Annotated in this window: 46 protein-coding genes, 11 tRNA genes and 3 rRNA genes (1 of these 60 running past the window's edge); 14 read left to right on the top strand and 46 right to left on the bottom strand. The window is 40.3% G+C overall.

The features are described 5' to 3' along the window. The 4 genes from RCP16_RS00300 to def all read right to left on the bottom strand — a co-directional run. Positions 1-506 carry the 5' portion of an ABC transporter permease gene (locus tag RCP16_RS00300; RefSeq protein WP_137225582.1) on the bottom strand. 475 nt of this gene lie to the left of the window's left edge, so only the first 506 of its 981 coding nucleotides appear in the window; its start codon is at positions 504-506; its stop codon lies beyond the left edge, outside the window. A gap of 241 nt (positions 507-747) precedes the next feature. After that, positions 748-2,283, bottom strand: coding sequence for a response regulator transcription factor (locus RCP16_RS00295; RefSeq protein ID WP_308641403.1), 1,536 nt, complete (start codon positions 2,281-2,283; stop codon positions 748-750). 23 nt (positions 2,284-2,306) lie between these two features. Next, a complete protein-coding gene (locus tag RCP16_RS00290) occupies positions 2,307-4,085 on the bottom strand; it encodes a sensor histidine kinase (RefSeq protein WP_308641402.1) in 1,779 nt (592 codons plus the stop codon). Positions 4,086-4,338: 253 nt separating this feature from the next. Further along, positions 4,339-4,914, bottom strand: coding sequence for a peptide deformylase (def, locus tag RCP16_RS00285; RefSeq protein ID WP_308641401.1), 576 nt, complete (start codon positions 4,912-4,914; stop codon positions 4,339-4,341). Between the two features lie 326 nt (positions 4,915-5,240). On the opposite strand from def, the gene RCP16_RS00280 reads away from it, so the two are divergent. Continuing rightward, complete coding sequence (locus RCP16_RS00280; protein ID WP_069325661.1) at positions 5,241-5,708, top strand: MarR family winged helix-turn-helix transcriptional regulator; 468 nt, start codon at positions 5,241-5,243, stop codon at positions 5,706-5,708. Between the two features lie 78 nt (positions 5,709-5,786). Here RCP16_RS00280 and RCP16_RS00275 read toward each other — a convergent pair whose 3' ends face one another. From RCP16_RS00275 to RCP16_RS00210, 14 genes are all read right to left on the bottom strand, one after another. Then, positions 5,787-6,104, bottom strand: a complete 318-nt coding sequence (locus tag RCP16_RS00275) for a thioredoxin family protein (protein WP_069325662.1) — start codon at positions 6,102-6,104, stop codon at positions 5,787-5,789. A 151-nt stretch (positions 6,105-6,255) separates the two neighbouring features. Beyond that, a complete protein-coding gene (locus tag RCP16_RS00270; protein ID WP_308641400.1) occupies positions 6,256-7,029 on the bottom strand; it encodes an alpha/beta hydrolase in 774 nt (257 codons plus the stop codon). 134 nt (positions 7,030-7,163) lie between these two features. Further along, entirely contained in the window at positions 7,164-7,940 is a 777-nt protein-coding gene (locus RCP16_RS00265) for a ZIP family metal transporter (RefSeq protein WP_069325664.1), read from the bottom strand. 135 nt (positions 7,941-8,075) lie between these two features. After that, complete coding sequence (locus tag RCP16_RS00260) at positions 8,076-8,984, bottom strand: aldo/keto reductase (protein WP_137225590.1); 909 nt, start codon at positions 8,982-8,984, stop codon at positions 8,076-8,078. 41 nt (positions 8,985-9,025) lie between these two features. Continuing rightward, positions 9,026-9,229, bottom strand: a complete 204-nt coding sequence (locus RCP16_RS00255; protein ID WP_137225592.1) for a YwbE family protein — start codon at positions 9,227-9,229, stop codon at positions 9,026-9,028. A 143-nt stretch (positions 9,230-9,372) separates the two neighbouring features. Beyond that, a complete protein-coding gene (locus RCP16_RS00250; RefSeq protein ID WP_069325667.1) occupies positions 9,373-9,636 on the bottom strand; it encodes a YqkE family protein in 264 nt (87 codons plus the stop codon). A 68-nt stretch (positions 9,637-9,704) separates the two neighbouring features. Beyond that, on the bottom strand, positions 9,705-11,033 hold the full coding sequence (locus tag RCP16_RS00245; protein ID WP_308641399.1) for a hemolysin family protein: 1,329 nt from the start codon (positions 11,031-11,033) through the stop codon (positions 9,705-9,707). A 209-nt stretch (positions 11,034-11,242) separates the two neighbouring features. Then, positions 11,243-11,749, bottom strand: coding sequence for a hypothetical protein (locus tag RCP16_RS00240; RefSeq protein WP_069325669.1), 507 nt, complete (start codon positions 11,747-11,749; stop codon positions 11,243-11,245). A 190-nt stretch (positions 11,750-11,939) separates the two neighbouring features. Beyond that, positions 11,940-13,628, bottom strand: coding sequence for a glycerol-3-phosphate dehydrogenase/oxidase (locus tag RCP16_RS00235; protein WP_137225596.1), 1,689 nt, complete (start codon positions 13,626-13,628; stop codon positions 11,940-11,942). Positions 13,629-13,854: 226 nt separating this feature from the next. Next, positions 13,855-14,832: an iron-hydroxamate ABC transporter substrate-binding protein gene (locus RCP16_RS00230; protein WP_308641398.1), complete on the bottom strand. Its 978-nt coding sequence runs from the start codon at positions 14,830-14,832 to the stop codon at positions 13,855-13,857. Positions 14,833-15,014: 182 nt separating this feature from the next. Next, positions 15,015-16,508: a glycerol kinase GlpK gene (glpK, locus tag RCP16_RS00225; RefSeq protein WP_069325672.1), complete on the bottom strand. Its 1,494-nt coding sequence runs from the start codon at positions 16,506-16,508 to the stop codon at positions 15,015-15,017. A gap of 47 nt (positions 16,509-16,555) precedes the next feature. After that, positions 16,556-17,377: an MIP/aquaporin family protein gene (locus RCP16_RS00220; protein WP_308641397.1), complete on the bottom strand. Its 822-nt coding sequence runs from the start codon at positions 17,375-17,377 to the stop codon at positions 16,556-16,558. Between the two features lie 205 nt (positions 17,378-17,582). After that, on the bottom strand, positions 17,583-18,143 hold the full coding sequence (locus RCP16_RS00215) for a glycerol-3-phosphate responsive antiterminator (RefSeq protein ID WP_069325674.1): 561 nt from the start codon (positions 18,141-18,143) through the stop codon (positions 17,583-17,585). 37 nt (positions 18,144-18,180) lie between these two features. Further along, positions 18,181-18,792 carry a DJ-1/PfpI family protein gene (locus RCP16_RS00210; protein WP_308641396.1) on the bottom strand — a complete coding sequence of 204 codons (612 nt, stop codon included), beginning with the start codon at positions 18,790-18,792 and terminating at the stop codon, positions 18,181-18,183. 279 nt (positions 18,793-19,071) lie between these two features. Between RCP16_RS00210 and RCP16_RS00205 the strand changes: the two genes are divergently transcribed. The 4 genes from RCP16_RS00205 (at position 19,072) to RCP16_RS00190 (ending at position 23,617) form a co-directional block, all read left to right on the top strand. Continuing rightward, on the top strand, positions 19,072-20,034 hold the full coding sequence (locus RCP16_RS00205) for a bile acid:sodium symporter family protein (RefSeq protein ID WP_308641395.1): 963 nt from the start codon (positions 19,072-19,074) through the stop codon (positions 20,032-20,034). Between the two features lie 240 nt (positions 20,035-20,274). Then, positions 20,275-20,958 (top strand): MarR family winged helix-turn-helix transcriptional regulator, encoded by a 684-nt coding sequence (locus RCP16_RS00200; protein WP_241669443.1) that lies wholly within the window; start codon positions 20,275-20,277, stop codon positions 20,956-20,958. Between the two features lie 90 nt (positions 20,959-21,048). Beyond that, positions 21,049-22,410 (top strand): HlyD family secretion protein, encoded by a 1,362-nt coding sequence (locus RCP16_RS00195; protein ID WP_308641394.1) that lies wholly within the window; start codon positions 21,049-21,051, stop codon positions 22,408-22,410. Next, complete coding sequence (locus RCP16_RS00190; RefSeq protein WP_308641393.1) at positions 22,394-23,617, top strand: ABC transporter permease; 1,224 nt, start codon at positions 22,394-22,396, stop codon at positions 23,615-23,617. Before RCP16_RS00195 ends, RCP16_RS00190 begins: the two co-directional genes overlap by 17 nt. Positions 23,618-23,725: 108 nt before the next feature. Here the strand turns inward: RCP16_RS00190 and RCP16_RS00185 are convergent, their stop codons facing one another. The 4 genes from RCP16_RS00185 to RCP16_RS00170 all read right to left on the bottom strand — a co-directional run bounded on the left by RCP16_RS00185 (position 23,726) and on the right by RCP16_RS00170 (position 26,244). Further along, entirely contained in the window at positions 23,726-24,169 is a 444-nt protein-coding gene (locus RCP16_RS00185) for an RrF2 family transcriptional regulator (protein WP_308641392.1), read from the bottom strand. 105 nt (positions 24,170-24,274) lie between these two features. After that, positions 24,275-25,204, bottom strand: coding sequence for a manganese-dependent inorganic pyrophosphatase (locus RCP16_RS00180; RefSeq protein ID WP_308641391.1), 930 nt, complete (start codon positions 25,202-25,204; stop codon positions 24,275-24,277). Between the two features lie 143 nt (positions 25,205-25,347). Next, positions 25,348-25,965, bottom strand: coding sequence for a LysR family transcriptional regulator substrate-binding protein (locus RCP16_RS00175; protein WP_308641390.1), 618 nt, complete (start codon positions 25,963-25,965; stop codon positions 25,348-25,350). Positions 25,966-25,974: 9 nt separating this feature from the next. Then, entirely contained in the window at positions 25,975-26,244 is a 270-nt protein-coding gene (locus RCP16_RS00170; RefSeq protein ID WP_308641389.1) for a LysR family transcriptional regulator, read from the bottom strand. 187 nt (positions 26,245-26,431) lie between these two features. Between RCP16_RS00170 and RCP16_RS00165 the strand changes: the two genes are divergently transcribed. Further along, on the top strand, positions 26,432-26,875 hold the full coding sequence (locus RCP16_RS00165; RefSeq protein WP_308641388.1) for a rhodanese-like domain-containing protein: 444 nt from the start codon (positions 26,432-26,434) through the stop codon (positions 26,873-26,875). An 8-nt stretch (positions 26,876-26,883) separates the two neighbouring features. Here the strand turns inward: RCP16_RS00165 and RCP16_RS00160 are convergent, their stop codons facing one another. Beyond that, the gene (locus RCP16_RS00160; protein WP_308641387.1) at positions 26,884-27,552 is read right to left on the bottom strand and encodes an O-methyltransferase; all 669 of its coding nucleotides are present in this window, start codon (positions 27,550-27,552) and stop codon (positions 26,884-26,886) included. 144 nt (positions 27,553-27,696) lie between these two features. Here RCP16_RS00160 and RCP16_RS00155 point away from each other — a divergent pair, with 144 nt between their 5' ends. Then, positions 27,697-28,596, top strand: coding sequence for a LysR family transcriptional regulator (locus RCP16_RS00155; RefSeq protein WP_308642424.1), 900 nt, complete (start codon positions 27,697-27,699; stop codon positions 28,594-28,596). Positions 28,597-28,627: 31 nt separating this feature from the next. On the opposite strand, the gene RCP16_RS00150 is transcribed toward RCP16_RS00155, so the two are convergent. Together RCP16_RS00150 and RCP16_RS00145 are read right to left on the bottom strand one after the other, a co-directional pair. Next, entirely contained in the window at positions 28,628-29,887 is a 1,260-nt protein-coding gene (locus tag RCP16_RS00150) for an MFS transporter (protein ID WP_308641386.1), read from the bottom strand. 237 nt (positions 29,888-30,124) lie between these two features. Then, the gene (locus RCP16_RS00145) at positions 30,125-30,502 is read right to left on the bottom strand and encodes a protein kinase family protein (RefSeq protein WP_308641385.1); all 378 of its coding nucleotides are present in this window, start codon (positions 30,500-30,502) and stop codon (positions 30,125-30,127) included. A gap of 192 nt (positions 30,503-30,694) precedes the next feature. Here RCP16_RS00145 and RCP16_RS00140 point away from each other — a divergent pair, with 192 nt between their 5' ends. From RCP16_RS00140 to RCP16_RS00110, 7 genes are all read left to right on the top strand, one after another. Next, positions 30,695-32,332 carry a helix-turn-helix domain-containing protein gene (locus RCP16_RS00140; protein ID WP_308641384.1) on the top strand — a complete coding sequence of 546 codons (1,638 nt, stop codon included), beginning with the start codon at positions 30,695-30,697 and terminating at the stop codon, positions 32,330-32,332. Further along, on the top strand, positions 32,333-34,117 hold the full coding sequence (locus RCP16_RS00135; protein WP_069325686.1) for a sensor histidine kinase: 1,785 nt from the start codon (positions 32,333-32,335) through the stop codon (positions 34,115-34,117). 22 nt (positions 34,118-34,139) lie between these two features. Continuing rightward, positions 34,140-35,123: a substrate-binding domain-containing protein gene (locus RCP16_RS00130; protein ID WP_308641383.1), complete on the top strand. Its 984-nt coding sequence runs from the start codon at positions 34,140-34,142 to the stop codon at positions 35,121-35,123. 20 nt (positions 35,124-35,143) lie between these two features. After that, positions 35,144-36,427 (top strand): extracellular solute-binding protein, encoded by a 1,284-nt coding sequence (locus RCP16_RS00125; protein WP_308641382.1) that lies wholly within the window; start codon positions 35,144-35,146, stop codon positions 36,425-36,427. Between the two features lie 207 nt (positions 36,428-36,634). Then, positions 36,635-37,966 (top strand): ABC transporter substrate-binding protein, encoded by a 1,332-nt coding sequence (locus RCP16_RS00120; RefSeq protein WP_308641381.1) that lies wholly within the window; start codon positions 36,635-36,637, stop codon positions 37,964-37,966. A gap of 104 nt (positions 37,967-38,070) precedes the next feature. After that, on the top strand, positions 38,071-38,967 hold the full coding sequence (locus tag RCP16_RS00115; RefSeq protein WP_069325690.1) for a carbohydrate ABC transporter permease: 897 nt from the start codon (positions 38,071-38,073) through the stop codon (positions 38,965-38,967). A gap of 90 nt (positions 38,968-39,057) precedes the next feature. Next, a complete protein-coding gene (locus RCP16_RS00110) occupies positions 39,058-39,909 on the top strand; it encodes a carbohydrate ABC transporter permease (RefSeq protein WP_069325691.1) in 852 nt (283 codons plus the stop codon). 140 nt (positions 39,910-40,049) lie between these two features. Here RCP16_RS00110 and glmS read toward each other — a convergent pair whose 3' ends face one another. From glmS to RCP16_RS00005, 21 genes are all read right to left on the bottom strand, one after another. Beyond that, positions 40,050-41,882: a glutamine--fructose-6-phosphate transaminase (isomerizing) gene (gene glmS, locus RCP16_RS00105; RefSeq protein WP_308641380.1), complete on the bottom strand. Its 1,833-nt coding sequence runs from the start codon at positions 41,880-41,882 to the stop codon at positions 40,050-40,052. 775 nt (positions 41,883-42,657) lie between these two features. Beyond that, positions 42,658-44,001, bottom strand: a complete 1,344-nt coding sequence (gene glmM, locus RCP16_RS00100; RefSeq protein WP_137225626.1) for a phosphoglucosamine mutase — start codon at positions 43,999-44,001, stop codon at positions 42,658-42,660. 171 nt (positions 44,002-44,172) lie between these two features. After that, positions 44,173-45,771, bottom strand: coding sequence for a CdaR family protein (locus RCP16_RS00095; protein WP_308641379.1), 1,599 nt, complete (start codon positions 45,769-45,771; stop codon positions 44,173-44,175). Beyond that, positions 45,771-46,595, bottom strand: a complete 825-nt coding sequence (gene cdaA / locus RCP16_RS00090) for a diadenylate cyclase CdaA (protein ID WP_069325696.1) — start codon at positions 46,593-46,595, stop codon at positions 45,771-45,773. Before cdaA ends, RCP16_RS00095 begins: the two co-directional genes overlap by 1 nt. Positions 46,596-46,901: 306 nt before the next feature. After that, positions 46,902-47,513, bottom strand: a complete 612-nt coding sequence (locus RCP16_RS00085; RefSeq protein WP_069325708.1) for a zf-HC2 domain-containing protein — start codon at positions 47,511-47,513, stop codon at positions 46,902-46,904. 125 nt (positions 47,514-47,638) lie between these two features. After that, on the bottom strand, positions 47,639-48,208 hold the full coding sequence (sigW, locus tag RCP16_RS00080) for an RNA polymerase sigma factor SigW (RefSeq protein WP_069325697.1): 570 nt from the start codon (positions 48,206-48,208) through the stop codon (positions 47,639-47,641). 222 nt (positions 48,209-48,430) lie between these two features. Next, positions 48,431-51,226: a phosphoenolpyruvate carboxylase gene (gene ppc / locus RCP16_RS00075; RefSeq protein ID WP_069325698.1), complete on the bottom strand. Its 2,796-nt coding sequence runs from the start codon at positions 51,224-51,226 to the stop codon at positions 48,431-48,433. 378 nt (positions 51,227-51,604) lie between these two features. Further along, positions 51,605-51,678, bottom strand: a tRNA-Gly gene (locus RCP16_RS00070). Between the two features lie 7 nt (positions 51,679-51,685). Beyond that, positions 51,686-51,759, bottom strand: a tRNA-Pro gene (locus RCP16_RS00065). Between the two features lie 28 nt (positions 51,760-51,787). Next, a tRNA-Arg gene (locus RCP16_RS00060) sits at positions 51,788-51,864 on the bottom strand. 21 nt (positions 51,865-51,885) lie between these two features. After that, positions 51,886-51,960, bottom strand: a tRNA-Gly gene (locus RCP16_RS00055). A gap of 8 nt (positions 51,961-51,968) precedes the next feature. Continuing rightward, positions 51,969-52,050, bottom strand: a tRNA-Leu gene (locus RCP16_RS00050). A 12-nt stretch (positions 52,051-52,062) separates the two neighbouring features. Then, positions 52,063-52,138: transfer RNA gene (locus RCP16_RS00045), tRNA-Lys, on the bottom strand. A 5-nt stretch (positions 52,139-52,143) separates the two neighbouring features. Further along, positions 52,144-52,218, bottom strand: a tRNA-Gln gene (locus tag RCP16_RS00040). 28 nt (positions 52,219-52,246) lie between these two features. Next, a tRNA-Val gene (locus RCP16_RS00035) sits at positions 52,247-52,322 on the bottom strand. A gap of 12 nt (positions 52,323-52,334) precedes the next feature. After that, positions 52,335-52,406 (bottom strand) — tRNA-Glu (locus RCP16_RS00030). A 9-nt stretch (positions 52,407-52,415) separates the two neighbouring features. Continuing rightward, positions 52,416-52,488, bottom strand: a tRNA-Thr gene (locus RCP16_RS00025). 3 nt (positions 52,489-52,491) lie between these two features. Further along, positions 52,492-52,567: transfer RNA gene (locus tag RCP16_RS00020), tRNA-Asn, on the bottom strand. 53 nt (positions 52,568-52,620) lie between these two features. After that, positions 52,621-52,737: ribosomal RNA gene (gene rrf, locus RCP16_RS00015) — 5S ribosomal RNA — on the bottom strand. 62 nt (positions 52,738-52,799) lie between these two features. Continuing rightward, positions 52,800-55,722: ribosomal RNA gene (locus tag RCP16_RS00010) — 23S ribosomal RNA — on the bottom strand. A 279-nt stretch (positions 55,723-56,001) separates the two neighbouring features. After that, a 16S ribosomal RNA gene (locus RCP16_RS00005) occupies positions 56,002-57,556 on the bottom strand. Together the 16S, 23S and 5S rRNA genes with 11 tRNA genes alongside form the textbook arrangement of a ribosomal RNA operon. Positions 57,557-57,671: the final 115 nt, after the last annotated feature.

The raw sequence follows: 57,671 nt of genomic DNA, 5'->3' as shown, positions 1-57,671 counted from the left end.
GATACTAATAGTTCATTGACAATACCACCATCAGTCGATAACGATTTGGTTACAATACCTGCTACAACGACCCATGATACAAAGTGAGGAAGATACGAAACGGTCTGTACCGTTCTTTTGAAAAACATCCCTTTCACTTCATTAAGCAAAATAGCGAAGATTACAGGAACAACGAATCCAAAAATCAGACCCATAAAGCTCATCGCTAACGTATTGCGGAGAGCTAAGTAAAATTGCTGATCTGCGAATAAGGCTGTAAATTGATCAAATCCAACCCACTTCTGATCAAAAAACGATTTGGCTGGCTTATAATTCTGGAAAGCCATGGTCCAGCCCCACAAAGGAACATAACTAAAAATAAATGCCCAGATCACAAACGGCAGTGACATCAGATAAAGATATCTTTGCTGTTTAAATAATTTCCAGAAGCCGCCGCCTCTTTTGATCGTTGTTTTGGATACTTGCTCTCCCTTTTTAGAAGAAGCACGCTTGGTTGTTGTGTCCATAATACAGTCCACCTTCCTATAATCGATCATTCATCCCTTACGGGTCCGCTTCTTCATCCCTATTGTCATACGACTTAGGGGTATATACCGATTATAAAAGAAAGCGCTTTCTATTTATACCTTCTAAATTATACATAAATTCATATAAAAATTAGATATCGCTTACATTACCAGTTTGAAAGTAAACTTATCCCTCCATAGCTTGTCCAAAATAGATTAAACGCCCCCTACTAATTAGTGATTAGGAGTCTGTACTTTCTTGATCTCGATAAGCAGAAGGAGATATTCCTGTATATTTTTTGAATTTACTATGGAAATAATCAACATTTGCATAGCCAACTTGTGAAGCTACTTTATGCACTTTCATTCCTTGTGCCAACAATGATTTGGCTTGCTCTAACCGTACCTGATCTAGAAAATGGTTGAATGACTCACCCGTATGGGTTTTGAACATTTTGCCAAGATAAGCACTATTGTAGTTAAAAATTTCAGCTAGCAGTTCAAGCTTGAGATTGTCACTGTAATTACGCTGGATAAAATCGGTCATCTGCTTCATCACCGATTCATGAGTCCCATGATTGATCGACTGTAACAATTGATCTAATCGACTCACCACCAGAGCAATCATCTGTTTGGTTGTAGATACAGCATACAATTCAGGAATCAAAGATAGACATTGTTGTACAGCCGATCCTGAACCTGGCACACTAGCAGGTAATCGACTAAGCGCCAGCGATAACACATGAGAACACAAGCTTTTTACTTCACGTTCGGATAAGCGAGCTTTCCAGCATACATCACATAATTCATTCAGTACACGTTCTGCCGCAGCTAGATTGCGAATATCAACGGTGTAATAAAGACGATCTGACCATTCTCCTGCTAACGGAGCTTCAGCACTGGATTCTTCTTTTTTCCAGATTTCAGCCAGTTCTTTCGATAATACGCCATGATCATCAGACCAGAATCGTTGCCCCATAAAAGATAATGCTTCTTGATAGATGGAACGAAGATCCTCCTGATCGCTAACCACATCACTTGCCCCTAGATATATTTCAGGTTGAGCATGTAGCAGTGACCATAGCTGTTCTTTCAATTGTATTAATTCATGATTTTGGACATACGGCTTTTCGGTAAGTAGCCCGATATATTGACCTGCTCGAAAAATCAGGCGATGATGTTGATCGGAAGTACAATCTGAGAACTTCTGCAATTGAGCAAATAATTGAATACTTTCCTCACCATGCAAATGGCAAAACTCCAATATAATCATTTGGTAACGTTCCCAATCTAGATCAAGTATGTCCTCTCCTTGTTGAGAAGCAGAAGAAGATCCTAGAAATTGTTCTACTTTTTCATATAATGGTGTCTCAGGAATATGAACAATCATATCTTGCTGTTGCCGATGAAGAGATCCATACACACGGCGTAATTCATCTTGCATCTCATCTTCATCAACAGGCTTGAGTAAATATCCATCGACCCCGTATCCAAGTGCTTTACGTGCATACTCAAAGTCTGCATGTCCGCTCAAAATCAAGAAATGAGCATGTTGATACTGTTCTCGGATCTGTTCAATCACTTCCAGCCCGCTCATCCCCGGCATACGAATATCCATAATCGTCAAATCTGGTTTCCAACGCTCAAATTTTTGTAGTGCATCTCGCCCATTCACCGCAGCATCCACTACTTCAAATCCAATCTCGTTCCAATTAATAATTGTTTTTAGTCCTTCACGAATCGCCGGTTCATCATCTACGATCATTACTTTAAACATTATTTATTGCCCCCTGACTTTATTCAATCTGTTGCTGGTACTTTAAATGAGATTTGAGTGCCTTCTCCGATCATACTTGAGATATGAAGTCCATAGGACGCACCATAAGACAGAATTAAGCGCTGATGCACATTGCGTAGTCCGATACGATCGCCTTCCTGACTTTCATCCACTTTAAGAGAATTTTTGACCCATTGTAATCGTTCCTCTGATATTCCTGTTCCATTATCGATCACATCAATCATGACATCATGATCAATACGCAGTGTACGAATAATAATTAGTCCACCATTTTCACGGCTTTCCAAACCATGAATAATCGCATTTTCGACAAGTGGCTGAATAATCAGCGGCGGAATCGCTACATCTTTGGTCTGAGGATCAATCAGTAACTCATAATTCAATCGTTCGCCAAATCGGAACTTTTGAATTTCCAGATATGATTTAATTAATTCCATTTCACCTTGTAAGGTCGTATTTTTCATACCAATCTCTAAATTATTACGAATCAATTTGCCCAGTAAACGTACAATATAAGCGATTTCTTGCTCTCCACGAATATGAGCTTTCATTCGGATCGATTCTAACGCATTAAATAAAAAATGCGGATTGATCTGACTGGCTAACATTTTAAAGCTGATTTCTTTTTGACTGACTTCAAGGCGAGTATTACGTTCATTGGATTCATATACTTGATCCATCAATGTCCGTATACTGACTACCATATCATTGAATTTACGTGATAATTGACCGATCTCATCGGCTCCTGCGATATGAGAGACCACTTTAAGGTCGCCGGTACCTACTTTGTTCATTTGACGGCTTAGACCGGATAGACGGCGTGTAATCAGGCGAGAGATCAAGTATAAGAACATTAATCCTGTACATAAAATTAACACCAGTAACCCAGTACCAATAAGAATAATACGATTCGAGTCTCGAACAATACTTTCATTCGCAAAGACTGAAATGATCTTCAAGCCATTGTCACTGCTTTCTGGCATCACTTCATCGACAACAATATTGGACAGTTGTCCTTTGACACTGCGTTCATAGATTCCTTTACCTTGTAGATCTGTTCCAATCCCTAACTCGGGGTCACCTAACGTTTTGCCGATTAAAGACACATCTTTAGCAGCGACTACATACCCGCTGTTATCCAGAATCATCGTCTCAAATGGCTCTGCACTCAATATCGAATTAAGATACGATTGGCTAAGTTCAATCACTAACACACCATTGGTTGTATAGTCAGTAAAATTAATTTTGCGTACCAGACTTAATTTTTTGGTCTCACTAATCTCCACATCATTGCGATAGATCCAGTTGATTTTGCGACTATTGATAGCGGTCTGATACCATTTACTATCCCGTACTTCACTATTTACTTTCATAAACTCCAAGTTATTTTGAATCGTATTATTAGTGGTATAGAATCGGATTGCTGAGATTTCAGAGTATAAGCGTAGATATTCTTGAAATTCTTGATAATTATTGTAAGCCACCACAAGATCATATACTTTGGTGTACTTTGTATTGACTACATCGCTAAGTCTGGAATCAAATAATAACTTATTGGAAATATCGATCGGTACACGTAACATCGTATCCATCTGGTTTTTGACACGTTCTACATTATTAGTGGTCTGTGCAATCGCATTGTCCAAAGCGGATTGTCTAAAATAATCGACTACAACCCCACCTATTCCCAATATAGGAAGCGCAACAATAAAAATGTATGCAAAAATCAATTTGTTTTTTATTTTCACATTATTAATTCGTTCAATAAACGGCTTCCACATGACTCACCCTACTTTCTACAACATCTGTTTGCCGTTTTAGATAAAACGCTTACAGAAATCAGAATCATACCATACTTTGAGATTTTGTTTCGTTCTATTTATCATATCATATAACGAATTTAAAAAGACTGCCTTCATAACAGCAGTCTTTTCACCGATATAATAATAACTTAGTTTATTAATAATATTAATCCATTTTCATCCATAATATCCAACAGTGTGTTATAATAAGAACATATAACCGTAATCTTCATTACAGTGGGCGGATAAATTCGACCTCTGGCAAGCGGTTAGGATCTTTTTTATCCATGTGATCATAGAACATCACACCGTTCAAATGATCTAATTCATGCTGCATCACCACAGCTGCAAAACCTTTTAGCTTCAGAGTAAATGGCTTACCCTCAGGATTAAATGCTTTAATTGTTATTTTCTCATATCGTGGTACGAACCCTTCTACATCACGATCAACTGACAAGCATCCCTCTCCATGCTCAAGATATACCATTGCTGTTGAATGGCTCACTAATTTGGGATTACAAAAAATATATTCCAGTTGACGATCTTGATCATCCGTAAAGTACACAACAAACACTCTTCCATTCCAACCAATCTGGTTAGCTGACAATCCAATGCCCGGACGTAGCCCGTATTTTTCGGCTAACTGTTCATCCTGTGATTTTTTTAGAAATTCCATCATTCGATTCGCGCGTTTTCGATCTTCTTCTGATAATGGAAGTTTGACAGGATCGACCACTTTCCTCAAAATCGGATCACCTTCACGCACAATTTCATCCATCGTTATAAAAGAAAGTGAAGAATTATTCAATGTATAGCAGCCACCTTTATGATTTGTAATAGATTGGTCATCACACCAAATGATAGCCAAATACAATATTTTTAGTTTTAATTATAAAAAATGTTCAATTTTACGTCAATGATAACGTTTACTTGTCTCAATCTGTCGAATTTGCATTGACGATAGTATGGTAACAAATTACTATAATGTTAAGGAAGTTTTAAGAATGTTCGAAACCTTAGTATCTTTTTCATATTTACTTTCGTTTTTTACTGTTAATTGTTGTTGTATAGTGCAGTATGCAACGATAGTTAATTAAGAGTTTTATTTATATATATCGAAGGAGGATTTACAATTTGGAAACGTCTAATGAACTTCTCAAAAGTTATTTAACACTTGTGGATCGTATGCCACGTATTATGGAACTTCCCACCTTGATGAGACAACTTAAGTCCAATGCTACAGAAGTGTATATCCTACACTTCTTGCTAGCAAACGGCAGTCAATATGGTACAGACATTGTCCGGGCAACAGGTCTGACTACTAGTGCCGTTACACAAATCTGCGATAAGTTAGGACAAGAAGAGTTGATTGAACGTACACGATCCGATCAGGATCGCCGATATGTGAGTATTTCGATCACCAGTAAAGGTGAAGAAGCACTAGATGGCATGTACAAAATCATGTCTAATAAATTAGTTGAAAGTATTCGTGGTCTAAGTGATGATGAGGCTCATGAATTGTTAGGGCATTTCAGAAGTGTGGAACATTTGATTATGAAGCGTAAAGATTTAACGGTAAGTGAATTATCTGTACAAAGCTAATTATATCTCTATAGCATTATAATATGTATATAAAAACGTCCGAACGGAAATTATTCCATTCGGGCGTTTTTGTGTGTCTTACTCTACAGTTGCTAGATATTCAGCAACTTGGGTTGGTGTTTTAGCAAATTTACTATGCAAATGAGCGATTTTCTCACCATTGCGATATACCAATAAACTTGGGATACCTCTTACTTCATTTTGCTCTGCCAAATCTTGAAACTTCTCAGCATCCATGGCAAAAAACTGCTTATCGTTGTTTTTTTCGATAATATCGACCATAAAACGATCAAGCGTTTTGCAATCCGGGCACCAGTTGGTATCAAATTTGATCACAGTCAGGTCATCACCATTAATCAAATTGCGGTATTGATCTTCCGATTCTATTCTTTCCATTAGGAAGTGAAGCCTCCTTTAGATTTAGGATATTAAAAAGCAACAATAACTAAATATAATCTCTTAATATGAAGATGTTGCTATCTTTATTATCTGCTCTTTATGCCTATTTAGCAAGAATAGTATATGATCACTAGATTAAAAGGATTCATTATTTCAATAAACCGACTGTTTTTTTATCAAATAACCAGCCCATCAGATCAGGAAAACGCTGATAAAACGTTTCTGGGTCATGATCATCACCTTTGATGCGTTCAAAGTAGAAATGTAATGCTGGAATATTATTTAACAAAATATCCACTGCTTCATCTGTACAGGTCTGAATCAAGCGCTGACGATTCGCTTTGCCTACACCTTCTAGATTACCTAGATCCATATAGATCCGCAGATCAGAAGATAAATGCTGACGCTCTCTCATAAATTCGATAAAGCCTTCATACCAGAGCGAAGCCGACATTAATCCGATTCTACCAAATACATGTGGATAGACATAAGCGGCAAATAAAGACACCAGACCACCCAAAGACTTACCCACAATCCCCGTCATCTCTGGACGATCATCTGTATAAAAGTGCTGATCAATCCACGGTTTGATCTCATGGACAATCATATTCAAATATTCAGTTGCTCGTCCGCCAAAATCCCCATGACCCAATCCCGGATAAAGAGCACGTGCATACCACGGCGTATATTCAACCAGAGGATCATATGCAGCAATCCCTACTAGAATTAATTCAGGTAAAGTTCCAACAGCAAAGCGTTGTTCTAAATTATATAATGTCCCGTTCAATACCAAATCAAATACATCTCCACCATCATGGACATATACCACTGGCAACGGATACGATGCTTTATCATAAGAAGGTGGTAAATAAATCAGCAAGTCTCTACCTGCGTACATTTCTGTAAAAAGTGTTCCCCGCATACGACTCTCTCCCCCTACTGATAATGATTATCAATTAGTATACCAAATGATTGAGAAGATGACAAAAAAAGCTTATCGATAGAATATACACCGAATAAGCTCTTTTTGTAACATAGCTAGAATGTGATTAACAATTACGATCCAATGCTTAATAATAGTGCTGTTAATAGACCTAGTGAAGCGATCAATCCTACTAATGGACCACCATCTTCATAAGCTTCTGGCATCATCGTAGAACAGATCATAGCAATAATACCTCCACCGGCAAAAGCACCGATACCTGCTTTGATCTCATTAGGTAGTAGTTCTAAGAATAGATAGCCTGCCATCGATGCTAATGCAGAGATCACTAACACGACTGCCCACATACCAAAAATCTTGCCTCGTGAGTAATGACTTTGCTTCAGTCCTACGGTACTGGATAATCCTTCAGGAATATTACTGACAAAGATAGAAATAACCAATACCAGACTAACACCTTGACCTGCAAGTAGACTGGCTCCGATCATAATCGATTCAGGAATCGCATCCATTACTGTACCGGCAAATATACCCAGTCCACTTTGACTGCTTCCTTCTTTTTCTTTGGATGATGACGTAGAGGATGAAGAAGGTTCTCCATTGCTCATATAGGAACGCTTACGGTTGGCTCCCCCTTTACGGGATATGTATAGATCAAATGCCGTATATACAATCGCACCTACCATAAATCCTATACCTGTTGCCCAGATCCCTCCATCTTCTACCGCATCCGATAGTAATTCAAAAGCAACCGCACCGATCAATGTTCCCGTACCAAATGCCATAATCCAGCCGATAATCTTTTTGGGCATATTGAAATACATTGCAACTAAAGCTCCCAATAAAACAGCAGAGCCTGCTATCGCACCCCACATTAGCGCATTCCACATTGTTATTCTCCTCTCAACTACACTGTCTTATTATTAACCCAAAATAAGACCGTTAGACCGATATGAGCACAAAAAAATAGAATAATTATTTAAAATGTGAATATGAATGCTTTTTCATATATTTAACGATTAAGTTTAACGATGTTGTGTGTATTGATTAGCCGGACGAATTGAACGAATCAATTGCAATTCATCATCGGTTAACGCAGGTGAAGAAGCTGCTTCTACGTTTTCACGAAGTTGCTGAGAAGAACTTGCTCCTGCTGCAAGTACAGCAACTGCCGGATGAGCCAGCACATATTGAATAGCCGTCTGTGAAAGGCTTCTATCTGCTTGTGTAAGAGGTTCTAATTGTTGACGTAGACTTACAACATCTTCCCCGCTAATGTCCAAGTAGCCCTTCTGTGCTTTGTCTTCGCGTCCATCTGCTAATGCTCCACTTGCGACAGCTCCACGTACGATCGCACTGATCCCTTTTTGCGTGAGTAATGGCAATACTTCTTCTTCAGGACGACGATCCAAAATACTGTACTGACTCATGACACTGACAATATGGGAACGATCCACATATTCTCGAATAACATTCGGACGAATCGACGAAATACCATATTCGCGAATAAGCCCTTCTCTTTTTAATTGCGCAAAAGCTTCGATCGTTTCATCCATATTGTCATCCAATGTACCACCATGCAATTGATATAGATCAATATAGTCTGTCTGTAAGCGTCGTAAGCTGTCTTTCACAGCTTCCATAATATGCGCTTTGGAAGGATTCCAGACTAAGCCTTCTTGACCTTCTACACGGGTATTTCCTACTTTGCTGGCAATAATCACTTCACTGCGGCGACCTTTGATCGCTTTTCCAATCCATTCTTCGTTGTGCCCGTTATCATAAATATCAGCCGTATCCAAAAAGTTAATGCCTAGATCAAGCGCTTCATGAAGTAGCGGAATCACTTGGCTCTCGTCTGTTCCAAGAGACATACAACCTAGTCCAATCTCACCTACGATTAAATCGGATGTACCGAGTCTATTCTTTTTCATTAGTGATCATCCTTTCGACTGTTTCTACTAGACATTAAACATTACACGTTGCTATTAATAATATTTTTAACTCGTCCTACATCTCCTGATTGAAGACGCACTTTAATTCCATGTGGATGATTCGGTGAATTGGTCAAAATATCTTTGACAATCCCTCTTGTTAATTTATTGGTTCGTTGATCTTGTTTGAGTACAATATCGACTTCAATACCTGCTTTGATATTTGCTCTTGTCTGCCCGCTCATAACTCATTCCTACTTTCTGTATTTAGCATGTATAACAAATGCCGATACGGCACTCCTGCGAGCACAATACCGGCATTTAGTTCATTTCTGTATACCTGTTCAAGACTATAATGCTTGTAGATTCAGCACCATAACTGATCTATTTATTTGAACTTTTTCCAGTCTTGTTTGGTGTTTTCAAGCAAATATTCAAAATCGTTATCACGACGTTTTTGTTCTGCTTTACGTGCATCATCTGCTTCTTGTTGCTGTTGTTCTTTGCGTTGTTGCTCTTCGACTTTAAGCTCATTGGCTTGTGCTTTGAGCTTATCCAGTACATCAGCGCTTAGCATGTCTTTGAGTGTGGCTGGTCGATCTTGTGCTGGTGTAGCTGTTGGTCTTGCAGATGCTCTATTTTTCTTAGCCATCTATAATCACCTCTTTGAGTATACGAACTTGTTATAGTATACCATTCTCATGGAATAGACGAAAATGATTAGTCTTGCTCTTCTGCATCTTCTTCCTCAAACGTAGTCACTTCGATTTCTTTGATATGACGATTCTCCATACGAGTCACCGTAAATTCATAATCTTCCACACGTACCGATTCACCTTCATGAATATTGAATTTCTGTGCCCAGATCCAACCACCAATCGTATAGGCTTCACCCGCTTCAATATCTGTGCCCAGGCGACGATTCACTTCATGAATCAATGCTAACGGTTGCAGACGATAATGCTTGTCACCTAGCTTATGAATAGCAGGCGTAGCCGCGGGTTCGATATCGGACTTGGACGGAATATCACCGACAATTTCCTCCAAAATATCTTCCAATGTCACCATACCTGCTGTGCCGCCATATTCATCTAGTAATACCGCCATATGAATATTTTGTTTTTGCATTTGTCCGAGCAATTCACGAGCAGGCACCGTCTCAATTAATTGCAGTACTGGCTTGATAAAGGGAGCGATAGGATCTGTTGGTGTATGCGGGTGACTAACAGCATCGCGCAAGACTTCTTTGACATTGAGCAAACCAATAATTCGATCTTTATCTCCATCTAGAGCCACCGGAATAAGACTGTACGGTTCTTCTTTAACCAGCTCATAGAAGTCAGTCAACTGGGCTTCATGTCCGATATACTTCATCTCTGTACGTGGCACCATAATTTCACTACCGACTAATTCATCAAATTCAAATACATTATTCAAATAACGATATTCGGTCGGTGTAATATTTCCACTTTTGAATCCTTCAGACAGCGCAAACCGCAATTCAGCTTCACTTTGCGCTGCATCTTGCTCAGAGATCGGCTTAACTCCGAATAAACCTGTAATCAGACGTGCCGAACGACTTAACACCCAGTTAAACGGATATGTGATTCGGTAAAAGACCATCATCGGACGAGCAAAAAATAACGCCATCGGCTCTGCCAATTGAATCGCAAACGATTTGGGAACCAGTTCGCCGATCAACACTTCGAAATAGGTCAATAATAAGAAAGCAATAATAAACGATATAATCGATTCCAATCCTGCTGGTACTTGTACCCAAACAAATACAGGATGCAGTAATTCTTCAATCGTGGATTCTCCTAACCAACCTAGTGCTAGCGAGGTTAATGTTGTCCCCAACTGACAAGCAGATAGAAATTCATCCAATTTAGAAATAATATTCTGGACAGCGACTGCATTTTTATTGCCTTCTTCAGCCAGTTGATTAATCTTAGAAATACGTACACGAATAATCGAATATTCAGATGCTACAAAAAAGGCTGTTAATAAAATAAGCACAATAACCAATATCAAATTCAAAAATTCCATACCTTGCTCCCCTTTGTATGATCTATCTATATATAAGATCAATGTATGTATACATGTAGACATATGAAGTATATTACCCATTTTTGCTAATTATGCTTTAGAAAATTCAAAAAAAGGCTAGATATCAAGCACAAAAAAAGCGATCAGCATCCTATGTAGGGGCTAATCGCTTTTTTTTGTACTTTTCCTTTGGCACATCGTACGATATGTTATTTTACTTTATGCTTCCGATCTACTAACAACCATGCTCCACCTAATAGAAATGCCAGTGCGATTAAAGGTTGTACAAATACCACATGATGCAACATTGAATCTAAAGAGAATACAGCCAAAAACAACAATCCCAATACCGTTAAAATATTAATCGGAATCAACAACCATTTGTTACGCGAACCTAACCAGTAAAATTCAAATAATCCTACTGCTACTGCAAGTATGTAACCCGGCCATACGACTGACCATAGATCAAATAATGCAGCAATCTGACTCACTACACCTGCTCCAAGTAAAATACCTCCTGGAATTAACAACCCTGTCTTTTTCGATTCCAAAAGCGAAAAGTGTAACCAATGAAAAAATAGCCCTAACGGAATCACAAATAGTGTTGGCCAAAATGTAGCAAAAATCGTACCTACTCCTGTCGATCCACCTGGATTCAAAAATAAATATACCCCTAATAACAACAATACTGGTGCAAGAACAGCCCGTTTAATCATAATCCTTACACACCCCTTTTCTATACCTTTATTCTTAATTACACTGTAGCATATCTTGATCAGCAACTCATCAGCCTATAGAAGAAAAAGATCCTAGACTAAAGTCGTAGTTGACTGCGTTAAATACAAAAAAGACTCTCCCTATAAAGGAAGAGTCTTGGATTAGAGAACACTTATATTTCAATCTATTTTAAACAGCAAATTCGCTTTTAGTTGGAGCATCTGAAGGCACTACAGCATCATGTAGATGACCTTCTAGTTCATCTGTATAACGACGTTTTTGATCGGCTGTCCAGTTGAAGCGTCTAGACATATACTCGATCACAGGTTGTTTCCATTCATGTACCCAGTTGATATTGAAGAACAATGCGCCTGTACGACGGATAAAGAAATCGACAGGTTTTACAGTCATTTCTTCTTGAATCGCATAAGCAATACGTGCGCGAATATCTGCTGGCAATCCTAGCTCATCTGCAATCGGATCGGCTTGACGTACCAGATCAAATAATTTACTTACATTTGATCCGTAGAATCCTGCTAAATATTCAGCTTGTTCATGTGTTAAGCCTGCTTGTCTACCTTTATCCCCTTGTTGTAAAATAAAAGCAGGTAAGTTAGCGGAACCACCAACATCGCCACCAGACATCGCCATGTGTTTGGTCTGACAAGCTTTGAACTTTTTGCCTTGCTCTTTACCGATCAATTCAGCAGCTAGATCGATAACCATTTCAGCCATTTTACGATATCCGGTCAATTTACCACCTGCGATGGTGATCAATCCACTTGCCGATTGCCATACTTCATCTTTACGCGAAATTTCAGAAGGATCTTTACCTTCTTCATAGATCAGTGGACGTACACCTGCCCAGCTTGATTCGACATCAGCCGCTGTTACTTTAACTGTTGGGAACATATAGTTGATTGCTTTTAATACATAATCACGATCTTCCAGTGTCATTTGCGGATGAATAGGATCTGCTTTGTAGACCGTATCGGTTGTTCCTACATACGTTTTGCCATCTCTAGGAATCGCAAAGACCATCCGACCATCTGGTGTATCAAAATACACAGCTTGTTCTAGTGGGAAACGCTCATGATCGATCACCAAATGAATTCCTTTCGTCATTTGTAACACTTTACCTTTTTTGGATTTATCCAATTGGCGAAGTGTATCCACCCATGGACCTGCTGCATTAATCACTTTACGTGCGAAAATGCTATATTCTTGACCGCTGATCGTATCGGTGACTTTAACACCCTTCAGCTTGCCATTTTCATAAATAAATTCAGAAGCTTTGGTATAGTTAGCTGCATAAGCACCACGTTTTACCGCTTCTTTGATCACTTCGATCGTTAAGCGAGCATCATCGGTACGGTATTCTACATAATAACCGCCACCTTGCAGACCGTCTTTTTTGATCAATGGCTCTTTACCCATTGTTTCTTTGACACTCAACATTTTGCGACGTTCATTTCTTTTGACGCCTGCTAAGTAATCGTATACACGTAGACCGATCGAAGTACTGAAGCTACCGAATGTTCCGCCTTTGTGGAAAGGAAGAAGCATCCATTCCGGTGTAGTGACATGCGGGCCATTTTCATAAACGACTGCACGTTCTTTACCCACTTCAGCTACCATTTTTACTTCAAATTGCTTCAAATAACGCAATCCACCGTGCACTAATTTGGTAGAACGGCTGGATGTACCTGCTGCATAATCTTGCATTTCAACTAGACCTGTTGTCATACCGCGTGTGACCGCATCTAGTGCAATTCCTGATCCAGTGATTCCGCCACCGATAACCAATACATCTAATACTTCACTACTCATATGCTCTAAAGCATTTGCTCTATTTTGTGCTGAAAATGTTGTATTCATTTTTACGTCCTCCTTATTTTTAACGCTGTACATGGTTTATTTTACCAATCATAAGCAATAAAAAAGAGACCACGAATAATTACACTAAAACGGCTACTATCTACCGCGTGTACTCGTGGTCTCTCCAAAGTCTCATGACGTTATTATTAACTTGTTAACTCTATTGTACCATAGATGCTTTAGGGTAGCAAAGAATTTAGACAATTTTTTAGACATCTTGAGCGATCTATTGGGATTGAGTTAAGCTTTTCACAATATAATCAAACTGTGCATTCATTGAAATAGGATCGTTGAAATAATAGGCGACAGGATCAATTCGGTACACATGATTGCTTTTCACAGCCGGCAAGTCTTTCCATAAGCTACTGTTGTATACGGTGTTCCCATCTTTATCATCATCTCCACCCCATGGTGAAGTGAAAATATAATCGCCTGCAAAATCAGGTAGATTTTCTAAAGAAATACTCGCAAAACCTGCGCCGCTATCGATTCCTTCTTTTTGCATCATTGGTGTAGCTTTGAGACCTAGTGCTCCATAGATAATTTCTCCACCACGACCATAGGTATCACCCATAGCATAGATGCCTTTTGCATATGGCTGAAGAATAGAAATAGTTTTGTCACCTACAGCCGCTTGTACTTTAGGTTTGGCTTCCTTAATTTTAGATTCCCATGTTGCTGCTAATTCTTTGGCTTTATCTTCTGTACCTGTCATTTTGCCGATTTCTTGTAATTGCTCTTGATACGTATATTGACCATACTTAATCGCTACTGTAGGTGCAATTTGCTGATATTTTTCTATATTCGTATCATTATCCCAGACGACAATTAAGTCTGGATCCAGTGCTAATATTTTTTCTACATCTGGCTTATCGCCAAGATTAGTGACACCGTCTGTTGACTCTTTCAAAAATGTACTTTGAAAAACATAATCGATCGTTGCAATAGGCTTAATCCCTAGCGCATATAAATACCCATAATAACTATCTGCAAGTACTACAGCACGCTGAGGATGGTTAGGAACCTTAACTTCTCCATTTGCCGCTTGATATGTAATGGTGGAATCAGTCGCTGGTGCTGGTGTATCTGTTGATGTTGGTGCAGATGTTGAAGCTGTTGGTGTTGTACTTTGACCACAAGCTGCTAGAATTGCCACACAGAGAATTGTGGTAAAGATCATACCGAATGTTTTGAAAATAGACATGCTCTATAACCGCCTTTTATTTATAGTATATGATTCTTTCAAATGATAAAGATTATCATTATCATTTGAAATGTTAGCATATTATAAATAGTATTGCATTAACTTTTTAAAAATAGGCAGAGCAAAACCCCTTCTCTTACTGCGAGAAAGGGTTCTACTTTAGAGCTATAAAAATGGATCGTTTATTTGAAAGCCATAGTTGCATGAACCGCTTTTTGCCAGCCAGCATATAGACTTTCACGACGAGATTCTTCCATATTCGGTGTAAATTGATCGTTCAATTCTTCATGTGTTGCTGCAATCTCATCTAGACTTGTCCAGTATCCTGTTGCAAGTCCTGCAAGGTAAGCGGCGCCTAAAGCAGTTGTCTCATTCACTACAGGACGATCTACAGGAACACCCAGAATATCACTTTGGAACTGCATTAAGAATTTATTCTTCACTGCCCCACCATCCACTTTAAGTGATTCGACTTTGAGCCCTGTATCACTTTCCATAGCGGTTAATACATCTTTGGTCTGATACGCTAATGACTCAAGTGTTGCACGGATAAAGTGTTCTTTGGTTGTGCCACGGCTAAGACCGAAAGCCGCTCCACGGACTTCACTATCCCAGTATGGACTTCCTAATCCGACAAAAGCAGGGACAAGATATACGCCATCTGTCGATTCTACACGAGCAGCATAAGCTTCACTGTCTGCGGCATCACGGAACATACGTAGACCATCACGTAACCATTGAATAGCAGAACCAGCTACAAAGATACTTCCTTCTAGCGCATAATGAATTTTGCCGTCTACACCGCAAGCAATCGTTGTAATTAGACCATGCTCTGAACGAATCGGTTCTTCCCCTGTGTTCATCAGCATAAAGCAACCTGTACCGTATGTGTTTTTGATTGATCCTTTTTCATAACAAGCTTGTCCGAACAATGCAGCTTGTTGATCTCCTGCTGCACCAGCAATCGGAATATTTTGACCAAAGAAATGATAATCAACGGTATGTGCATAGACTTCAGAAGACGGACGTACTTCTGGCAACATGGAAGCAGGAACACCCAAGATATCCAACAATTCTTCGTCCCATTTCAGCTCATAAATATTGTACATTAAAGTACGAGAAGCATTAGAGTAATCCGTCACATGTGCTTTGCCGCCAGATAATTTCCAGATGAGCCATGTATCAATCGTACCGAACATCAATTCACCGCGTTCTGCACGTTCACGTGTACCTTCTACATGATCCAGAATCCATTTGACTTTAGTACCGGAGAAATAAGGATCGATCAACAACCCTGTTTTGTCACGGAATGTCTGTTCAAGATCACGTTTTTTAAGATCATCACAAATTTCAGCACTTTGACGAGATTGCCATACCAGTACGTTATAGACTGGATCACCTGTTTTACGATCCCAGACTACTGTCGTTTCCCGTTGGTTTGTAATACCGATTCCTGCGATCTGTACAGGCTTGATACCCGATTCAGAAAGGCAAGAAGCGATAACCGCTAGAATTGAACTCCAAATTTCGTTCGCATTTTGCTCAACGGTACCTGGTTTAGGGAAATATTGCGGGAATTCACGTTGTGCCATATACACAATTTCACCTTTTTTGTTAAACAAAATTGCGCGTGAGCTTGTTGTTCCTTGATCCAGTGCCATAATATATTTTTCCATAAATAAGTTCCTCCTCGAGTGATATACGTAATATGAATGTATTTAATTTAAGCTGTTGCTTTGTGAGAAACAGAATCTTGTGTTTTGCGACCTGAACGATGAGCGACAAATAAACAAACAGCCGTCACCACTAACAGCACCCATAATATCGGTGTGCTTTGATCCTGGAATACATTTTTGTAAAATAAGCCGCCAATTGAACCGCCTAACAATGGGCCGATAAATGGAACCCAAGCATATCTCCAATTGGAAGGTCCTTTGCCTGCAATCGGTAATAAAGTATGCATCAGACGAGGGCCCAGATCACGTGCTGGATTAATCGCATATCCGGTTGTTCCTCCAAGCGATAAGCCGATACTAACCACTAATAAACCTACAATTAATGGATGAACACCTTCTGTAAATTGATTTGCACCCATAGATAACAATACCATGACAAAAATAAATGTACCGATAATTTCACTTAACATATTTCCCACAGGATGCTTAATCGCTGGAGACGTTGAAAATACGCCTAATTTGGTAGCCGCATCTGGAGTTGCTTTCCAGTGTGGTAAGTATTGTAAGTAGACAAGCAATGCACCTGCCATCGCTCCGATCATCTGTGCCAAAATATACGATGGAACTTGACTCCATGCAAAATCGCCATTAAACGCAAGTGCTAAAGTTACAGCTGGATTCAAGTGTGCGCCACTAATATCGCCTACGGCATACACCGCCATTCCAACTCCAAGACCCCAACCTGCAGTGATAACCATCCAGCCTGAACTTTCTGCAAATGATCCTTTTAAAGCAACACCTGCAGAAACGCCAGCACCTAATGCAATAAGAATCATGGTTCCTACTAATTCAGCTATAAATGGTGACATTAAATTCCCTCCATTCAAAGTAGCAAGTTATTTCAACCGATAGACAACAGAAAAAGCCACTGCAAACCACCCCATCAGGTACAGGGGGTCTTTGCGTGGCTCTCCGGTTCTCCGTCACATTATTAACTTGATAAGTTCATCATATCGTAACATGTAAGCGGTGTCAACATGACAATTTTCATGTGATCTTCATGATTGATGTTTTTCACTTGTCTGTACGGTAGTGAGCAAACAGATGATCGTTAGATGTCGTCACTGCTGTAGCACCTGCCGCAAGCGCCTGTTCTACATCATCAGCAGTCCGAATTAAGCCTCCTGCAAAAACAGGGATATTCGCCCGTTCAATCACTTCTTTAATCATATGTGGTACAACACCCGGCAACACTTCGATATAATCAGGCTGCGTTTTTTGCAGTAGAGCATAACTTTTTTCTAATGCGATTGTATCCAGCATAAATACACGCTGAATCGCAATTACCCCTTTTTGTTTGGCTTTCAAAATCATATTACCACGCGTAGAAATAATCCCATGAGGCTTAATTTCCTGACATAAGTATTCTGCGGCATATTCATCATTTTTAAGCCCGTGTACCAGATCGGCATGCAAAAACATTTTCTTCTGATGTTGATTTGCCATTTTATAAATATTTTTAAGTTGTGCAATATGAGTATCCAAAAACACACCATATTCATACGAACTGGATAAGATTTGTTCGAATTGCTTCATACTTTTGGCTGCTGGCAAAATCGCCTGACCGTGAAACATCGTTAATCACTCTTTTCTCCATAATAAGTGCTTGCTGTTACATCTCAATATCTATATCCATTCGTCTAATCACTGTACGAGCACACTCTATATTAACCCATTTACTTACAATATGTAATGCCAAATGAATCCCTGCGGAGATGCCTGCGGAGGTCATAATCGATCCTTGATCTACAAATTTCACACCTGATTTGACGATTACTTCAGGATAATCTTGTTGTAACCGATCAAGATCCATCCAGTGTGTGGTGGCTTCCCGTCCATCCAATAATCCCGCTTCTGCTAACACCAATGCGCCTGTACAGATAGAAGCTAGTACCTTGACCTGACTGGCTTGTGTACGAATCCACTCGATAATCACTGGATCATGAATAATGATCTCTTCCGCCCCATACCCGCCCGGAATAATCAAAATATCAAGTATTGGCATATCTTGAATCGCATAGTCAGGTTGTACTTTTAATCCATTACGAGCGCTGATAAGTTCACCATCTGGAGATAACGTATGGACTTGAAATAATTTCTGCTTATCCACATTCTCAGCAAGCGAAAACACTTCAAATGGTCCTGCAAAATCCATCACTTCTACTTCATCAAATAACAAAATACCGACTTGATAACGCTGAGGAATATCACTGTTTGTAGGCATGTTTGACTCTCCTTTTTATCAAATGAAATAGACAGTTATCACGATTACTCTAATGGTGATGAGGTTACGAGTTGGCTTTTATGTATCTATCATGCCTTATATGTGAAATAAAAAACAATAGCCATGTAAAATCTTTTATAGTAAAATTTGCATACTTTAGTTTTTACGCATTAAAGCGTTGGTGGAGAATAATATAATTAAGGTGCTATCTACCTGAATATTATTGTCGAGACAATCAACGTTGGATGAACTATATTACGTAGAATAGGAGATCACATCATGAATGCTGTAGCCAAAGTAAGTAAGTTTGTAGGAGATACCTTTTCGATCTGGGTGATATTGTTTGCTTTACTTGGATTTTTTATGCCCACTTTATTTATCGGTTTGAAAGGACAGATTTCGTTATTGCTTGGAATTGTGATGTTTGGTATGGGGTTAACATTATCTTCCGCTGACTTCCGCGAAGTTTTTCGCCGTCCACTGGATGTAGCGCTCGGGGTAGTTGGACACTATATTATTATGCCTTTACTTGCGTATGGTCTAGCAATTGCGTTACAACTTCCACCGGATATTGCTGTAGGTGTTATTCTAGTCGGTTGTTGTCCAAGTGGAACATCTTCTAATGTGATGACTTTTCTATCCAAAGGAGATGTAGCGCTTGGGGTATCTATTGCTTCTGTATCGACTTTGATTGCTCCACTAGCTACACCTGCGATGATTTCATTACTTGCTGGACAATGGATGGATATCAGTGCAAGCAGTCTTATTCTTGATATTCTTAAAGTAGTTATCGTTCCGATTGTACTGGGTGTAATCGTAAAATCATTATTTCGCAAACAAGCTGAAGCAGCTACCGTGGCGTTGCCTTTTGTATCTACACTCGCAATCGTACTGATTGTCTCGATAGTGGTCGGTTTAAATCGTGACAAAATCGTAGAAACAGGATTATTGATTTTCCTAGTAGTGATTTTACATAATGGGCTAGGATATCTGCTTGGTTATTTATTTGCCAAAGCGATCCGTATGAATCCTGCTCAACGTAAAGCGATCGTTTTTGAGACTGGTATGCAAAATTCAGGGCTAGGTGCAAGTCTTGCCGCAGCTCACTTTAATCCTTTAGCGGCTGTTCCAAGCGCAATCTTCAGTGTATGGCATAATATTTCCGGATCATTGTTAGCCACATGGTTTGCACGTCGCGCTGCTAAAGAAGAGCAACAGACAACCGATTGGATTAAGAAATAATAACAGCTAAAAAATGATCTTGTTCCCTTCTGGAGATGGCGTTTACATATGCGTCTCTTCAGGTTTGGGGATGCTAAGAAGTAGGATATTCAAAAATATTTAGCTTGTCAAAAGAATAAATTTGAATTATTATAACGTAGCTAAAGGAATCACAATCCTATTCTAAAAGTCGTTCTATATTTTTTTGTCAAATGGTTAGCCGGCTTACTAAAAAATAAACAATGAAGGAGTTTGGTATTTTTGGATTATTTAATTTCGTCAGAACATGAGACATCTCAAGAACTTCCATTGTATAATCAGGTGATAACGAATCGGGCAGCTGTCGAAATTGCTTCACTATACATGGATATGACGGCTAATCTGTTTGAAAGGGACGAATTAGATATGGACTTTGATATACGTGATCTACCTACCAGAGAAATGCTTCAAGAATTTTCAAAATCTGTACCTGAAATTGATATTTCGGCTACAGAAGCCATGCTTCTTTTTATGCGTACCGCTTCTAACATTTTCAAAGTCAGTTCAAATGGATTTGAAAAATTCGATGTCTCTAGTGGCAAGTTCGCTCTATTGATCTTATTATATCGTAATCAAAATACAGGGCTTCTTGCATCAGAACTAGCTGAAAGAGCGGGTATTACCAAAGCAACCGTAACGGGATTGTTAGAACGTATGGAACGTGATCATCTGATTTTTAGAAAAGATCACCCTTCTGATCGTCGTATGAGTATTGCGCATCTTACAGATACCGGCATGGCATTAATGAATGAGTTATTACCTGTTCATTTTCTCAGTACTTCTAAAATTATGAGCGGTCTTTCTGAAGAAGAAAAAGAAATGCTATTGTTATTGCTTCAAAAAATCAAATTAGGTATTCCTGAAGGTGAAGAAGTCTATAACTCGTATCAGATCAGACATAAATAGTGTCTTTTCCATCATTTAGTTAGCCGACTTACTTTATTTTCAGAAATCCATTATAACATTCTCTATATTAGATTAAGGAGCGTTTAATTCATGAATCGCAGTCAAGTGGCTAGTCTTATTATTCCTGTTATTTCTATTGTATGTTTACTCAGTGGTGGATTCTTGTTGCAAGCCAAAGGGCATGATCAAGTTACAGTCTCACAAACTTCCAAAAGTTCTACTTTAAGTTCAGATAGCGTCCATGTTTCTTTTGAAGAAGTAGGTGGTAAAGTCGTCAACATTCCTTTTACAGAAGAAAAAATAGTTAAAAAAGGAGACATCTTAATGACTCTTGATTCTACAGATGTCGACTTGCAAATTGAAAAACTTCAAAAACAAATAAAACAGTATGATACACAAATCATGCAACAGCAAAAATCGATTCAATTGGGTTATTCCAAAGCAAGCACACAGGAAAAACAAGCCCAATTAGCGATAGAACAATCCCAAGTATCTCAGAGTAAAAGTCAGTCTGCTCTCAAAAGTGCTCAAGCGGCTCAGCGCCAAGCACAGTCTGCTCATCGTCAAGTACAAGCGGCTGAAAAAGAAGTCAACAATGGTGCACGAGCAGAAGATATCAAGCAACAACAAATTGCCATCCAATCAGCGACCCAAAGTCTTCAAACGGCTCAAATCAATTATGATCGTACACAAAAATTATACAATTCCGGACTCAGTACCAAAGCCGATATGGACAATGTAGAACAGTCTTTGACCCTTGCTAAAAATCAATTAAACCAACAAAAAGAAGCACTAGCGAAGCTGAATAACGGTGCAACTTTAGAAGAACGAGCACAAGCTAATGAACGTACCCAACAAGCAGTAGAACAATCCAATCAGGCAAATGTAAGTGTAACGCAAGCACAGACAGAATTGCATGGTGCAGAATTAGCGATTCAGACTTCTCAGACCCAATTGGATACTGTTCAACAAGCACGTCAACAATTAGCAGATCAAGAACTTGCTGTAGATTTACTTCAACAACAAAAAGATGCACAACAAATCGAATTAAAAACATTATTGCTCAAAAAATCAAGATTGATTCTCAAAGCCCCAAGTAACGGTAAAATTACAGCAATCAGTACAGAAGTAGGCGAAAATATCAGTCAAGGCGCACCTATCGTTACCTTAGAGACGAATAAAATGTATTTTGATCTTTATGTGAGTGAAGATCAAGCCACCAAATTCCATGCTAAACAAAAAATAAAAGTGAATATTCCTGCTCTTCGCAAAGACTTAAATGGTGAAGTTCGTTATATTACCGCAGCCCCTCAATTTGCAAATCTTAAAATGGCACGCGAAAAAGGCGAAGCCGATGTGGCTACTTTTCAGGTTCGTATTTATGTAGACAAGTCAGCTAGCTTATTGCCCGGCATGACTACTGAGGTGAATATTGATGAAATCACTTCTTGATGAATGGCATTATCTAATCAAATCGAAATATCCTATCATTGCGATCATTTTCCCATTGGTAGCTGTGTTAGCTTACTCTTTGCTACTGCCAAGCAGCCAGATCAATGAATCCAAAGTGATTGTAGTGGATCAAGATAATACTTCCTATAGCCGGCAATTGATTCAGAAGATAGATGCTTCTCAATATATACAGGTCGATCAGATTATTTCCTATACGAATAATCCTGAATCTTACTTTTACCATGAGCAATATCTAGCTGTAATTTCTTTGCCCAAAGGACTTGAAGAAAATCATAATCGCTCTTTACCGAATCGAATCGGGTTGATTTTAGATAATACCAATTCTCAAGCGGTTACCTTTATTCGAACCGGCATGCAAGAAATTACAGGCTATGAAAATATGCAATTGGCTATCCCTGCCTTATCCAGAACAGGCATGAGTATAGAGCAAGCACAAGGAACAGCTAGTAATCTGGCGGTAGAAGTCAGATCATTGTTCAATCCGACCAGTAGTTACGACAATACGTCTATTCTTACATTTATATGTATGTTCTCGTTTATGATGCTTAATATTAACAGTCTTCCTATCATCGCTAGACTTCGGGTATCGCATCGATTAGCGGGTGAACTCCGTAATCCATTCAATCCACTTATTCGTATATTACCTTATGTATTGTTCTCAACAGCAGGATTGATTTTTGCGATGGGGGTTTTGAAATGGGTCGGTGGTAGTCGATTTGAAGGCAATGTGGCTTTATTTATGATCCCTGTTGCACTCTATGTATTCGGTTCTGTCTGTATTAATATACTGGTAGCTTGGGGAGCCGCACATCCAGGCATAGCGATAGGGCGAATGATCTTTATCTTTATGCCTGCTTTTGTACTATCAGGTGGTACGATGGCAAGAGCACTTTTTCCACCTTTAGCTTTGCAAATTAGTGACTTTTTCCCATTTGTATGGATGTTCAAATTTCTTCGTAGTATGGGATTACGAGGAGCTTCTTTTCAAGAAATGTTACCTGAGTTAGGTTCGATGATGTTGTATGTAGCTGTTCTGGCTATGCTAGTCGTTGCTAGAGGATTATGGGAAAAGCAAAAACTAGCCAAACTTCAAAAAACATCTTCACCTGCTCATTCTGAAAAGCCATTTCCCGGTGCTCCACCTACTGCTATAAGCACACCTACACCGGAACCATCCAAAGGATAATAAAATCATATCATCGTTCAACCACCACCTATCGATCAAGAGGCTACAGGCTTTTGATCAATAGGTGGTTTTATATCGTAATGATTACTTTAATAGATCTAATACGAGTTACTTATCAGGCATCTTTGTGATATCTGAATCATCGATTACATCAGCTAGTGTATACTGCCCAAGATAATCGATCACTTGTTGTTCGGCTCCTTTCATAATGCTACTTAGCCGTTGATTCATCTTTTCACTATCTTGAATCCCATCGGGCTGAGATAGATCATGAATAGGTTGCTCTATCCGAATCGCTAGATAAATAGCAGACAATGTTAATTGATCCGCAGGTATACGTAGCGTATAACCACCGTCTCTTCCTTCACGGGTGTCTACAATATTGTGACTGGCTAACGTCGCTAATATTCTTCGCAAAAAGGTAGGATGAGAATGAACTTGAGCTGCAATCATAGCACTGGATAACGTCCCCCCATTTGAAGCCAGTCCAGCAAGGGTATGTACTGCCACACTAAAGCGTGCAGGTCCGATCAATTTAGCTTGTGTCTTCATATATAATATGTCCTCCTACACCTATATGATGTACAACAAAGACGATTGGAATCTAGCTCCAACCGCCTTCGTGATTACAATATGCTTATGTAGCATACGATTTTATTATTTAGCAAATGTATCTGTCAATATAGGTACGATTTGAGATTTACGAGAAACTACACCTTTAAGCACTGCTTGATTATTTTCAAGTTTTACTTGGTATGCTTCTTCGACAACATCGGTACGTTTACCTAGAGCAAGACCAACAGAATCGTTGTTCAAAATGTCTGTGATTACGAACAAAAATAGATCCAGACCTTTTTTCTCGATTACCGCTGTTAGTGCTGCTTCAATCGCTGCTTGTTGAGACAATACATCATTAACGTCTACAGCATTAACTTGAGCGATTTCAACTTTAGCATCACCCATTTGGAATTCTTTTGCATCCAAAGTGATCAATTGCTCTACAGTTTTGTCACTCAGATCTGCTCCAGCTTTAAGCATATCCAGACCATATTTAGCGATATCCACTTCAGCAATTCGAGCCAATTCATTCGCTGCTTCTACATCTTGTGGTGTGCATGTAGGCGATTTGAACAACAACGAATCAGAGATAATTGCAGACAACATCAATCCTGCATTTTGTTTGGAGATCGATACGCCATGCTCTTTGTATAATTTGTTCAAAATGGTCGCTGTGCAACCTACAGGCTCTGCACGGTAGTACAACGGGCCACTTGTTTCAAAATTAGCAATACGGTGATGATCGATCACTTCGATAACTGTTACTTCATCAATATCATCAGCGCTTTGTTGACGCTCATTATGATCGACCAAAATAACTTCTTTCGCTTCTACAGCTACTTTTTCCACAAGACGTGGAGCTTCTACTTTAAAATAATCCAAAGCGTATTGTGTTTCGCCGTTCACTTCACCTAGACGAATCGCTTCAGCATCTACACCTAATTCTTTTTTCAATGCTGCATACGCAATCGCAGCTGTAATCGTATCCGTGTCCGGATTTTTATGACCAAAAACTAATACTTTTGACATAATGACACTCCTTCGTAATCTGTTTTGGCGAAAAAAAGATAATCCTTTTTTCAAAGTTTCCTTCCATAGTATACCTTGATTTCAAATGAAAATGAAGTTTATTCCTATTAAATGTATAGGAATAACTGTATAAATTTTTATTTTTATACTTTCATTATCGAATGCGCTCTACATAAAGTAACCCATTCTGTCGCTATACTACTCAATGATTTTGTAGAATTGTAAATAATTTGGCTGTATAATTGTGGATCTTCTTCTGCCCAAGGCACTATACATAGTGCCTGATTATTTCTTTCCTGTTCCAACACAAACTGAGGTAAAAAGGCGATTCCCCATTCTTTAGCGACCGATTGCTTGATGGCTTCGATATTTCCGAGTTCTAAATGAATATCACTGGCATGTCCTTGTGATTTCATTTTGTCGATAAGGTACGCTCGATACGTACATCCTTCTTCCGTCACAATCAACGGTTGTTGATGCAGATCTCGCGAAGATACAGAAGATTTATTTGCTAACGAATGCTGTGGATGCATAACGACTCTCATTTGTGCATCAAAAAGAGATATGGCTTCGATACCATATGCCTGACATGGTGTATCCAAAATCAAAGCAATATCTAATTGTTGCTCTCGCACACGGCGAATTAACTGCTGTTCTTGATCTAAAATAATTTTGACTTGTACATGTGGATAATGTTGCCGGAACTGTTCTAAGATAGATGGCAAATAATATAAAGACAGACTCTCAATCGTACCTATCATCAGTGTAGTCTAATCCAGATCTATAGTAGAAAGTGCTTGCTTCGCTTGCTCTTGCAATTCAATCATTTGACGAGCATAGGGTAACAGCTTTTGTCCAACTTTGGTTAAAATCACAACATTTCCTTTGCGCTGAAATAAGCGCTGTCCACCATACAATTGTTCTAATCGCTGAATATGATGGGTCACACTGGATTGCGCATAATCTAGCTCTTGCGCAGTACGTGTATAGTTGCCCCATTTGACCAATTCACAAAATGTTTTGAGATATAACAGTTCCATTAAGATTACTCCTTTGCCCAAGGATAGTACTGTATTGTTCGCATAGCGTATGTATTATCGATAAGATCGATAGTGGGTATCTATAACTCTACAGTACTTGTATGCTTTGTCTTTTGTACAATCATAACAGAACATCGATAGCCTATCCGTGTTCAACATAACCTACGACTGAAGGAGTTGTCTACTGATGAACCATTCTCCACGCTTTTCCCTTACACTTGAAACACCCGCTGCGAATACAACCGATGCGTACAATTATTTCACAGCTAAAGCTGCTTATGAAACAGATGTCGCCGATGTCATGATCGATTGTCAAAAAGGAAATCCGCCCTTTGTAATAGTAGATGTACGAGACGAATCAACTTATCAGCAATGTCATATTTCGGGTGCAATCCATATTACCGGTCGACAGATCAATGAGAAAACGACAGCCCATTTAGATCCAACCACAACGATTATAACGTACTGCTGGGGTCCTGCTTGTAATGGAGCAACCAAAGCCGCTGCCAAATTAGCCCGCCTCGGATTTCCAGTTAAAGAATTACTCGGTGGAATCGAATACTGGCGTAAAGAAGGCGGACCTGTTGAAGGTACATTAGGTGTAGAAGCTCCGATGTACTGGTCTATCTAATCCACTAACTAGATGACAATTCCAATCGCAAAACCATCATACCCTTTACTACCTACCGTCTGAATAGATGTAGCCGTGATACGAGGATCTTCAGCTAATAATTCATAAAATTGGCGAATCCCTTGTACACGGCCATCATTACTGTGTTGATCCAAAATAGCTCCTTCTCGAACTACATTGTCTCCGATGATAACAGTACCCGGATGAGACATTTGCAAAGCATATTGTAGATAACGAGCATTATTATTTTTGTCTGCATCAATAAAAATCATATCAAAAGCTTCTATTTGTTCTGCTTCCATCTGGCCTAATTGTTCGGATGCATCACCGATCCGAATATCAACTTTGTCCTCTAGTCCAGCCAATTTAATATTTTGCCCGGCTACTTTGGCATGGTGAGGATCATATTCTAGTGTAATTATCCGTCCATCTACAGGTAAAGCACGCGCCATCCATATGGTGCTGTATCCACCCAATGTACCTATTTCTAAAATACGTTTGGCCTTGTTCATCATCACGATTAATTGTAGTAATTTACCTTGAGCAGGCGATACATCATACTCGGGTAAAGAGGCTTGCTGATTGTTAATTAATACCTGTTCTAGAATAGCATCTTTGGGAATAAGGTTCTCTTCAATATAGTGATCCATCTGACTCCATACTTGAATATCACTCATACTTATCGTCCTCCTATTTATAAAGGCTTCTTGTGATTCCTATAAGTATTGTACCTTGTACTTATTCATATTAATAATATATAATTTATGGTTATTTATATCTAAAATATATGAATACATACGAAAGTAGGGATAATAGTAATGTTGAATATGCATGCTCTTTATTTATTTCATACGATTGCTATCCAAGGCAGTGTAACTAAAGCTGCTAATCTATTAAATATTAGTCAGCCTGCGATTACGACACAGATTAAAAAGTTGGAAAAAGACATAGGGATTACTTTATTTATTCCGCAAGGGCGAGGGATTGCTTTAACGATCGAAGCTAAAGAATTGTTGGGATTTACACAGCGTATTTTTGCGATAACTGGACAGGTCGAACAATGGATCCAGCAGTATCATCAAGGACAGCGTGGGCAGATTCGTTTAGCGGCTACTTATTTGCCCGCTCATTTTCTATTGCCTACATGGATCGCCAAGTTCAAGCAACAATATGAACATGTAGATATGACGATAACCACCACCAATTCTACCGATGCTTTACGTCAGTTATTACAAATGGAAGTCGATATTGCGATTTATGGAGGACTTGCTGAAGAACAGACAGCAGATATTCAAGCAGAAGAACTATTTCGAGATGAACTCTGGTTTGTTGTAGCACCTAATCATCGTTATGCCGGTCAACATATTTCACTACAAGAGATGATGAAAGAACCTTTTGTAATGCGTGAGCAAGGTAGCTCGACACGAGAGCGTTTATTAGCCTTATGTCGAACTCACAATACCCCTCCTCCGCAGATTCCTTTACAATTTAATGGATTGCCAGAAGCGATTCAAGCCGTTATTGCTGGTTATGGTGCTAACTTTGTGTCTTCATTCGTGGTACGAGACTATGTAGAACGAGGACAATTAGCACGTGTATTCGTCAACGACGTGTATTTGCAAAATAGTATTGCTATTTGCACTCGTCTCCATGAGCCTTTATCTACAGCCAGTCAGCAATTTGTTCATACAATTCGGCAGGATAGTTCTATGGTAAAGTAAATGATTCTTATCTATTTAAGCATTCAATCATTTATGTTGCTTCTTCTGGTGGAGACATCGGCATATAGAGACGAACCGCCAGAGCAAGCACCAAAGTGATACCTAACAGAATACATGAACCGATAATCACTGACCACGAAATCGACCATAACTGCGCAGTTAACCCCAGTATAAACACAGATAGAATTTGCATTATAGCTGCGACCAGACTATAGATACTGCTGATCCGTCCCATGATATCGATAGGTACATGATTTTGATAAAAAGTCATAAATCCTGTATTCATAAATGCCATAAAAAAAGCTAATACAAAAAATCCAACGGCGGCACCTGCAAAAGTATCCGATAGACTATAGATCACATAACCTGTGCCAAATCCAATTGCACCAACCGTCAATAATATCGTTACTGTTAGACGCTTCACGATTATCATATTCACCAGTGCGCCAACCCCTAATCCTATCCCTGCTACGCTAACCAGATAACTATATTGACTGTCTGTACCTGACAATACTTCTTTGACAAAAGCGACTTCCATCGAATCTAGTCCTGCCGCGACCACCATCAATATTTGAAAAAGAAAATAAATTAACATCACATTCCAAGCTTGCCGACTAAATCTAATTACTAATTGCCAATCTTGCTTAATCATTTGCCAAGAACGACTGGACTTTGTCATTTTGGTTAATTGTTCGTTATGTATAGACTCATCCACTGTAACAGTTTTCTTTTCTAAATCAGGCAATATCCATGTCATCATACTAGACACACCAAAAGCTAGTGCAGTGCCGAAAATAGCCATTTGAGGACTGGTGATCAAAAATAACAAACCTGCTATCGCTGGTCCAATTAGAAAAGCACCGGAATGAATCAAACTTTGAATCGAATTAAATCGTTTACGGTATTCTGTTGGAATTAACTTGGTGGTGTATACCATGGATGTAGGTTTAAAGATAGAACTTGCCATATTAATGACCAGCACAACGATATAGATCAAGCTAATATGATGAAGAAAAGGAAGGGTGAAAATAAGTACTGCTCGCACCAGATCGAACCCAATCATTAAGCGACGTTTATTCAGCCGATCGACCATACTCCCTGCCCAACTATTGGTACATAAGGTGGCAAATGGTTTGAGAATATACAGTCCTGCGATAGCAAGTGGTGATCCATACATATCAAGCATCGTTAGATTCAGCGCTATCAAAAAAATCCAATCTCCAATATTTGCAATGGCTACACCTGTAAGCAAAATAGAAGGATATTTCCAGAAATGAGTATTGCTATTCATAAGTAGGTCTCCTTGAGGACAAAGACACCTTTCAGATCATCATAAATCTATGTATGTTCTTATCGTGGTTTACTAGCTTTTAAAATGTAGAGCTACTCACATATTGATCCAGTCTATACATAGCTATGGTCTGATCCAGTGTCTATTCCTGATATTTTGGGATATGGTAATCCTTGTTATTACGTAGTCGTTGAGATCCATTGAGATGCTTCGCTGTCGTTGTAATATGTACATTGTTTATTTCTCCTTTGTCGATCTATTTAAATAATTTGACTGATTATACCATGACGGAATAGAGTTTTGGAAAAAATCATAATATTCTAGCAACATATATCCCAATTCACACTCTTCCCATAATCCGAATTGTATTACTTTCGGAATAGTATCAGAATACTGCGCTAACTGTTTGATTGTGTCTGCTTCTTGTTGTCGCTGCACAACTTCATCAGATGAGAACATTCTTAATAGATATCTGTCATCAATTATATATTTCTGATCTTTGGAAAATCCTTTATGTATTTGCTTGATAGACAATGAGTCTGATTCGAAGCTGATTTCTTTTTGAAAAAAGCGCTGAATATCTTCTAATGATATCGATTCTTTACTGGATTTCATGTGCATCTTCCTTCCTGTTGATATAGTCACAATAGCAGTTGTCAGTCTTTTTAAAACATGATAAAGTGAACAAATTCCTACGTGATAATAACTTATAAATAAAGATACATTATATAACATACCACTAACTTTAGTTACTCTTTGATAAATATTTTGTCAAAAATGTCAGAAGCTTGGAGAGGAGAGAACCTTATGTACAAAGTGATGTTAGTTGATGATGAAGTCATTATACGTGAAGGTCTAAAGACTCGGATTGATTGGGCAACACATGGATTTGAATGGGCTGGTGACTATGCCAACGGGCTTGAAGCGCAAGCCGCTATTGTCGCTGATCCACCTGATCTGATTATTTCTGATATATGTATGCCATTTGTTGATGGATTAGAACTTGCTGAATTTGTACATGATCACTATCCAGATATCAAAATGATACTGCTAACTGGATTTGACGAATTTGAATATGCTAGAAGAGCCATTCGGTTAAAAGTATCTGATTTTATCCTTAAGCCGATTACCGCCAAAGAAATTCGTACATTATTACAACAGATTAAGCTAGAAATGGATGATCAACGTCAATTGCATAACAATATCGACCTATTACATGATCAATGGTCACAAAGTCTACCTTTACTGAAAGAACGCTTCTGGGACAAAGTATTAACGTCAGGAGTCGATCATGAAGAATGGGAACAACATCGAATTCAATTTGCTTTACCTCCTCTTGCTTCTCCTTATTATATAGCTGTGATCGAACCGGATATCGACCATACGATAGAATATGCTACATCTCCTTCTTTGCAACATGTCTTACAACTGGATCAACAACTTTCTAGTGTGTTACCGACTATTTTACCAGCTACATTCGTTTTTGCTTCTTGTATCTATTCATCTCGCTGTGTGTATCTATTCGCTTCAACTGCTGTCGATCAAGAATCTGCATCTACAATGTCTGCACAGATCGAAGCTGTATTTCAGCAGTTGTATGCTTTGGATCATCCAGATGTAACGATCCCATTTACAACAGGAGTCGGCACAGGTTGTTCGGATCTGTTGGATATTCCTCAGCAATATCAACAAGCTATCCAAGCTTTAGATTATGGCTTTCTTTTGGGGACAGGTACTCTGTTGTCGTTCTCTGATATTCAGCCGTCCTTACTCCCTTCTATAAGCTTTACCGATTGGGAAAAAGACATCGTAGCGCAGTTAAGCAACAATCATCTGCTTGAAGCACAACGTGCATCGCAACATATGGCACAGCAAATGATACTACAGCGAACAACACCTACTGAATGTCGCTCACAATTCCGACAGGTCGCTGCACGCATACAAGATTGGTTATCTCATTTAGGGCTAGAATCAGTTTGGAATGATTGGATTCAGCAATCTCAGTGGCTCACTGCTCCTACACTAGAACAGATGTTGCAACAATGGAACGATGCTCTTTATGCTACATTTACTCTTCTTAACGAACAGACACAGATTCATAGCCAGCAACATATTCAAAAAGCCATCTATTATATCGAACAACACTATGCTGAAGCCCATTTATCTTTGCAAGAAATATGCAGTCATGTGCTTATGAGTACAAGCAGTTTCAGCCAAGCTTTTAAACAACATACTGAATTGACCTATGTAGAGTATCTAACACGTGTTCGGATGGATAAAGCCAAAGAATTACTGCGTTTGACTGAATATAAATTTTATCAAATTGCTGAAAAGGTAGGCTATACCGATCCCAATTACTTTAGTTCTTCATTCAAAAAGCATACAGGTACTACTCCCAAACAATATCGGGAACAGCATCGGCAAGTAAAGGAGTTGTCCCCATAAATGCTACGTGATCTATTCAGAATCTTTACCACCTGGAAATGGAAAAGCTTGACGACCAGCTTATTGGTTGCTTTTTCCGGTCTGATTCTGATCGTGATCGCGATTATCAGTCTTAACAATTACCGGTTGACTGTTGATGCCGCAGAACAGAATTCTCAGGTGTATATTCAAGAAATTATGCGTCAGGTCAATACCAATATCCAATCGTATATTGATAATATGGAAAATATCTCATTACTCGCTTTAACCAATAAAGATGTCACCTATTATATTTCGAGCAATAGCTTTATTAGCAAAAGCGATAGTCGTCCGTATGAGAAGCGGATCTCTGATTTATTTCAAAATATTCTGTATAGCCGTAACGATATCGCTTCGATTATGGTATTTGGCTACAACGGTCGCACCGTATCTGATCGCCGAATTACCGCACTCAATCCTAATATCGATCCCAAGCAACAATCATGGTATATCGATGCACAGAAAATGAATGGCAAGTCGATCGTTTCTCCGCCTCATATTCAAAATGTAATTCGGGGTGAATATCGCTGGGTGATCTCACTCAGTCGTGAACTTAAAAGCAATGATGGGATTACGCCTGAAGGTATTTTTGTGGTGGATCTGAATTTAAGTGTGATCGACGAGATGTGTAGCCAGATTTATTTAGGCAAAAAAGGCTATGTCTTTATTGTAGATGGTACAGGCAATATTATTTATCATCCGCAACAACAACTGTTATATAGCAGTCTAGCCACAGAAGAAATTCCACAAGTGTTAAGTACTTCAAGTGGTCAATCGTTTACAGTCGATGATACCAAAGGCAAACGAATCTATTCGGTACAGGATACTGGCTTAGGTTGGAAAATCGTAGGGGTTACTTACAGTGATGATCTGATCGCTAACAAATCTTCTATTCAACATTCTATTTTACTGTATGCTCTGCTAGGTATCGGAATCTCGATTGTGATCTCGTTATTGCTATCTTTACATTTAACCAAACCGATCAAACGATTACAGCGTGATATGAAGCAAGTTGAATTGGGTAACTTTCATATCCAGACTTCCCTTGAAGAAGATAATGAGATCAATCAATTAGGTCAATCGTTCAATGTGATGGTCAACGAAATCAAGCATCTGATGGATGAAACTGTCCAAAATAGTGAGCAAAAGCGTAAAGCTGAACTCTTGCTTTTACATGCACAGATTAATCCTCATTTCCTCTACAATACGTTAGATTCGATTATCTGGATGGCTGAACAAGAAAAGCATGAAGAAGTGGTCGATATGACTTCTGCTCTTGCCAAAATGTTCCGTGCTAGTATTACTCGTGATCAAGAATTGGTATCGATCCGAGTCGAAATCGAACATATTCGTCAGTACCTGTTTATTCAGAAAATGCGTTACCGTGAGCAATTAGATTATGTATTTGATATTCCTTCACATATTTTGCACTATAAAACTGTCAAAATTCTACTTCAACCTTTTATCGAAAATGCGATTTATCATGGCATTCGTAGCAAGACGACACCCGGAATCATTTACATTTCAGCATGGCAAGAAGATGAGCAATTGATTTTTGAAGTGCGAGATAATGGATTGGGGATGAGTGCGGAACGATTAGCTGAAGTGACTCAAGGAACGGTAGCTACGAATACACAACATGGTATCGGAATTGGCAATGTGAATGAACGGATTCAACTTTATTTTGGAACAACGTATGGAATGACGATGACCAGTGTACTTGGCGAAGGTACTATCGTGACGATCCGCGTACCTGTTATTTTGTGAAAAAGAGAAAGTGAGATTGCGTATGAGGAATCAACGTATCATCTGGTGGATCGCTATTTTATTAGTCGCAGGAGCACTTTATATTATTAGTTATTTTGTCTGGTTCACCTCAGCTCATGAAGAAGAAGGAACGATTATGATTATTCTGAAGTCCAATAGTCCTCAATCGGATTTCTGGCAAACCGTACGTAGTGGTGCTGAAGAAGCAGCCAAAGAAAAAGGAGTTCAATTTCTAGTCTCTGGCCCTCTCGATGATACAGATATCAATAGTCAGTTAAATGCTCTTCAAGACGCACTGACTCTTAAGCCACGTGCTGTTGTTATTGCTCCTTTGAATGATCAACGTGTACTGAATGGGATTACTCGTCTACAAAATGCCCATATTCCTGTAGTGGTGATGGATACGCCTTTACCTGTAAACAATGCGCCTTCTTCTGTTTCTAGTGATCATGTGCAGATGGGGATGCAAGCAGGGAGAATGGCGGCTTATCAGACCAATAGTGCACCTTATGTAGCGATTATTGGCGATTATCAATCTTCTAGTATTTTCAAAGCACGTGAACAAGGAATTAAGCAAGTATTGGGTGCAGTAGCTAATAGTCACACAACGACATACTATTCCGGAGAATCAGAACAACTAGCCTATGTACTCACTACCAAATTACTTGATGAATACCCTAGACCTAATGCATTGATCGTTATGAATGAACCTATTGCAGTCGGTGCTGCTCGTGCACTCAAAGAACGTGACCTGGATTCGATGATGTTTATCGCTTTTGATAGTTCTTTTTATGAGATCGAATTGCTAGAGGAAAAAACGTTAGATGCTCTAATTGTACAAAAACCTTTTAATATGGGGTATCTGGCTGTGCAAAAAGTTCTTACCGATTCCAATTCTCTAAGCAGCCAACACTCTATCACGATGATTCCTTCGACAGTGATTACACCAACAACAATGTATACGCCTGAAAATCAAAAATTACTATTTCCTTTCTACGAAAAATAAAACAGAAAGATGGTTAATCTATGCGATCTAATCGTTTGATTGGGATAACGCTTGGTAGTTTATGCTTGATGTTGCTGCTCAGTGCCTGTACATCATCTGCGGTTGCTCCTGCTCCTGTGGGCACTACCGAGCAACAAGCCGTGATCCAATTTGTAGCTGCCGAGTATAGTTCAAGTACCAAGCCTTTACTGGAAAAGCTGGTTCGTAACTTTATGCGTGAAAATCCTTCGATTACAGTAGAGCTACAAGTGGTCAATTGGGATCTAATCGACGGCGTATATACATCGATGATTAGTGAAGGACATCCGCCAGACTTACTGAATATGAATATGTATGCTCGCTTTGGACATGATGACTTACTCAACAATATGGATGATCTAATATCCGATGATCTTAAAAATAAACTTTCACCTCATTTATCCAAGCTTGATCGTATTCAGGGGAAACAGTATGCGATTCCTTATGTAGCTACAATTCGCAAGTTGTATTACGAACAAAATCTTTTTCAACAAGCCGGTATCACTCGTTCTCCACAGACATGGTCACAATTGACGCAAGATGCAATCAAACTCAAAGCGATTGGAGCTTATGGCTTTGGTGTCGATTTAACCGATAATGAAATTCCTGCTTATTTATCGTATTTCTTTTTTGGTGCAGGCGGGGGTTGGATGAAGAACGGAAAATGGGATATTAATTCCCCACAAAATGTTGCCGGACTTACGTACCTCAAGCAATTATATACACAAGGATTAACCGATCCTGAACCGACCGTTACCATTCGAGATGAAAAACAACGTATTCTCGGTGATGGGCAATTAGGCATGATGATCAGTGGCAATTATTTTGCTTCTGTCACAGAACGTGAATTTCCAAATACAGCGTGGGGTAATGGGGCCATTCCGGTAAAAGACGGTCAGCCTCCAATGAATTTTGGTGTGCAAGATGTGATGTTATCATTTAAAACAGATCATACGAATAGAGAAGCTTTATCTACGTTTTTAGATTATTTATACAATGATGAGAATTATGAAGAAATGATACGGCAAGAAGGGATGATTCCAGTAACCACTACGGTAGCGAGTAAATTGTCTTTGGAAGACCCTATCATGGAAGCTGATATTCAACGATTGGAAAGTGCATACTTCTATCCACTTCAACAACCGGAATGGGGAGATATTATGGCATTAACTCGCAAAATGGGTAATGCTATTTTATACAATGGTGTTACTCCACAAGCTGCACTGAATCAAGTACAACAATACGCCGAACGACAGCAAACACTCTATCAGATCCCTACTCAGTGAAATATATCACATATATAACATAGTAAGTAACTATATTTAACCTATAATTAACGAATAAAACTCATATCTCGTAAAATATTCAAGATTTAAAATAATATATTCAATATAATCTTATAATCAAATCCTTTATGATAAATGAAGACGCCAAATCGTTGCAGGACTAACATTTAGCGTGATTTAAATTATCAATAGGGGGTTTGATTTTTTATGTCATGGAAAAAAAGGTTATCTGTATTAAGTGCAGCGGCATTGCTGACTGTATTTACATTATCAGGTTGTGGTAGTAGCAACGATGCAGCAAGTGGAACGGCAAGCACAGGAACAACAGCTTCATCAGGTAAAGGACTGACAGGAGATTTTGAAGTTCAATATTTTGTAGGTGGTTATGGTGATGCCTGGTGGAAAAAAGTCGTCGAGGAATTCCAAACCGCTAACCCCGATCTGAAGATTAAAGTCAGCGCAGGACCGAAAATCAACGATCAAATGAAACCCCGCTGGATAGGTGGTAATCCACCTGATTTTGTATATATTGATGGTGCGGGTCTGAATGCTCGTCAAATGATTGAAGACGGACAACTAGAAGACTTAACCGAATGGTACAAAACAGCCAAAACCGTTGATGGTGATCTGATCTCTGAATCTCTTACTCAAGCGCCTGAAGATTACAGTGGTAAAACTTATAATATTCCACTCGCTTTAAGTTCATGGGGTATTTTCTGGGACAAAAAATTATTCGCAGATAATAACTGGAAAGCACCAACAGACTTCGATTCTTTTGTCGCTGTAAGCAAAGAGATTAAAGTTAAAGGTATTACGCCATTTATTCATACAGGGATCTATCCTTATTATATTAACAACTCTATCTTGTATCCGGCGATGGTGTCTGCCAATAATGATGATTTCTCTATTTTGCAAAAAATAGCTGCTAATGATCCAGAAGCATTCAAAAGCCCTGCTGTGATGACAGCACTGAATCAGATCGTCACAATGCGAGATGACGGTATTATCGATCCAGCCGCTGTACAGTTAAATCATACCGATTCTCAAATGCTATTCTTGCAACACAAAGATGCTTTTATTGCTAACGGATTATGGATGCCTAATGAAATGTCCAAAGATGTCCCTGAAGGGTTCGACTTTGGATTTATGCCATCTATTACTCAGAAACCCGGTGGTAAATCTATTGCAGTCACTTCTACAGCTACAGTAGGTGTCGCTGCCAAAGCCAAAAATAAAGAAGCTGCTTATGCTTTTATCCAATTTATTTTCGCCAAAAAACAAGCTTCACAATGGGCTGAATTAAGTGGTGCTCCTTCTAATATCAAAGGAGATATCAGTGCTTCTAATGCGCCTGCTTTTGTAAAACAAGCCGCAGAATATCTGAATTCTAAAGATACCATTGTCGTACCTACCATTACGTTCAATGCTGATGTAGAAAAAGCAATGAATGATGCTACAGTCGCACTAACGATCGGTACTATTGATCCTAACGGATGGATTGAACGCGTATCGGCTGCCGCTCAAAAAGCAGCTAATTAATATCTATTCACTACAGGAGACGGCCCGATGCTTATCATCCGGTTGTCTCCTGTTTTACTTTTAGATATTAAATAGGCGGGATCGAAGAAAAGGATGGTGTACTTATGACTTCACGACATTGGCAACGGAATGTATTTATTTTAACCTTTATTTTACCTACGCTTATTCTATACTGTCTGTTTATGGTCTACCCGATTATACAGGCATTATATTACTCTTTATTTGACTGGTCAGGTTCTTCTGAAAATAAAGACTTTATCGGTCTCAAAAACTTTGTCGATCTGATGCATGACCCGATTATGTGGCAAGCGATCGGTAATGATTATTTTCTGGTTGCTGGTAAAATGATCGGCATTATGTTGTTAGCTACTTTTTTTGCAGTATCATTAACTCGCTTCCGTCTCAAATTCGCTTTATTTTTCCGCTCTATCTTTTTTATTCCAAATATCATTTCTGTTGTTGTCATCGGGGTATTATGGGCGTTTATCTATAATCCACAGATCGGTTTTCTCAATTCGATTCTTTCATTGATTACAGGCACTGAAGTCAAAACAGCATGGTTAGGCTTTCCTTTTCATACGATCTGGATGTTATTACCGCCTTCGATCTGGGCAGGTATTGGTTTCTATATGATTTTGCTGATTGCAGCGATTCAAGGTATTCCTGAATCGTATTATGAAGCTTCTTCACTGGAAGGTGCAGGGCAGTGGCATCAATTCACTCATATTACGCTACCGCTGATCTGGGAACAGATCAAAGTATCTGTTCTGAATATTATGATGACTACGCTCAATGGTTCATTTGTGATCGTTATGATTATGACCAATGGAGGTCCGGATAATTCGACGCAAGTTATGGGTTCTTATCTCTATCAAATGGCTTTCCAACAATTCCACTTTGGTTATGGAGCGGCAATTGGTGTTGTCATTTTGATCATGTCGTTGATTACTACCGTAGCGTTACAGCGTATTATGCGTCAGGAAACAGTCGAAATGAATTAATAGAATTACCCTAATTGATGTAAATCACATTATTCAATCGGTCTGACTCCACATCGCGGGTTATCAGAGCGTTAATCAAGGAGGAGTTCGATGGGCAGTATTATGGGTATTCGTCATCCTATTATTCGTATCTTTTTCTATCTTATTCTAGGTGCTTGGAGTATTACCGTACTCTATCCACTACTATGGACATTGCTCGATGCACTCAAAGATAACAAACAATTTTATGCCAACCCTCCATGGGCGTTACCGGATGTTCCTTTGTTATGGAGCAACTTTACGTATGTATGGGAAACGTATAACTTCGGTAAATATTTTACAAATTCATTAATCGTCACACTGGGTTCAACTGTTTTAGGCTTAGTCTTATCAGCGACTACAGCTTATGTACTGGCTCGTTATCCATTTAGAGGTAGTAACGTATTGTTTCTTTTATACATCAGTTCAATGATGGTTCCATTTAGTCTGGCATTGATTCCATTATTTTTCTTAATGAACAAGCTTAATCTGATTAATACTTCGATCGGTTTGATTCTGGTATATGCCACTACATTGATCGCTTTTGGGGTGTTTGTGCTCGTTGGCTTTTTCAAAACATTACCGAAAGAATTAGAAGAAGCCGCAGCAATTGATGGTGCTTCTTACTTTGGTACCTTTTTCAGAGTCATGCTTCCCCTTTCTCAACCCGGACTTGTCACCGTAGCTATCGTTAATATTCTGAATATCTGGAATGAGTATTTTGTTGGACTGGTATTGGTCAATGATCCTGATCATTATACACTCCCAATTGGTATCGCTGTAATGCAAGCTGAGATGCAGTATCGTACAGAGTGGGGTCCACTGTTTGCAGGATTGTTTATCAGTATTGTACCGGTATTGATTATGTATATCTTTTTCCAGCGTCAGATTGCTAGTGGGATTACAGCAGGTGCTGTGAAGTAATTATTATAGTTGAATCATTTAATATGTGCTTATCAGCAAAAAAGCCGAGTCACTATCAGGAATGAACCTGGATAGTGCTCGGCTTTTTGTATGGTTAAATCTTATTTTGTAAAAAATTAAACTTTAATCACTCGGAAATACTACTCTACCGTTACACTTTTCGCAAGGTTACGTGGTTTGTCCACATCATGCTCAAGTGCTAGTGAAGCGTAATAAGCTAACAACTGCAATACAACTACCGACAATGCTGGAGTCAATAATGGCAATGTTCTTGGAATCGATAATACTTTATCTACCGATTTCATTAGCTCTTCACGACGTTCTTCATAACTTACAACCATCACTTCTGCACCGCGAGCTTTCACTTCTTTGATGTTGCTTAGTGTTTTCTCAAGCACATCTTCTTGTGTAGCTAGCGTAATTACAGGAATACCTTCTTCAATCAAAGCAAGTGTACCATGCTTCAATTCGCCTGCTGCATAAGCTTCTGAGTGGATATAAGAAATCTCTTTTAATTTCAGAGAACCTTCTTGTACTACCGCATAATCCACACCACGTCCGATAAAGAACAAATGTTTATGTTGAGCGATATGCTCTGCATATTCTTTGATGATCGGCGCTTGTGTTAATACTTGCTCTACTTGCTCAGGCAATGAATCCATTGCTGCAAGAATATGAGCGATTTCTTCAGTAGTTTTCGTTCCACGAATTTCAGCCATATATAGACCCAATAGGTAGAAAGCAATCAATTGAGACGTGTACGCTTTAGTAGAAGCTACAGCAATCTCTGGACCTGCTAATGTAGCAATAACATCATTGGCATCACGAGCAATCGAACTACCCACGACATTCGTTACAGCAATAACATGAGCACCATTTGCTTGTGCTTCACGTAGAGCTGCTAATGTATCTGCTGTTTCACCGGATTGACTCACTACAATCACCAAAGTGTCTTTAGCAATGATTGGTGAACGGTAACGATATTCAGAAGCTACATCTGTTTCTACAGGAATCTTCGCTAGGTTTTCAATAATATTACGTCCTACAAGACCTGCATGATACGCTGTACCACAAGCAACGATCTGGATATTACGAATATTTTTAATTTGTTCTTTAGTTAATTTCAAGTCTGTGAAATGAACCCCTTTACCATCTTCGTTGATACGACCAAGCATTGTATCACGGTAAGCTTTAGGTTGCTCATAGATTTCTTTTAACATGAAATGATCGAATCCGCCTTTTTCTGCGGTTACTGCATCCCAATCGACATGGAATATTTCCCGAGAAATAAAGTTGCCTTCAATCGTCATCAATTCTACTGCATCTTCAGTCAATACAGCCATTTCGCCATCTTCCAAAATGTACACATCACGTGTGTATTTCAAGATTGCAGGAATATCGGAACCGATAAAGTTCTCGCCTTTACCTACGCCGATAACAAGCGGACTTGCTTGACGTACAGCGACTAATTTATTAGGCTCATATTCTGTTAATACGCCAAGTGCAAAAGCACCACGCATAAATGTTACTGCTTTTTGTACAGCTTTAACGATATCTCCGTCATATTCACGAGCCACAAGGTGAGCGATAACTTCTGTATCTGTTTCCGATACAAATACAACACCAGAAGAGATCAATTCGTCTTTAAGCTCCAAATAGTTTTCAATAATTCCGTTATGCACAACAGAGAATTTGCTTGTTCCATCTGTATGTGGGTGAGAGTTAAGGTCAGATGGTTTACCATGAGTTGCCCAGCGTGTATGTCCAATCCCTGCATTACCTACCAAAGGATGATCTTCTAATTTTGCTTCCAGATTCGTCATACGACCCAAAGCTTTAACCACTTGCAATCCTTTACTTGTAAAAACAGAAATCCCCGCTGAATCATAACCACGATATTCTAACTTGCGAAGTCCATCCACCAAAATAGCTTGCGTATCTTTATTCCCAATATATCCAACAATACCACACATCGTTGTATTCCTCCGTTCGAATGTTCGTCTAATGACGTGAATTGCACATCAGAACAAGAGTCAGGGATATACAGATCATGACATTAGAATAGGTATGCACTGTGTTTTATCTCTGAACCATATTTAGTTTGGAGTCCTAGGATTGATCACTTAATCAATCATTTAGCTTTCAATGTACATTCTATGTGATGCTGTTATCCTGCTCATGCTCTATGCACATTAGTAATTTTTTTGAAAATAGTCGTTCTATCTTATGCTGATCATTCAGCTTTGTGTGTATACATATGCACCAAACAGAATCTTTGTCGCAGAGATCACTCTCTACTTTTAAATTCTGCTTCACGGTTTGATGCGTCACCGGGAGGCCCCCGCCGAACATTCGAACACCTCCACCTCGTCAGCTTGATCTAATTTCTCCGAAGCGATCAAGCTCTGGCGCTTAGTGAATCTTTATGCCTACCTCTATCCTCACTTTCTATATTTGAGTACGTTAGATTTCATTTACATTACAGTTACATTACATTTGGTAACTTGTACATTATATCTATTAATCTTTTATAAAACAATGATAAAAATCTGACAAAATACTCACAAATCATTTTCAGTCTTTCTAACCAGCTATTTTATCACAGACAAGCCTCTTACTATTTAACCTTATTCCTTGATCTGACGCATTATCTTCTATAAAAAAAGGTCACTAGAATCGATCTACTGAACAGCATATATCTGCCCATAATATCGTCATCTAGTAACCTTCTATTCAAGTATAAATGATTTATACGACTAATTCTTTTTTAACTACATCTACAATTTGATCTACATATTGCTCTAATTCATTTTTGTTTGGACCTTCAGCCATAACACGAATAAGAGATTCTGTTCCTGATGGACGAACCAATACACGACCGTTATCGCCTAATTGATCTTCGACTGATTTAACAGCAGCTGCAATAGCAGTATTGCCTTCATAACGTGCTTTGCTTTCTACACGTACATTTACCAGTACTTGCGGATATTTATCCATCATTGATTTGAGTTCGCTCAATGATTTGCCAGAGCCTACTAATGTATCTACTAATTGTACTGCTGTTAAGATTCCATCACCTGTTGTAATATAGTCAAGGAAAATCACATGACCGGATTGTTCTCCACCTAGCGTATATCCTCCACGTTTCATTTCTTCCATCACATAGCGATCCCCTACAGCTGTAATCTTCGTTTCCAAAGAAAGAGCTTTAGTCGCTTTGAAGAAACCGATATTACTCATCACAGTGGATACAATCATGCTATCTTTCAATTTACCTGCACGATTCATCGCATCTCCGCAGATACAAAGGATATAGTCACCATCGACTTCTTCCCCTTTATCATCAATCGCAATAAGACGATCTGCATCTCCATCAAAAGCAAGACCGATATGTGCGCCATGACGAAGAACTTCTTCTTTTAACTTTTCAGGATGAGTAGATCCACAGTGGTCGTTGATATTCAGACCATTAGGTTCTGCTGCAATCGTAATGACTTCTGCGCCCAACTCTTTGAAAAAAGTAGGTGCCAATTCGTAAGCTGCTCCATTTGCACAGTCCATTACAATTTTCATCCCTGCAAAAGAATGAGTGATTGTAGATTTCAAATGCTCCAAGTACTTGAATTTGGATGTATCATCATTAATGATTGTTCCAAGTTCTGCTCCGACCGGACGTGGCAATGTATCTTCTTTAGCATCCATCAAAGCTTCGATTTCAAGTTCAGTTTCATCGGTTAATTTAAAGCCGTCTCCACCGAAAAATTTAATTCCGTTATCTTCTACCGGATTATGCGAAGCTGAAATCATTACACCTGCATCGGCTTTCAGTAGACGCGTAATATAAGCTACTGCTGGTGTACTCACTACACCCAAGCGGATGATATGTGCACCGATTGATAATAATCCAGCAACCAATGCAGATTCCAGCATCAGACCAGAAATACGAGTGTCCATTCCGATGACTACTGTCGGTTTCTCTGCTCCATGAGTAAGTACATACCCTCCACAGCGTCCGATCTGGTAAGCCATCTCTGCTGTTAATTCTTTGTTAGCAACGCCTCGTACACCGTCTGTTCCGAAATATTTACCCATTATTTATTGTGCTCCTTATTATTGTTCAAATTATAATTTCTATGATTGTAGCAACTTCATTTACGATATTGTAGAAAATACATCTTATAGGACAGGATACAACCCAATAGACAATCTTATCCTTTATACGCTGACCCCATCATAAAGTCAATACTATACGTTATCTATGACTTATCGGTACGTACTAGGAAAAACAGCTTTTGTATTGGTAGCCGCCTCTGATGTTGTACCATTACTATTACTATTGCTGTTACTGTTATCTGGAGGAATCGTTGTTGTCCCACCATTCTCTGCTCCGGCAGATCCGTTGCTTTCAGGATTCTGTTCAGGTGTGGTTCCTTCTGGAGTGGTAGGCGTTTCTTCTGAAGGAGTTGTCGTTTCCGGGTTACTTGTATCCGGTGTTGTCGTTCCACTTGTACCCGTACCTGAATCAGTCCCACTACCTGTACCATCGGTAGTATCTGTTCCTGAATTATCCGTATCCGCCGGATCCTTTGGCGTTGTGGTATCTATTTTTTCACTGATAGTTACTGTAACTGTAGGTGCGCTAGCTGGATCAGATAGAGCAATCGTATCTGGCAAAATCACTTGTACAGGAATTTTATACGTGCCTGGCTTTCTGTCACTAATATTAGCCGACACTTCAATATCAGCTGGTTTTAAAGCTTCTAGCGCTTCAGGTGTACCTTTAACATTGAGTGTCACCTGCTGATTAGCTGGATCTGTAATCACATTGGTATAGTTCTCACTAGCCCCTTTAAAGATCACTGGAATATTAGCAATATCTTTTTGTGAGAAAGCTTCCGCAGTAATTTTCACTTGAACTGTAGACGGCGCTATTCGATCAGTACCCTCAGGAATATCTAACTTCACTGTGAGATTTGTTGTCCCTGCTTCTTTGATCGATCCTAAATCTACTGTGGCTGTAATCGAATCTCCTAACGCCGCTAGCGATTTCTCTGATCCATATACAGTCACTTCGTTCACACTTGCTTCTGTATTGGCTAATATCAGGCTCTTAGGAAGTTCACCGGTATAACTAAGATTGAGCGGCAAAGTCTTCACAGACGTCCCTATAGGCACTTCTACTTTGACACTGGCTGGTGAGACGACAGCATCTTTGATCACAGATCCATCTTTGGCATAGACCACTAGAGATACAGTTTTGGAGACGGTATCCGTTGCTCCCTCAATATTGACCACACCTTGAACTTTTTGCACATCTTCAAGTCTGCTTTGAGGTAGTGTAACCGTCACTTTGTCTGTTCCATCTGTAATCACAGGATTGCCTGCTTGATTACCTGTAGCCGGTTCTCCTTGAGTTACAATTTCCGGTTCAAAAGCATTGGATGTTTTTTCTTCTATCGTGACTTTAACTGTACTTGGACTCATGGATACATACTGTACGCTGGCTGGTAGTTCAGGAATTAAAGGTAATGTCACTGTCCCTGCTTGAGTAACTTGACTGAGATCTACCTTCACTTTGTAGCTCTCTGATGAGAAATATGAAGTCAGATCAGACTGCTGTCCTCTTACCTGAATACTCACCCGTGTCGGATCAAGCGACTTGAGTACATATTTATCTTCATCAAATCCATACGCTTGAACCTGTACATTATCAATCACATTGGTTCCCATCGCTGAAGAAACGGAGGTTGTACGAATTGAAGCGGCTCCTCCATCCAGATGGACCATAACCCACAGTAGTATACTTACAACCAGAGCCAATACTTTAGCAACTGTGTTGTTATTGATCCATTTATCCATCATTACTGCTCCCCTCCTTTACGTTTCCAGAACGGGCTTTTTTTCTCTTTTGTGGTTACTTTTGGTTTCAATGCATCATGCAATTTAGAGATCAATGATTCTTCATGGATATCACGAATAACTTGTCCATTCATAGCAAGTGATACTTGACCTGTTTCTTCCGATACAATGAGAGATACGCCATCGCCAACTTCACTAATTCCTATAGCTGCACGATGCCTTGTTCCTAATTCCTTGCTTATAAATGGATTCTCAGACAGTGGTAAATAACAAGCTGCTGCTGAAATTTGTTGACCTTGTATAATAACAGCTCCATCATGTAGAGGGGTATTTGGAATAAAAATATTAATAAGCAGTTCTGAACTCACCATCGACTGCATTTTGATTCCCGATTCCGTATACTCATTCAGACCTGTTGTACGTTCAAATACAATAAGAGCTCCTATTTTACGTCTGGATAGATAATGAACTGCTTTGATTACTTCGTTGACCATCTTGGTGATCTCTTCATCATCCGCTAACGTTCGACCAAAAATTTTACCTCGACCTAATTGCTCTAGTCCACGTCGCAGTTCGGGTTGGAAAATAATAAATATCGCCAGTACACCAAACGTAAACGCCTGATTCATTAACCATTTCAATGTATACAAATCAAACCAACTACTAATTGCCCAGATAAATACAAGCACCAAAATACCTTTCAGTAATTGTACAGCTCGTGTACCACGAACCAATAGAATTAACTGATAAATAATATAAGTGACGATTAAAATATCAATGATATCTTTGATCGAATCTTTCCAGGTTAAGCTCGTAAAATAATCCATACTGAAACCCCCGTCATGTTCTATCTAGTGGACCCTTAATCTATTATTTTCCTCATGACTGTATATACAGAAAGTAGGTTTTGTATAAAAGATTACCCAAACCTGCCACCAAATGCGCAATAAATCTATTTTTATGAATTATTTGTACTGATCCTAACTATTGTTTAACAAAATACTACTATATCTAGGGTATAACGATACTTCTATCGTTGCAACCTACTATTTTCTTATTGTACACGTTTTATAAGCACACACGCAAAAAGACGCCTTCTTTAAAAGAGGCGCCTTTCAGGCAATAATCACAAATCAAGGAGAGGCGACTTCAGAAAATACATTTGCGATTTTGTACCAAACCCAATCTACTGATTGATTAATACTTTGAACTTGTCCAGAAATATGCGCTGTACTTGCTTGGAAGATACCACCATCAATCACAGTAACATTTCCTTCTACATCGCCATAAATCTTAGCCTGTCCTTTTTCTATCGTTAAATTACCAGCGATCGTGCGACCTTCCGGTACAATTACAGAATTTCCTTCAATAACCACTTGATCCAAATCTGTGCCTTTGACAATCATTTCCGGGCCTTCATTCCATAATGGAAGTGTTCCAAGCAAAATAATAAAGAAAGCTGCCGCTGCTGTTAATGCAGGATGTCGTTTTAGCCAAGTCCACCAAACATGTGTCTGTTTAGACTTGGGTAAAGACTGCATGATTCGAGCAGTGAGCTCATCAGATACTGGCGGCTTGCGGTGATTTACGGCGAAAAGAAGCATATCTGTTTGTTCTAACTGTTTAAATGCTACACGGCATTCCGAACACTCAGCCAGATGTTGCTTCAATTCATCTGTTTCTTCATCCAGTAAGTCGCCGTCTAAATATTCGTGCATCAGTGAGACGGCCAGTTTGCAATCCATATGAGCCAATCCTTTCCGTTCAAATACTTTTTCAACACGTATAACCAAAAGGAAGCTGTTGAAACAGCTTCTACCTTCTTAAATACGAATTGTATTTCAATGGGTTTCACAATTTCTAATTTAATTTATAGTTTGGGTTCTAATTTTTTACGTAAAAATTCTCGACCACGGTGAACACGTGTTTTGATCGTCGTTACAGGCATATCCATAACTTCACTAATTTCTTGTAACGACAACTCTTGTAAATACCTCAATACCATAACGGTCTTATATTTATCAGGCAAAGAATCAATCGCTTGATGAATCAATTGTTGCGTTTCTGACAGTAAATATTCACTTTCAGGTGTTCGTTCATCACCAGGTAAAAGAGCATATCCATCTGTTCCATCTTGATCATTTAATTCGGCATCTAAGGAATAACTAGGTTTACGCTTACGTAACCGATCTATACACAGATTAGTCCCTATTCGGTAAATCCATGTAGAAAACTTCTGTTTCTGATCATATCGATCTAAGTTTTTATACACCCGTAAAAAGGTTTCTTGTACAACATCTTCTGCTTCATGACGGTTACTTAGCATCCGATAGCCCAAATGAAAAATTTTATCTTTGTATAATTCAACGATTTCGGCAAAAGCACGCTGATCTCCTTTAAGCGCTAGTTTGACCAATCTCGTTTCTATATTATCCACCATCACTCCCCCAGACTTCGTACCCTATATGTATGTGTAGCAATAGATTTATTTTACAATCCACTACAAATCGTAATTCAATCAAGCCAAAATTGCAATCGTAATCCTGCGAATTTTAAACTTTCAGACAAAAAAAGTCGGAATATATCATTATTTGTAGCCATAATGTATATTCCGACTATTTTAAGACTTATTTTACGATTCAACTAAAGATAAGATGTAACATCAACCCGTATTACGAAGTCCTGCTGCAATACCATTGATAGTTAACAATACTTCACGTAGCAATTCTGGATTATCTTCATCTTGCTCACGAAGTTCACGTAGCTCATTGAGCAATTGTACTTGAAGATAACTGAGTGGATCTACATAAGGATTACGTAAACGCACCGATTCCTGAATAACAGGTACATTATCCAAAATATCTTGTTGATGAGTAATTTTAAGAACAAGATCACGAGTACGATTGAACTCTTCTTGAATCAATCCAAAAATACGTTCACGTTGCTCTTCATCTTTATACATGCCTGCATACTCTTTAGCTATAATCAGATCTGCTTTAGCAATAGCCATTTGTAGCGTATCCACTAATGTAGTGAAGAATGGGAACTCTTTATACATTTCTTGAAGGACAGCCATATTTTCTTCTTTATCTTGATAGAAGTGTTGAATACCTGTTCCAGCTGCATACCATGCAGGCAACAAGTAACGACTTTGCGTCCAAGCGAATACCCATGGAATCGCACGCAAATCTTCAAATCGATCACTATTTTTACGTTTAGAAGGACGAGAACCAATATTAAGTTCGCCTACTTCAGGTAGTGGTGTAGAACCTTTGAAGAAACTCATAAAGGATTCATCACGGAAAATAAGATCTTGATACTTATGGAGTGACACTTCCGAGATGTCTTCCATGATTTGTTCCCACTTCTTATTGTTCTCCCCTTCAGGTTCTCCTACTTTAGCAATAATAGCTGAAGTGATCAGAGCTGAGGTAGCTTGCTCTAGACTACGATAAGCAATACCCTGTAAAGAATAACGAGAAGAAATCACTTCACCTTGTTCTGTGATTTTGATACCGCCACCTACAGTATGAGGAGGTTGTGCCAAAATACTACGGTTTAGAGACATGCCTCCACGTCCCAAAGCGCCTCCACGTCCATGGAAAAATTTAAGCTTGATATCATACTCTGCACCCATCGCTGTAATCTCATTCAAAGCTAGACGTAGTTCCCAGTTCGCTGTCACTACTCCGCCGTCTTTATTACTATCCGAGTAACCAAGCATAATCTCTTGCAAATTATTCATAGCTGCAACCGATTGACGGTAAGCTGGTAAATTTAATACTTGACGCATAATTTGTGGTGCTGCATGTAAATCATCAATCGTTTCAAATAAAGGCACTGCTTGAAGTGTAGAATGAACCGTACCATCAGGATCTTGACGGAACAGACCTACTTCTTTAGCAAAGATCATCACTTCAAGAATATCACTAGCACCTTGCGTCATACTGATCAAGTAACTAGAGATACAGTTTGTACCAAATTCTTTTTGTGCTTTGAAAATAGTACGGTATACAGCTAGACACTCTTCAGTGCTTTCACTGTAATTTAGGTATGTTGATGTCAAAGGACGAGGATCTGTTAGCAACTTACCAAGAAGTTCAATCTTTTCCTCTTCACTAAGCTTAGAGTAGTCCTCTACAATTTTCATACTCGCTAATATTTCAGTCAATGCATTCTCATGTTCTTGACTATGCTGACGAATATCTAACGTCGCTGTATGAAAACCAAACAGTTCTACCTGACGAATCAACTTTTTCACATATGTATTCGCCACATAATCTGCATAATGATGACGCAAGCTTTGATCAATCACTCGCAAATCTTCTAAAAGTTCACCCATATGACTATAACTTTCGGCTGTCCCTTTTTTAGACTCATCTAATATATTATTTAATTTACGCAACATATAAGCGATTTTAATACGATAAGGTTCATTTTCATTATTCCAGCTGAACTTCTTATCAATCGTTACATGGAGACGATCTTTTTGAATAGAAGATAACAATTCTTCAGATACATCAATAATAGTTGTACTGAAGCTTAATGATTTCATCAAGTCTGTCAAAATACGTTGATATTCCCGAATCGCAAGGCGGCGCTGCATCTGTAATGTTTTCCAAGTCACATCTGCTGTAACAGAAGGATTACCATCACGATCTCCACCAATCCAAGAACCAAAACGTAAAAAGCTAGGTACATGCCATTCATGCTCTGGATAGTACTTACTCAAAGAGCGTTCTAATTCCTGATACAACTCTGGCAATACATCAAATAAAGTTTCATGGAAATAATACATCCCATTACGCACTTCATCCAATACAGTTGGCTTACGATCACGTAACTCATCGGTTTGCCATAATGTAATCACTTCGTTCAATAACTTTTCACGTAATTGCTCGCGCTCACGGAAAGTCAGTGTAGGATTGTCTAAAAGAGTAACGTCTTCTGAAATACGTTTGTGGATATCCAAAATGGCACGACGCATCGCTTCTGTAGGATGAGCTGTCATCACCAATTCCAACGAAAGGTCAGCCAAAATAGCCTCTACTTCGTCTGCAGTAAAGTTTTGTTCTTTTAATTCTTGAACAGCACTTTCCATAGAACCAGGTTGAATCGTTTCTCCAGCAGAACGCTCATAGTCACGTTTACGACGAATACGGTGGTTCTGTTCTGCAATATTCACCAATTGGAAGTAAATCGCAAAAGCGCGTACCACTTGGTGTCGATTATCAGAATCCAGATTTTTGATAAGTGTTTTGAATTCCTCAAAAACCTCAGGTAAAGCTACTGCACGCAATGATTTACTTAGCTCACGAATTTTTTCAACAATATCCAAAAGTTCCTGTCCGCCTTGATGGACAAGCACCTCACCTAGAATATTCCCCAAAAAACGTACATCTCGCCGCAGCAAGTTGTTAGAATGATTTTTACTAGCATTCACTGTCAACTCAGACATGCTCTTCCTCCTATCTTTCACCGGTGTCAATTCCTCTATATGTTAACATCTTCTTAACATCATACAACAAAGCTACACTGATTACTTTAATTAATTTTGAACTTATGAATGATTATGCAAACTTTTAACCAATCAATCACAATGAAAATTGACACCTGCCCTAAAAGCATTTTGTCAACTATCGTATTCGTTATTTTACATCAATAGAGAGAATATATCTCTTCTTTTAACATAGTATTTCCGTCGACAAACGAATAAATTAAAGTGAAAAAAGTACAAAATTTATAGAACAGGATCTACATGATTCCATAGCTATGATAAGTTTTTTATACTTATATATAGCAAAAAAAGACCGTTTCCGGTCTTTGAATTAAAAAATGGAGCGGGTGATGGGAATCGAACCCACGCTATCAGCTTGGAAGGCTGAAGTTCTACCATTGAACTACACCCGCAAAACGATCGGGATGACACGATTTGAACATGCGACCCCCTGGACCCAAACCAGGTGCTCTACCAAGCTGAGCTACATCCCGTTATGCGTTTATTCACTTTTAGAAAAAATGGCGCGCCCTAAGAGATTCGAACTCCTGGCCTTTTGATTCGTAGTCAAACGCTCTATCCAGCTGAGCTAAGGGCGCAAATAAAACCTTGTAAAAGATTGGAGCGGACGATGGGAATCGAACCCACGACCCTCGCCTTGGCAAGGCGATGCTCTACCGCTGAGCCACGTCCGCAAAACCTATGCGCGTGGAGGGACTTGAACCCCCACGTCGTGAAACGCTAGATCCTAAGTCTAGTGCGTCTGCCAATTCCGCCACACGCGCATGTAAGAAAAATGGTGAGTCATGAAGGGCTCGAACCTTCGACACCCTGATTAAAAGTCAGGTGCTCTACCGACTGAGCTAATGACTCATAAATGGCTGGGGATATAGGATTTGAACCTATGCATGACGGAGTCAAAGTCCGTTGCCTTACCGCTTGGCTAATCCCCAATAAAGTGAACATGTTATTTAAGAAAAATGGTGGAGATTGACGGGATCGAACCGCCGACCCTCTGCTTGTAAGGCAGATGCTCTCCCAGCTGAGCTAAATCTCCAAGAAGTAAATATGACCCGTAGGGGACTCGAACCCCTGTTACCTCCGTGAAAGGGAGGTGTCTTAACCACTTGACCAACGGGCCCTATTGCGAAGCTCTCAACCGGATTCGAACCGGTGACCTCATCCTTACCATGGATGCACTCTACCTACTGAGCTATGAGAGCAAATGGCTCCCCGAACAGGACTCGAACCTGTGACAACTCGATTAACAGTCGAGTGCTCTACCAACTGAGCTATCAGGGAATAGTCACCGTCTCCTCGGATCACTCCTTGAAACGGTCAATCTGTACTGCTCTGCTTGGCAACGTCCTACTCTCCCAGGACCCTGCGGTCCAAGTACCATCGGCGCTGGAGGGCTTAACGGTCGTGTTCGGGATGGGTACGTGTGGAACCCCTCCGCCATCATTACCAAACAGTCAGGCTGTGTTGCTCCCTGAAAACTGAATCCGAAAACTGAAACATCGCGTTTGTAGATTTGGATAAGCCCTCGACCGATTAGTATTGGTCAGCTCCATGCCTTGCGGCACTTCCACCCCCAACCTATCAACCTCGTCGTCTACAAGGGGTCTTACATACTGGGAAATCTCATCTTGAGGGGGGCTTCACGCTTAGATGCTTTCAGCGCTTATCCCTTCCGCACGTAGCTACCCAGCGATGCTCCTGGCGGAACAACTGGTACACCAGCGGTGCGTCCATCCCGGTCCTCTCGTACTAAGGACAGCTCCTCTCAAATTTCCTACGCCCACGACAGATAGGGACCGAACTGTCTCACGACGTTCTGAACCCAGCTCGCGTACCGCTTTAATGGGCGAACAGCCCAACCCTTGGGACCTACTTCAGCCCCAGGATGCGATGAGCCGACATCGAGGTGCCAAACCTCCCCGTCGATGTGGACTCTTGGGGGAGATAAGCCTGTTATCCCCAGGGTAGCTTTTATCCGTTGAGCGATGGCCCTTCCATGCGGTACCACCGGATCACTAAGCCCGACTTTCGTCCCTGCTCGACGTGTCTGTCTCGCAGTCAAGCTCCCTTATGCCTTTACACTCTTCGAATGATTTCCAACCATTCTGAGGGAACCTTAGGGCGCCTCCGTTACACTTTAGGAGGCGACCGCCCCAGTCAAACTGCCCACCTGACACGGTCCCTGTACCGGATCACGGTACGAGGTTAGAACTCAAATGCGATCAGGGTGGTATCCCAACGGCGCCTCGACCGAAGCTTGCGCTCCGGTTTCTACGGCTCCCACCTATCCTGTACAAATCGCACCCCAGTTCAATATCAAGTTGCAGTAAAGCTCCATGGGGTCTTTCCGTCTTGTCGCGGGTAACCTGCATCTTCACAGGTATTAAAATTTCACCGGATCTCTCGTTGAGACAGCGCCCAAATCGTTACGCCATTCGTGCGGGTCAGAATTTACCTGACAAGGAATTTCGCTACCTTAGGACCGTTATAGTTACGGCCGCCGTTTACTGGGGCTTCGGTTCATAGCTTCGCTTGCGCTAACCACTCCCCTTAACCTTCCAGCACCGGGCAGGCGTCAGCCCGTATACTTCGCCTTGCGGCTTCGCACAGACCTGTGTTTTTGCTAAACAGTCGCTTGGGCCTTTTCACTGCGGCCCCCTCGTGCTATTCACACTACCGGGGCACCCCTTCTCCCGAAGTTACGGGGTCATTTTGCCGAGTTCCTTAACGAGAGTTCTTCCGCGCGCCTTAGAATTCTCTTCTCACCCACCTGTGTCGGTTTACGGTACGGGCACCTGCTTCCTGGCTAGAGACTTTTCTTGGCAGTGTGAAATCATGACCTTCGCTACTACAATTTTCGCTCCTCATCACAGCCTGGCCTTGCGGTATGCGGATTTGCCTACATACCAGCCTCACTGCTTGAACGGACATCCATCAGTCCGCGTCACTATCCTCCTGCGTCATCCCATTGCTCATAACGGCTTTCGGTGGTACAGGAATTTCAACCTGTTGTCCGTCGACTACGCCTTTCGGCCTCGCCTTAGGTCCCGACTTACCCTGAGAGGACGAGCCTTCCTCAGGAATCCTTGGGTTTTCGGCGGATCAGATTCTCACTGATCTTTTCGTTACTCATACCGGCATTCTCACTTGAATGAGGTCCAGCGCTCCTTGCGGTACACCTTCAATCTTCATTCAACGCTCCCCTACCCCTGATACAAAGTATCAAGCCATAGCTTCGGTGGTGTGTTTAGCCCCGTTACATTTTCGGCGCAAAGTCACTCGACCAGTGAGCTATTACGCACTCTTTCAATGGTGGCTGCTTCTAAGCCAACATCCTGGTTGTCTGTGCAACTTCACATCCTTTCCCACTTAACACACACTTGGGGACCTTAGCTGATGGTCTGGGCTGTTTCCCTTTCGACAATGGATCTTAGCACTCACTGTCTGACTCCCGGAATAAAGTCTGTGGCATTCGGAGTTTGACTGAACTTGGTAACCCTTGCGGGCCCCGCATCCAATCAGTGCTCTACCTCCACGACTCAACTTCCGAGGCTAGCCCTAAAGCTATTTCGGGGAGAACCAGCTATCTCCAGGTTCGATTGGAATTTCTCCGCTACCCCCACCTCATCCCCGCACTTTTCAACGTGCGTGGGTTCGGGCCTCCAGTACGTGTTACCGTACCTTCACCCTGGACAGGGGTAGATCACCTGGTTTCGGGTCTACGTCCACGTACTTAGTCGCCCTATTCAGACTCGCTTTCGCTGCGGCTCCGGCTTTTCACCTTAACCTTGCACGGGAACGTAACTCGCCGGTTCATTCTACAAAAGGCACGCCATCACCCATTAATAGGGCTCTGACTTTTTGTAAGCACACGGTTTCAGGTTCTATTTCACTCCCCTTCCGGGGTCCTTTTCACCTTTCCCTCACGGTACTGCTTCACTATCGGTCGCTAGGGAGTATTTAGCCTTACCAGATGGTCCTGGCAGATTCATACGGGGTTTCACGTGCCCCGCACTACTCGGGATCCGTCTCGGAGAGAATGAGATTTAAGCTACAGGGCTTTCACCTTGTCTTGCGGGCCTTTCCAGACCTCTTCGCCTACCTCATTCCTTTGTAACTCCAAAGAGACGTCCCACAACCCCAAAAAGCAAGCTTCTTGGTTTGGGCTGTTCCGCGTTCGCTCGCCGCTACTGACGGAATCACTCTTGTTTTCTTTTCCTGAGGGTACTTAGATGTTTCAGTTCCCCTCGTCTGCCTCTGCACACCCTATGTATTCAGGTGTGAGTAACTGGAGATGAATCCAGTTAGGTTTCCCCATTCGGACATCCCCGGATCACAGCTTGCTTACAGCTCCCCGAGGCCTTATCGTTGTTCGCCACGTCCTTCATCGGCTCCTAGCGCCTAGGCATCCACCGTGTGCTCTTAGTAGCTTAACCTAAGTGTTTCTATAACATAGAAACGGTGTATATTATTTCTCGCCTACGCTGTTCAACACAGCAGTAGAGAAGAAACATTCTAAAACGCGATGTTTCATTTTCGGTATCCAGTTTTCAAGGATCAACAGTTTGAAAGAGGTTTACTCTTTCAAAACTGAACAGCGAGTGAGTTTTGCCATTCAATGAATGACCACAGATCCACCGAAGTGTTCTGCGTTTGTCGTTCTCCGAAAAGAACGACGTTCGAATGTTTCCGTTGCAGGAAACGATTCTCCATAGAAAGGAGGTGATCCAGCCGCACCTTCCGATACGGCTACCTTGTTACGACTTCACCCCAATCATCTACCCCACCTTCGGCGGCTGGCTCCTTTGCAGGTTACCCCACCGACTTCGGGTGTTGCAAACTCTCGTGGTGTGACGGGCGGTGTGTACAAGACCCGGGAACGTATTCACCGCGGCATGCTGATCCGCGATTACTAGCAATTCCGACTTCATGCAGGCGAGTTGCAGCCTGCAATCCGAACTGAGACCGGCTTTTAAGGATTGGCTCCATCTTGCGATATTGCTTCCCGTTGTACCGGCCATTGTAGTACGTGTGTAGCCCAAGTCATAAGGGGCATGATGATTTGACGTCATCCCCACCTTCCTCCGGTTTGTCACCGGCAGTCTGCTTAGAGTGCCCACCATGATGTGCTGGCAACTAAGCATAAGGGTTGCGCTCGTTGCGGGACTTAACCCAACATCTCACGACACGAGCTGACGACAACCATGCACCACCTGTCTCCTTTGTCCCGAAGGAAAAGACTATCTCTAGTCCGGTCAAAGGGATGTCAAGACTTGGTAAGGTTCTTCGCGTTGCTTCGAATTAAACCACATACTCCACTGCTTGTGCGGGTCCCCGTCAATTCCTTTGAGTTTCAGTCTTGCGACCGTACTCCCCAGGCGGAATGCTTAATGTGTTAACTTCGGCACCAAGGGTATCGAAACCCCTAACACCTAGCATTCATCGTTTACGGCGTGGACTACCAGGGTATCTAATCCTGTTTGCTCCCCACGCTTTCGCGCCTCAGCGTCAGTTACAGCCCAGAAAGTCGCCTTCGCCACTGGTGTTCCTCCACATCTCTACGCATTTCACCGCTACACGTGGAATTCCACTTTCCTCTTCTGTACTCAAGCTCTCCAGTTTCCAGTGCGACCCAAGGTTGAGCCTTGGGCTGTGACACCGGACTTAAAAAGCCGCCTGCGCGCGCTTTACGCCCAATAATTCCGGACAACGCTTGCCCCCTACGTATTACCGCGGCTGCTGGCACGTAGTTAGCCGGGGCTTTCTTCTCAGGTACCGTCACTCCGAGTTCAGTTACTAACCCGGACGTTCTTCCCTGGCAACAGAGCTTTACGATCCGAAAACCTTCATCACTCACGCGGCGTTGCTCCGTCAGACTTGCGTCCATTGCGGAAGATTCCCTACTGCTGCCTCCCGTAGGAGTCTGGGCCGTGTCTCAGTCCCAGTGTGGCCGATCACCCTCTCAGGTCGGCTACGCATCGTCGCCTTGGTGAGCCGTTACCTCACCAACTAGCTAATGCGCCGCAGGCCCATCCTCAAGTGACAGATTGCTCCGTCTTTCCAAATTCGTTCAGGCGAACAAATCATGTATTCGGTATTAGCTACCGTTTCCGGTAGTTGTCCCAAGCTTGAGGGCAGGTTGCCTACGTGTTACTCACCCGTCCGCCGCTAAGCATCAGAGAAGCAAGCTTCTCATCAACTCCGCTCGACTTGCATGTATTAGGCACGCCGCCAGCGTTCGTCCTGAGCCAGGATCAAACTCTCCATAAAGTGTTTGACTTGCTCAAATCTAAAAACTGGCGAGAACCGAAGTTCTCTATTTTTAAAGGTCGGCTAAGACCTTCATTACTCACTCGTTGTTCAGTTTTCAAAGATCAAACATTTC

The sequence above is a fragment of the Paenibacillus nuruki genome (genome assembly GCF_963311185.1).
Classification (GTDB): Bacteria; Bacillota; Bacilli; order Paenibacillales; family Paenibacillaceae; genus Saccharibacillus; species Saccharibacillus nuruki.
This window is presented reverse-complemented; position numbering and strand designations above follow the sequence as displayed.

Bases quoted from the DNA above. Each gene is read 5' to 3' on its own strand.
- RCP16_RS00245 (WP_308641399.1), bottom strand. From the start codon at position 11,033: ATGGAATTTTTGAATTTGATATTGGTTATTGTGCTTATTTTATTAACA.
- RCP16_RS00265 (WP_069325664.1), bottom strand. From the start codon at position 7,940: ATGTGGAATGCGCTAATGTGGGGTGCGATAGCAGGCTCTGCTGTTTTA.
- RCP16_RS00145 (WP_308641385.1), bottom strand. From the start codon at position 30,502: ATGAAATCCAGTAAAGAATCGATATCATTAGAAGATATTCAGCGCTTT.
- glpK (WP_069325672.1), bottom strand. From the start codon at position 16,508: ATGGAAAAATATATTATGGCACTGGATCAAGGAACAACAAGCTCACGC.
- glmS (WP_308641380.1), bottom strand. From the start codon at position 41,882: ATGTGTGGTATTGTTGGATATATTGGGAATAAAGATACGCAAGCTATT.
- RCP16_RS00195 (WP_308641394.1), top strand. From the start codon at position 21,049: ATGAATCGCAGTCAAGTGGCTAGTCTTATTATTCCTGTTATTTCTATT.
- RCP16_RS00235 (WP_137225596.1), bottom strand. From the start codon at position 13,628: ATGAATACAACATTTTCAGCACAAAATAGAGCAAATGCTTTAGAGCAT.
- cdaA (WP_069325696.1), bottom strand. From the start codon at position 46,595: ATGGATTATTTTACGAGCTTAACCTGGAAAGATTCGATCAAAGATATC.
- RCP16_RS00180 (WP_308641391.1), bottom strand. From the start codon at position 25,204: ATGTCAAAAGTATTAGTTTTTGGTCATAAAAATCCGGACACGGATACG.
- RCP16_RS00220 (WP_308641397.1), bottom strand. From the start codon at position 17,377: ATGTCACCATTTATAGCTGAATTAGTAGGAACCATGATTCTTATTGCA.
- RCP16_RS00140 (WP_308641384.1), top strand. From the start codon at position 30,695: ATGTACAAAGTGATGTTAGTTGATGATGAAGTCATTATACGTGAAGGT.
- RCP16_RS00165 (WP_308641388.1), top strand. From the start codon at position 26,432: ATGAACCATTCTCCACGCTTTTCCCTTACACTTGAAACACCCGCTGCG.
- RCP16_RS00190 (WP_308641393.1), top strand. From the start codon at position 22,394: ATGAAATCACTTCTTGATGAATGGCATTATCTAATCAAATCGAAATAT.
- RCP16_RS00135 (WP_069325686.1), top strand. From the start codon at position 32,333: ATGCTACGTGATCTATTCAGAATCTTTACCACCTGGAAATGGAAAAGC.
- RCP16_RS00295 (WP_308641403.1), bottom strand. From the start codon at position 2,283: ATGTTTAAAGTAATGATCGTAGATGATGAACCGGCGATTCGTGAAGGA.
- RCP16_RS00170 (WP_308641389.1), bottom strand. From the start codon at position 26,244: ATGGAACTGTTATATCTCAAAACATTTTGTGAATTGGTCAAATGGGGC.
- ppc (WP_069325698.1), bottom strand. From the start codon at position 51,226: ATGTCTGAGTTGACAGTGAATGCTAGTAAAAATCATTCTAACAACTTG.
- RCP16_RS00260 (WP_137225590.1), bottom strand. From the start codon at position 8,984: ATGAAAAAGAATAGACTCGGTACATCCGATTTAATCGTAGGTGAGATT.
- RCP16_RS00240 (WP_069325669.1), bottom strand. From the start codon at position 11,749: ATGATTAAACGGGCTGTTCTTGCACCAGTATTGTTGTTATTAGGGGTA.
- RCP16_RS00205 (WP_308641395.1), top strand. From the start codon at position 19,072: ATGAATGCTGTAGCCAAAGTAAGTAAGTTTGTAGGAGATACCTTTTCG.
- RCP16_RS00130 (WP_308641383.1), top strand. From the start codon at position 34,140: ATGAGGAATCAACGTATCATCTGGTGGATCGCTATTTTATTAGTCGCA.
- RCP16_RS00215 (WP_069325674.1), bottom strand. From the start codon at position 18,143: ATGTTTCACGGTCAGGCGATTTTGCCAGCAGCCAAAAGTATGAAGCAA.
- RCP16_RS00110 (WP_069325691.1), top strand. From the start codon at position 39,058: ATGGGCAGTATTATGGGTATTCGTCATCCTATTATTCGTATCTTTTTC.
- RCP16_RS00150 (WP_308641386.1), bottom strand. From the start codon at position 29,887: ATGAATAGCAATACTCATTTCTGGAAATATCCTTCTATTTTGCTTACA.
- RCP16_RS00230 (WP_308641398.1), bottom strand. From the start codon at position 14,832: ATGTCTATTTTCAAAACATTCGGTATGATCTTTACCACAATTCTCTGT.
- RCP16_RS00250 (WP_069325667.1), bottom strand. From the start codon at position 9,636: ATGGCTAAGAAAAATAGAGCATCTGCAAGACCAACAGCTACACCAGCA.
- RCP16_RS00290 (WP_308641402.1), bottom strand. From the start codon at position 4,085: ATGTGGAAGCCGTTTATTGAACGAATTAATAATGTGAAAATAAAAAAC.
- RCP16_RS00160 (WP_308641387.1), bottom strand. From the start codon at position 27,552: ATGAGTGATATTCAAGTATGGAGTCAGATGGATCACTATATTGAAGAG.
- RCP16_RS00210 (WP_308641396.1), bottom strand. From the start codon at position 18,792: ATGCCTACAAACAGTGATATTCCTCAGCGTTATCAAGTCGGTATTTTG.
- sigW (WP_069325697.1), bottom strand. From the start codon at position 48,208: ATGGTGGATAATATAGAAACGAGATTGGTCAAACTAGCGCTTAAAGGA.
- RCP16_RS00185 (WP_308641392.1), bottom strand. From the start codon at position 24,169: ATGAAGACACAAGCTAAATTGATCGGACCTGCACGCTTTAGTGTGGCA.
- RCP16_RS00275 (WP_069325662.1), bottom strand. From the start codon at position 6,104: ATGGAAAGAATAGAATCGGAAGATCAATACCGCAATTTGATTAATGGT.
- RCP16_RS00120 (WP_308641381.1), top strand. From the start codon at position 36,635: ATGTCATGGAAAAAAAGGTTATCTGTATTAAGTGCAGCGGCATTGCTG.
- RCP16_RS00115 (WP_069325690.1), top strand. From the start codon at position 38,071: ATGACTTCACGACATTGGCAACGGAATGTATTTATTTTAACCTTTATT.
- glmM (WP_137225626.1), bottom strand. From the start codon at position 44,001: ATGGGTAAATATTTCGGAACAGACGGTGTACGAGGCGTTGCTAACAAA.
- RCP16_RS00095 (WP_308641379.1), bottom strand. From the start codon at position 45,771: ATGATGGATAAATGGATCAATAACAACACAGTTGCTAAAGTATTGGCT.
- RCP16_RS00085 (WP_069325708.1), bottom strand. From the start codon at position 47,513: ATGGATTGCAAACTGGCCGTCTCACTGATGCACGAATATTTAGACGGC.
- RCP16_RS00270 (WP_308641400.1), bottom strand. From the start codon at position 7,029: ATGCGGGGAACACTTTTTACAGAAATGTACGCAGGTAGAGACTTGCTG.
- RCP16_RS00175 (WP_308641390.1), bottom strand. From the start codon at position 25,965: ATGATAGGTACGATTGAGAGTCTGTCTTTATATTATTTGCCATCTATC.
- RCP16_RS00255 (WP_137225592.1), bottom strand. From the start codon at position 9,229: ATGAGCGGGCAGACAAGAGCAAATATCAAAGCAGGTATTGAAGTCGAT.
- RCP16_RS00125 (WP_308641382.1), top strand. From the start codon at position 35,144: ATGCGATCTAATCGTTTGATTGGGATAACGCTTGGTAGTTTATGCTTG.